The 56,402-nt window shown below is 64.8% G+C and carries 51 protein-coding genes (1 of these 51 running past the window's edge); 32 read left to right on the top strand and 19 right to left on the bottom strand.

The annotated features are described in order from the left end of the window. The 4 genes in view from LHL23_RS07265 to mdoH are tightly spaced (at most 23 nt apart) and all read left to right on the top strand, a layout consistent with a single transcriptional unit that may run on beyond the window. Positions 1-1,069, top strand: partial view of a tetratricopeptide repeat protein gene (locus LHL23_RS07265; protein WP_226429346.1) — the 3' portion only. It extends 293 nt beyond the left edge of the window; 1,069 of the gene's 1,362 nt are visible here — the last part of the coding sequence; its start codon lies beyond the left edge, outside the window; the stop codon is at positions 1,067-1,069. A gap of 23 nt (positions 1,070-1,092) precedes the next feature. Then, on the top strand, positions 1,093-2,355 hold the full coding sequence (locus LHL23_RS07260) for an OpgC family protein (RefSeq protein ID WP_226429345.1): 1,263 nt from the start codon (positions 1,093-1,095) through the stop codon (positions 2,353-2,355). Further along, positions 2,352-3,860: a glucan biosynthesis protein gene (locus tag LHL23_RS07255; protein WP_226429344.1), complete on the top strand. Its 1,509-nt coding sequence runs from the start codon at positions 2,352-2,354 to the stop codon at positions 3,858-3,860. Before LHL23_RS07260 ends, LHL23_RS07255 begins: the two co-directional genes overlap by 4 nt. After that, entirely contained in the window at positions 3,857-5,734 is a 1,878-nt protein-coding gene (gene mdoH, locus LHL23_RS07250) for a glucans biosynthesis glucosyltransferase MdoH (RefSeq protein ID WP_226429343.1), read from the top strand. Before LHL23_RS07255 ends, mdoH begins: the two co-directional genes overlap by 4 nt. Before the next feature lie 269 nt (positions 5,735-6,003). Here mdoH and LHL23_RS07245 read toward each other — a convergent pair whose 3' ends face one another. Both LHL23_RS07245 and LHL23_RS07240 read right to left on the bottom strand, forming a co-directional pair. Continuing rightward, entirely contained in the window at positions 6,004-6,837 is an 834-nt protein-coding gene (locus LHL23_RS07245; RefSeq protein WP_226429342.1) for an alpha/beta hydrolase family esterase, read from the bottom strand. Then, the gene (locus tag LHL23_RS07240) at positions 6,834-7,307 is read right to left on the bottom strand and encodes a rhodanese-like domain-containing protein (RefSeq protein WP_226429341.1); all 474 of its coding nucleotides are present in this window, start codon (positions 7,305-7,307) and stop codon (positions 6,834-6,836) included. Before LHL23_RS07240 ends, LHL23_RS07245 begins: the two co-directional genes overlap by 4 nt. A gap of 280 nt (positions 7,308-7,587) precedes the next feature. On the opposite strand from LHL23_RS07240, the gene LHL23_RS07235 reads away from it, so the two are divergent. From LHL23_RS07235 to selD, 7 genes are read left to right on the top strand one after another with little or no spacing between them, the layout of a single operon-like run. After that, positions 7,588-10,449, top strand: coding sequence for a monovalent cation/H+ antiporter subunit A (locus LHL23_RS07235; RefSeq protein WP_226429340.1), 2,862 nt, complete (start codon positions 7,588-7,590; stop codon positions 10,447-10,449). A 2-nt stretch (positions 10,450-10,451) separates the two neighbouring features. Continuing rightward, complete coding sequence (locus tag LHL23_RS07230) at positions 10,452-10,805, top strand: Na+/H+ antiporter subunit C (RefSeq protein ID WP_226429339.1); 354 nt, start codon at positions 10,452-10,454, stop codon at positions 10,803-10,805. Next, complete coding sequence (locus LHL23_RS07225) at positions 10,805-12,343, top strand: monovalent cation/H+ antiporter subunit D (RefSeq protein ID WP_226429469.1); 1,539 nt, start codon at positions 10,805-10,807, stop codon at positions 12,341-12,343. The genes LHL23_RS07230 and LHL23_RS07225 overlap by 1 nt, the downstream gene beginning before the upstream one ends. Further along, positions 12,340-12,837 carry a Na+/H+ antiporter subunit E gene (locus LHL23_RS07220; RefSeq protein WP_226429338.1) on the top strand — a complete coding sequence of 166 codons (498 nt, stop codon included), beginning with the start codon at positions 12,340-12,342 and terminating at the stop codon, positions 12,835-12,837. The genes LHL23_RS07225 and LHL23_RS07220 overlap by 4 nt, the downstream gene beginning before the upstream one ends. After that, a complete protein-coding gene (locus LHL23_RS07215) occupies positions 12,834-13,103 on the top strand; it encodes a K+/H+ antiporter subunit F (protein WP_019295814.1) in 270 nt (89 codons plus the stop codon). The genes LHL23_RS07220 and LHL23_RS07215 overlap by 4 nt, the downstream gene beginning before the upstream one ends. Before the next feature lie 10 nt (positions 13,104-13,113). Further along, positions 13,114-13,515: a Na+/H+ antiporter subunit G gene (locus LHL23_RS07210; RefSeq protein ID WP_226429337.1), complete on the top strand. Its 402-nt coding sequence runs from the start codon at positions 13,114-13,116 to the stop codon at positions 13,513-13,515. A 31-nt stretch (positions 13,516-13,546) separates the two neighbouring features. Then, positions 13,547-15,709: a selenide, water dikinase SelD gene (gene selD, locus LHL23_RS07205; RefSeq protein WP_226429468.1), complete on the top strand. Its 2,163-nt coding sequence runs from the start codon at positions 13,547-13,549 to the stop codon at positions 15,707-15,709. Between the two features lie 39 nt (positions 15,710-15,748). Here the strand turns inward: selD and mnmH are convergent, their stop codons facing one another. Continuing rightward, positions 15,749-16,801 carry a tRNA 2-selenouridine(34) synthase MnmH gene (mnmH, locus tag LHL23_RS07200; protein WP_226429336.1) on the bottom strand — a complete coding sequence of 351 codons (1,053 nt, stop codon included), beginning with the start codon at positions 16,799-16,801 and terminating at the stop codon, positions 15,749-15,751. Positions 16,802-16,966: 165 nt separating this feature from the next. On the opposite strand from mnmH, the gene LHL23_RS07195 reads away from it, so the two are divergent. Continuing rightward, positions 16,967-17,458, top strand: coding sequence for a MarR family winged helix-turn-helix transcriptional regulator (locus LHL23_RS07195; protein WP_226429335.1), 492 nt, complete (start codon positions 16,967-16,969; stop codon positions 17,456-17,458). A 3-nt stretch (positions 17,459-17,461) separates the two neighbouring features. Here the strand turns inward: LHL23_RS07195 and LHL23_RS07190 are convergent, their stop codons facing one another. Further along, complete coding sequence (locus LHL23_RS07190; RefSeq protein ID WP_226429334.1) at positions 17,462-18,151, bottom strand: SOS response-associated peptidase; 690 nt, start codon at positions 18,149-18,151, stop codon at positions 17,462-17,464. Positions 18,152-18,241: 90 nt separating this feature from the next. Between LHL23_RS07190 and LHL23_RS07185 the strand changes: the two genes are divergently transcribed. Then, on the top strand, positions 18,242-19,990 hold the full coding sequence (locus LHL23_RS07185; RefSeq protein ID WP_226429333.1) for a tetratricopeptide repeat-containing sulfotransferase family protein: 1,749 nt from the start codon (positions 18,242-18,244) through the stop codon (positions 19,988-19,990). Between the two features lie 6 nt (positions 19,991-19,996). Here LHL23_RS07185 and LHL23_RS07180 read toward each other — a convergent pair whose 3' ends face one another. Next, complete coding sequence (locus LHL23_RS07180) at positions 19,997-20,305, bottom strand: J-domain-containing protein (protein ID WP_226429332.1); 309 nt, start codon at positions 20,303-20,305, stop codon at positions 19,997-19,999. A gap of 164 nt (positions 20,306-20,469) precedes the next feature. Then, positions 20,470-22,050, bottom strand: coding sequence for a bifunctional metallophosphatase/5'-nucleotidase (locus LHL23_RS07175; RefSeq protein WP_226429331.1), 1,581 nt, complete (start codon positions 22,048-22,050; stop codon positions 20,470-20,472). Between the two features lie 162 nt (positions 22,051-22,212). On the opposite strand from LHL23_RS07175, the gene LHL23_RS07170 reads away from it, so the two are divergent. Genes LHL23_RS07170 through arsC form a run of 3 tightly spaced genes read left to right on the top strand, consistent with a single transcriptional unit; the run spans position 22,213 to position 23,944 of the window. Further along, positions 22,213-22,551, top strand: a complete 339-nt coding sequence (locus tag LHL23_RS07170) for a DUF952 domain-containing protein (protein ID WP_222476216.1) — start codon at positions 22,213-22,215, stop codon at positions 22,549-22,551. After that, the gene (locus LHL23_RS07165) at positions 22,548-23,606 is read left to right on the top strand and encodes a quinone-dependent dihydroorotate dehydrogenase (protein WP_226429330.1); all 1,059 of its coding nucleotides are present in this window, start codon (positions 22,548-22,550) and stop codon (positions 23,604-23,606) included. The genes LHL23_RS07170 and LHL23_RS07165 overlap by 4 nt, the downstream gene beginning before the upstream one ends. Next, positions 23,603-23,944, top strand: a complete 342-nt coding sequence (gene arsC / locus LHL23_RS07160) for an arsenate reductase (glutaredoxin) (protein ID WP_226429467.1) — start codon at positions 23,603-23,605, stop codon at positions 23,942-23,944. Before LHL23_RS07165 ends, arsC begins: the two co-directional genes overlap by 4 nt. Positions 23,945-23,980: 36 nt before the next feature. Here arsC and LHL23_RS07155 read toward each other — a convergent pair whose 3' ends face one another. From LHL23_RS07155 to LHL23_RS07145, 3 genes are read right to left on the bottom strand one after another with little or no spacing between them, the layout of a single operon-like run. Then, positions 23,981-25,300 (bottom strand): MATE family efflux transporter, encoded by a 1,320-nt coding sequence (locus LHL23_RS07155; RefSeq protein ID WP_226429329.1) that lies wholly within the window; start codon positions 25,298-25,300, stop codon positions 23,981-23,983. 6 nt (positions 25,301-25,306) lie between these two features. Next, entirely contained in the window at positions 25,307-25,825 is a 519-nt protein-coding gene (locus LHL23_RS07150) for a PaaI family thioesterase (protein ID WP_222476221.1), read from the bottom strand. Further along, positions 25,822-26,244, bottom strand: coding sequence for a PaaI family thioesterase (locus LHL23_RS07145; RefSeq protein ID WP_222476222.1), 423 nt, complete (start codon positions 26,242-26,244; stop codon positions 25,822-25,824). Before LHL23_RS07145 ends, LHL23_RS07150 begins: the two co-directional genes overlap by 4 nt. A 124-nt stretch (positions 26,245-26,368) precedes the next feature. On the opposite strand from LHL23_RS07145, the gene LHL23_RS07140 reads away from it, so the two are divergent. From LHL23_RS07140 to LHL23_RS07100, 9 genes are all read left to right on the top strand, one after another. Then, positions 26,369-26,737, top strand: a complete 369-nt coding sequence (locus tag LHL23_RS07140) for a MerR family transcriptional regulator (protein ID WP_222476223.1) — start codon at positions 26,369-26,371, stop codon at positions 26,735-26,737. A 281-nt stretch (positions 26,738-27,018) separates the two neighbouring features. Beyond that, on the top strand, positions 27,019-27,420 hold the full coding sequence (locus tag LHL23_RS07135) for a MerR family transcriptional regulator (protein WP_029204772.1): 402 nt from the start codon (positions 27,019-27,021) through the stop codon (positions 27,418-27,420). 73 nt (positions 27,421-27,493) lie between these two features. Then, on the top strand, positions 27,494-29,275 hold the full coding sequence (locus tag LHL23_RS07130; protein ID WP_226429328.1) for an acyl-CoA dehydrogenase C-terminal domain-containing protein: 1,782 nt from the start codon (positions 27,494-27,496) through the stop codon (positions 29,273-29,275). Between the two features lie 74 nt (positions 29,276-29,349). Then, on the top strand, positions 29,350-29,562 hold the full coding sequence (locus tag LHL23_RS07125; RefSeq protein WP_226429327.1) for a hypothetical protein: 213 nt from the start codon (positions 29,350-29,352) through the stop codon (positions 29,560-29,562). Positions 29,563-29,590: 28 nt separating this feature from the next. Next, the gene (locus tag LHL23_RS07120; RefSeq protein WP_226429326.1) at positions 29,591-30,739 is read left to right on the top strand and encodes an acyl-CoA dehydrogenase family protein; all 1,149 of its coding nucleotides are present in this window, start codon (positions 29,591-29,593) and stop codon (positions 30,737-30,739) included. A 122-nt stretch (positions 30,740-30,861) separates the two neighbouring features. Next, positions 30,862-31,494: a glutathione S-transferase family protein gene (locus LHL23_RS07115; RefSeq protein WP_226429325.1), complete on the top strand. Its 633-nt coding sequence runs from the start codon at positions 30,862-30,864 to the stop codon at positions 31,492-31,494. 10 nt (positions 31,495-31,504) lie between these two features. After that, positions 31,505-32,716, top strand: a complete 1,212-nt coding sequence (locus tag LHL23_RS07110) for an acetyl-CoA C-acetyltransferase (protein ID WP_226429324.1) — start codon at positions 31,505-31,507, stop codon at positions 32,714-32,716. Next, positions 32,716-33,201 carry a cupin domain-containing protein gene (locus LHL23_RS07105; RefSeq protein ID WP_226429323.1) on the top strand — a complete coding sequence of 162 codons (486 nt, stop codon included), beginning with the start codon at positions 32,716-32,718 and terminating at the stop codon, positions 33,199-33,201. The genes LHL23_RS07110 and LHL23_RS07105 overlap by 1 nt, the downstream gene beginning before the upstream one ends. Continuing rightward, positions 33,198-35,399, top strand: coding sequence for a 3-hydroxyacyl-CoA dehydrogenase NAD-binding domain-containing protein (locus tag LHL23_RS07100; protein WP_226429322.1), 2,202 nt, complete (start codon positions 33,198-33,200; stop codon positions 35,397-35,399). The genes LHL23_RS07105 and LHL23_RS07100 overlap by 4 nt, the downstream gene beginning before the upstream one ends. A gap of 82 nt (positions 35,400-35,481) precedes the next feature. On the opposite strand, the gene LHL23_RS07095 is transcribed toward LHL23_RS07100, so the two are convergent. The 3 genes from LHL23_RS07095 to LHL23_RS07085 all read right to left on the bottom strand — a co-directional run bounded on the left by LHL23_RS07095 (position 35,482) and on the right by LHL23_RS07085 (position 38,094). Next, the gene (locus LHL23_RS07095; RefSeq protein ID WP_226429321.1) at positions 35,482-36,156 is read right to left on the bottom strand and encodes a Hint domain-containing protein; all 675 of its coding nucleotides are present in this window, start codon (positions 36,154-36,156) and stop codon (positions 35,482-35,484) included. 182 nt (positions 36,157-36,338) lie between these two features. Next, the gene (locus tag LHL23_RS07090; RefSeq protein WP_226429320.1) at positions 36,339-37,004 is read right to left on the bottom strand and encodes a sulfotransferase family 2 domain-containing protein; all 666 of its coding nucleotides are present in this window, start codon (positions 37,002-37,004) and stop codon (positions 36,339-36,341) included. Between the two features lie 166 nt (positions 37,005-37,170). Beyond that, positions 37,171-38,094, bottom strand: coding sequence for a DMT family transporter (locus tag LHL23_RS07085; RefSeq protein WP_226429319.1), 924 nt, complete (start codon positions 38,092-38,094; stop codon positions 37,171-37,173). A gap of 76 nt (positions 38,095-38,170) precedes the next feature. Between LHL23_RS07085 and LHL23_RS07080 the strand changes: the two genes are divergently transcribed. From LHL23_RS07080 to LHL23_RS07070, 3 genes are all read left to right on the top strand, one after another. After that, the gene (locus LHL23_RS07080) at positions 38,171-39,799 is read left to right on the top strand and encodes an AMP-binding protein (RefSeq protein ID WP_226429318.1); all 1,629 of its coding nucleotides are present in this window, start codon (positions 38,171-38,173) and stop codon (positions 39,797-39,799) included. Between the two features lie 105 nt (positions 39,800-39,904). After that, a complete protein-coding gene (locus LHL23_RS07075; protein WP_222476235.1) occupies positions 39,905-40,915 on the top strand; it encodes a hypothetical protein in 1,011 nt (336 codons plus the stop codon). Positions 40,916-41,015: 100 nt separating this feature from the next. Then, positions 41,016-41,828 (top strand): class I SAM-dependent methyltransferase, encoded by an 813-nt coding sequence (locus LHL23_RS07070; RefSeq protein WP_226429317.1) that lies wholly within the window; start codon positions 41,016-41,018, stop codon positions 41,826-41,828. Between the two features lie 93 nt (positions 41,829-41,921). Here LHL23_RS07070 and LHL23_RS07065 read toward each other — a convergent pair whose 3' ends face one another. From LHL23_RS07065 to LHL23_RS07040, 6 genes are all read right to left on the bottom strand, one after another. Next, positions 41,922-43,250, bottom strand: a complete 1,329-nt coding sequence (locus LHL23_RS07065; protein WP_226429316.1) for an SPOR domain-containing protein — start codon at positions 43,248-43,250, stop codon at positions 41,922-41,924. 175 nt (positions 43,251-43,425) lie between these two features. Then, complete coding sequence (upp, locus tag LHL23_RS07060) at positions 43,426-44,058, bottom strand: uracil phosphoribosyltransferase (RefSeq protein ID WP_222476238.1); 633 nt, start codon at positions 44,056-44,058, stop codon at positions 43,426-43,428. Positions 44,059-44,134: 76 nt separating this feature from the next. After that, entirely contained in the window at positions 44,135-45,346 is a 1,212-nt protein-coding gene (locus LHL23_RS07055) for a phosphopentomutase (protein ID WP_226429315.1), read from the bottom strand. After that, positions 45,346-46,650, bottom strand: coding sequence for a thymidine phosphorylase (locus LHL23_RS07050; RefSeq protein WP_226429314.1), 1,305 nt, complete (start codon positions 46,648-46,650; stop codon positions 45,346-45,348). The genes LHL23_RS07055 and LHL23_RS07050 overlap by 1 nt, the downstream gene beginning before the upstream one ends. After that, complete coding sequence (locus LHL23_RS07045; protein WP_226429466.1) at positions 46,650-47,126, bottom strand: cytidine deaminase; 477 nt, start codon at positions 47,124-47,126, stop codon at positions 46,650-46,652. Before LHL23_RS07045 ends, LHL23_RS07050 begins: the two co-directional genes overlap by 1 nt. A 20-nt stretch (positions 47,127-47,146) precedes the next feature. After that, positions 47,147-48,232 carry a cupin domain-containing protein gene (locus tag LHL23_RS07040; protein WP_226429313.1) on the bottom strand — a complete coding sequence of 362 codons (1,086 nt, stop codon included), beginning with the start codon at positions 48,230-48,232 and terminating at the stop codon, positions 47,147-47,149. A 163-nt stretch (positions 48,233-48,395) separates the two neighbouring features. Here LHL23_RS07040 and LHL23_RS07035 point away from each other — a divergent pair, with 163 nt between their 5' ends. The 4 genes from LHL23_RS07035 to LHL23_RS07020 all read left to right on the top strand — a co-directional run bounded on the left by LHL23_RS07035 (position 48,396) and on the right by LHL23_RS07020 (position 54,895). Next, entirely contained in the window at positions 48,396-50,669 is a 2,274-nt protein-coding gene (locus LHL23_RS07035) for an NADP-dependent malic enzyme (RefSeq protein WP_226429312.1), read from the top strand. A gap of 44 nt (positions 50,670-50,713) precedes the next feature. Beyond that, the gene (locus tag LHL23_RS07030; RefSeq protein ID WP_226429311.1) at positions 50,714-51,106 is read left to right on the top strand and encodes a GFA family protein; all 393 of its coding nucleotides are present in this window, start codon (positions 50,714-50,716) and stop codon (positions 51,104-51,106) included. Positions 51,107-51,369: 263 nt separating this feature from the next. Further along, entirely contained in the window at positions 51,370-53,259 is a 1,890-nt protein-coding gene (prpE, locus tag LHL23_RS07025) for a propionate-CoA ligase PrpE (protein WP_226429310.1), read from the top strand. Positions 53,260-53,449: 190 nt separating this feature from the next. Then, the gene (locus tag LHL23_RS07020) at positions 53,450-54,895 is read left to right on the top strand and encodes an amidase family protein (protein ID WP_226429309.1); all 1,446 of its coding nucleotides are present in this window, start codon (positions 53,450-53,452) and stop codon (positions 54,893-54,895) included. Positions 54,896-55,346: 451 nt separating this feature from the next. Here LHL23_RS07020 and LHL23_RS07015 read toward each other — a convergent pair whose 3' ends face one another. Then, positions 55,347-56,108 carry an NAD kinase gene (locus LHL23_RS07015; RefSeq protein ID WP_226429308.1) on the bottom strand — a complete coding sequence of 254 codons (762 nt, stop codon included), beginning with the start codon at positions 56,106-56,108 and terminating at the stop codon, positions 55,347-55,349. Between the last annotated feature and the right edge of the window lie 294 nt (positions 56,109-56,402).

Here is a 56,402-nt window from a genome sequence, read left to right as displayed (position 1 = left end):
GAACTGGCTTGCAGGACGCCCGAGCCTCGCGATTCAGCGGATGGAGGAAGTCCTGGACGCATTTCCGCAAGACACCCTGGCGATGAAACTCAGCCACGGCATCCGCTTCATGATGGGCGACCCCGCCGGCATGCGAGCCTCGATCGAGCGGGTGCTGCCGTCTTACGAGCCGGACCACGCGGGCCGCGGCTACTTGTTGGGCTGCCACTCCTTCGCGCTGGAGGAAACCGGTGAATTCGAACGTGCCGCCAACACCGGCCGTCAGGCGCTGTGGATGGCGCCGGATGACGCCTGGGGCCTGCACGCGGTGGCGCATGTTCATGACATGACCGGCAACGCCAAGGCGGGATTGGAGTGGCTGGAAGGCCGCGAGGAAGCATGGGCCCACTGCAACAACTTCCGCTATCACGTCTGGTGGCACAAGGCGCTGATGCATCTGGACCTGGGCCGGATGGATGAGGCGCTCGCGCTCTACGACACCGAGGTCCGCAAGGACAAGACCGACGACTACCGTGACATCTCCAATGCAACCTCGCTGCTGATGCGGCTGGAGCTGGAAGGCATTGATGTCGGCTCCCGCTGGGAGGAGCTGGCGAATCTCTGTGCCAACCGGACCGAGGATGGAAGCCTGATTTTTGCCGATTTGCACTACCTCCTGGCCCTGACCGGCCACCGCAAGCAGGAGGCGCACCGGCTGGTTCAGCGGATTCACGCCGATGCGGCGGTCGGCGGCTCGGAGGCCAAAGAGCGGATGGCGGCCCCCGGCTGCGCCGCCGCCGACGGGCTGGAGGCCTTCGGAGAAGGTAATTACAAGGCCGCATTCACAAATTTATCCACAGCCCGCAACAGCCTTGTGCTGGCCGGCGGCAGTCACGCGCAACGCGATGTTTTCGAACGGATAACCATCGACGCCGGCCTGCGTGCAGGACGGCTTGACGAAGTCGAAGCAATCTTGGATGACCGCCGCGTCAAGCGCGGTGGCACCGAGGACAATTACGCCCTCGCCCGCCGCTCCCTGATCGCCGAAGGGCGGAACCCTTCCGGCGCCGAAAGCGTTCCCGCCGAATAAGACCCTCAAGGACCAAACATCCAATGTCCAGCGTTGCGCCCTTCCCCGGGCCTCAGAAAGATCCCAGTGCCGCCAACCGTGCAGCACCTCCGCCGCAGGCGGCCCAGCCGCGCGTCCGCGATCCGCGGCTCGACTTCTACCGCGGCATTGCGATGTTCATCATCCTCGTGGCCCATATCCCGGGCAACCGCTGGGCCAGTTGGATTCCGGCACGGTTCGGCTTTTCGGACGCAACCGAGATCTTTGTCTTCTGCTCCGGCATGGCTTCGGCCATAGCCTTCGGCAGTTCCTTTGCCCGGCAGGGCTGGTGGCTGGGCTCCGCCCGCGTGGTGTTCCGCTGCTGGCAGGTCTACTGGGCCCATATCGGCCTGTTCTTTTTCCTTGCCGCTTCAATGGCGTTGCTCGACCTTTATGGCGGTTTCGACAAGAGCTATATCGGTTCCTTGAACCTGCACTGGTTCTTCACCAATACCGTGCAGCAGCTGAGCGGCCTGTTCACCCTTACCTATGTTCCGAACTACTTCGACATCCTGCCGATGTATCTGGTGGTGCTGCTGCTGATGCCGCTGATGATGGGGCTGGAGAAAGCGAGCCTGTGGACCGTGGCCGCCGCCAGCATCCTGATCTGGCTCACCGCGAACCCCTATATGATCGGCCTCGGCCCCAATGGCGTCTCCTTCCCGGCTGAGCCCTGGTCCGACCGCGAGTGGTTCTTCAACCCGCTCGGCTGGCAGCTGCTGTTCTTTACCGGCTTTGCCTTCATGAAGGGCTGGCTGCCCGCGCCGCCGGTGTCCAAGGCACTGGTTGTTCTGGCCGCAGCCTTTGTGATCCTGTCAGCGCCGTTCGGCTCCTGGAAAGTGTTCCTGTGGGTGGAAGCCGCGAACAAGGATCTAGCCGACCTGATCCGCCCCACATGGGAAATCACCGCGGAGTGGCGCGAAAAGACCGACTTCGGCCTGCTGCGCTACGCCCATTTCCTGTCGCTGGCCTATCTCGGCTGGGTGGCTGCAGGTACCGGCGGCAAGCGCCTGATCGCAACCGGCAATTCTCTGGCCGCGCGCGTCTGGGCAGTGCTGCTGCAGCTTGTGACCAAGGTCGGCCAGCAATCGCTTGCGGTGTTTGTTTTTTCCATGGCGCTGGCCCGTTTCATCGGCTTTGCGCTTGACCAGACCGACCGCGCGGTTATGACCACGGCATTCGCCAACCTGGTTGGCTTTTTCCTAATCATTGTCTGCGCTTACACCGCAGCCTGGTTCAAGTCACAGCCTTGGAGAGCCAAAAAATGAGCTCTTTTACCCGTAGATCGTTCCTAGCCGCCGCGCTTGGCAGCACCGCCCTGGCCTCGCTGCCTGCCTTGGCTAGCGAAGCCATCCCCTTTACCCGCGACGTGGTCGTGGAAAAGGCGCGCGCGCTTGCCAGCAAGGACTATGCCGAGCGCCCGGCCGTGCCGCAGGACTGGCTGGACCAGTCCTATGACGACTACAAGGCCCGCTGGTTCCGCACCAAGGACGCGCTGTGGTCAAAGACCGACCGCAGCTACAACGTCGATTTCTTCCTGCCCGGCCTCTATTTCCCGCGCGCCGTGCAGATCAACACCGTGGCAGACGGCCTGGCCAAGCCGGTGGCTTTCGACCTGTCGCTGTTCGACAAGACCGACAAGGCGCCGGAGCTGACCACCGAAGGGCATCTGGGCTACTCCGGCCTGCGCCTGCGCACCGAGCAATCCGAACCCGGCAAGAAAACCGAATTCTGCGTCTTTCAGGGCGCCAGCTACTTCCGCGCCATCGGCACCGGCAATGCCTACGGGCTGTCGGCCCGCGGCCTGGCCCTGAAGACCGCCGACCCCGAGGGCGAGGAATTCCCGGAATTCATCGAGTTCTGGCTCGAGGCCCCCGCCCCCGGCCAAAGGTCTATGGTGGTGCATGCGCTGATGGACTCCCCCTCTGTGACCGGTGCCTACCGGTTTACCATCACCCCCGGCAGCAGCGCCGTGATGGATGTGGAGGCCACCCTGTTCGCCCGCGAGGAGCTGACCCACGCAGGGCTGGCGCCGCTCACTTCGATGTTCCTGTTCGATGCCACCAACCGCAGCCGCTTCGACGATTTCCGACCGGCGGTGCACGACAGCGACGGCCTGCTGGTGCAGAACGGCAATGGCGAAACCCTGTGGCGGCCACTGGCCAACCCCAAGCGCCTGCAGGTGTCGTCCTTCGTTGACGAAAACCCGCGCGGCTTCGGCCTGATGCAACGCGCCCGCAGGCTGTCGGACTTCAACGACCTGGAAGCCTTCTATCACGACCGCCCCTGCCTGTGGGTGGAACCCAGGGAAGACTGGGGCAAAGGCGCCGTCACCCTGGTGGAAATCCCCGCCGACAAGGAAATCTACGACAACATCGTTGCCTACTGGCGCCCGCGCGAGCCCTATGCCGCCGGATCGGAGATCAGCCTCAACTACCGCCTCACCTGGGGCGAGGAACCGGTGCTCTCAGTGCCACGGGTTATCGACACCGCCGAGGGTGCGCGGATCTTCGGCGGACCGGGCCGGATCGTCACCGTCGATTTCGATGCGCACCCGCTGTTTGATGGCGGCCCCGAGACCCTTGACGTCCACATCCACTCTCCCCATGTGGCGACCAGCGAAGGCGTGCTGCAGCGCAACCCGGAAACGGGCGGTCTGCGGCTCGCCTTTTACTTCGATCCCGGCGACCGGGATCACGTCGAACTTCGCGCCCAGCTCAGGAAAGGCGGCAGCCCCGCTTCCGAAGTCTGGCTTTACAGGTGGACCGCATGACTGCATGTGATCTGATGCCTCCGGAACAGCCTCTGGCGATGCCGGAACAGGACTTCAGCAAGGACTTCCGCGACTCGGCCGCCCCCGGCGGCGCCGCGCCTGGCCAGGTGGCGCTGTGGCGCCTGCTGGCCTTCTCGCCTGCGATGGCGGCGACCGGTGTGCTCACCTGGGTGATGGGCGGCTGGTTCACCGACGGCGGTTTCTCGGTGCTGGAGGTGATCCTGCTGGCGCTGATCGCCTTCAACTTCTTCTGGATCGCCTTCACCGTCTCCACCGTCCTGCTCGGCCTCTACGGACTGTCGCGCCGCGAACGCACGGTCACCCGCGGCGCGGCCCGGCCGATGAAGGTGGCGCTGCTGATGCCGGTCTACAACGAGGTGCCCTGGTACGTGCTGGGCAACGCCCAGACCATGCTGCAGGAGCTGCACGGCCGCGGCGGCCTGCATGAATACGCGATGTTCATCCTGTCGGACACCCGCGACGACGCCATTGCCGCGCAGGAGCGTGCCAGCGTCGAGGCGCTGCGCACCATGCTGCCGGAAGGCACTGAGCTTTACTACCGCCGCCGCGACGACAATGAAGGCCGCAAGGTCGGCAATATCTCCGACTGGGTGCGCCGCTGGGGCGCAGGGTATGAGGCGATGCTGGTGCTGGACGCCGACAGCCTGATGACCGGCCGCGCCATCGCCCGGCTGGCCGACGCGCTGGCCCGCGATCCCGGCGCCGGCCTGATCCAGAGCTACCCGCAGCTGATCGGCGCCCAGTCGGTCTTTGGCCGCATGCAGCAGTTTGCCAACGGCGTCTATGGCCTGGCGCTCGCCGAAGGCCTGGCGCGCTGGGCCGGCCACGAGGGCAACTACTGGGGCCACAACGCCATCATCCGCACCCGCGCCTTTGCCGCCTGCGCCGGCCTGCCGCTCTTGCGCTCGCGCTTTGGCGGCGGCGACAAGCTGATCATGAGCCACGATTTCGTCGAGGCAGGCCTGTTGCGCCGGGCCGGCTGGTCGGTGCGCTTTCTGCCCCGCATCCGCGGCTCCTATGAGGAAACCCCCGCCACCCTGATCGACCACATCCTGCGCGACCGCCGCTGGTGCCAGGGCAACCTGCAGCACCTGAACCTGCTGCACGCCAAGGGCTTCCGCGCGATCTCCCGCTTCCACCTGTTTGCCGGCGCGATCGGCTACCTGATGGCACCGGTCTGGTTTGCGCTGCTGGTGCTTTGGGCGGTGATCGGCCGCAGCGAGGAAGCCTCGGTGATCAGCTACTTCAGCGAGGCCAACCCCTTCCGCCCCAGCTGGCCGGACATGTCCGAGCCCAAGCATGTTCTGGTGATCATCCTGATCTACGCAATGCTGCTGGCGCCCAAGATGCTGGCCGCAGCGGCGCTGCCGATGACCGGCAGCCGGTTTTCTGAGTACGGCGGCCCGGTGCATTTCGCGCTGTCCTTCCTCTCCGAGGTGGTGCTGGCCATCCTCTATGCACCGATCCTGATGGTGCAGCAGATGATCGCCGTGTTCCGCACCGCGCTTGGCCTGCAGCGCGGCTGGGCGCCGCAGGCACGCGACGGCGGCAGCTATTCCCTGCGCACGCTGATCACTTGCCACGCGCTGGAAACCGTCAGCGGCGTTGCGCTTTGGGCCGGCATATTGACCGGCACCGTGTCGCTGTGGCTGGCACCGATTGCGCTGTCGCTGGTGCTGGCGGTGCCGCTGTCGGCGCTGTCCGGCGTCAAGACCGTCAACCGCATCCGCCACTGGATGGCTACGCGGGAGGAGTTCACTGAGCCTCAGATCACCCGCGCAGCCCGTGCTGCCCGCGCCGAGCTGAAGGCCCTGCTGGACGGCAGCGCGCCGCACGGCACCCCGGCAGAGTAAGCCTGTCGCACCAAGCGGCACCCGCACCCGCAGGATGCCCCGGCTCTCACCGGGACACCCTTGGCAGCCTTGGGTCCGGCGCCGCGCTGATGCGCGGCGCGGCCCGCGTCAGACGCCATGCAACAGCTCCGCAAACAGCTCATGCCCGGAAAATGACAGCCGTAGCGCGCCCGCCAGGGCGCGCTGCCCGGCCCAACGCTTTGCCGCAAATCTGTGATTTTCGGGCAAAGGGGCGGGAACTCTTGCGTCTTGCGCAATGCTGCCGCTGCTTAGCGCACCGCAAGCAGATCCTCGAACCAATCCGCCATCAGCTCCGCCCAGCCCTCCGGCAGCGTATGGCCGCCGTCAAACAGCACCAGCTCAATCCCGGCGCGAGGGCCGCAGTCCCAGCGTCGGCGCAGCAGGCCCTCAGCGCTCCACGCCCGGTCCGGCGCATGGGAGGTGCAGCCATTGGCCGCGCGCCAGACCTGCAGCGCGGCAAACACATCCCCCTGTTCGAAGCGCCCGCCGCCCAGCACCCGGCCCTCCAGCGGCACCACTTCATCACTCCAGCCATGCACCTGCAACAGCCGAACCGGCCCTGCGCAGCGCTCCGGTTGCGGCCGCCAGAAGGCCCCCGAAACCGGCGCGTAAGCGGCAAAGGCTGCAGGATCGCGGCAGGCCAGGTAATGCACCATGAAGGCTCCGGCCGAAAACCCTGCCAGCACCGTCTTCGACTTTGAGGTGCCGAACCGCGCCGCCGCGTCCGCCAGCACCGCGGCAAAGAATGCGCCCTCGTCGCGGCCGCCCGTGAACGGGCCGAAGCCCCAGGACTGCGGGCCGCTGCCGTCCCGCCTCAGCCCCTCGGGCGCGATCACCGCATAGCCGCGCCGCGTCAGCCCCTCCACCAGGCTCCTGTTGCGCAGAACGCTGCTTCCGCTGCCGCCGTAACCATGCAGGAACATCACCACCGGGGCGGCGGCGGCGCGTTCCGGCAATGCGATATGATAGTTGCCGCCCTCGGCACTGCACTTGCCTGCTTCCCCGCCGCAGCCGGCTGCCGCCACGCCGGCCAGCAGCGCAAAGACCGCTGCCGCCGCCGCGCCCAGCAGCGCTTTCCTCATTCTGTCCACCGGGCCACCGGCAGGTTGCCCGCAATCCAGCCCGGCCCGGCGCCGGAGCCCAGCATGCCCTCGGGCACGTCGATCACGTTGGAATACCCCGCCTCAGCCAGCGCCAGCGTCATCCGGGCGGAGCGCACGCCGCGGGCGCAGATCAGCGCCACCGGCGCCGCAGGGTCCGGTCCTGCTGCCGCCTGCAGGGCTTCGATGAAATCCGGGCGCCGCATGTCGATCTGATGGCTGCCCGCAGGCACCCCCGAAGCGCGCCATTCCCGCGGCGTGCGGATGTCCACCAGGGTAATCTCTCCTGCCTGCGCCAGCGCGAAAGCCTCTTTTGCCGTCAGCCGCGGATGATCATGCACCGGCGGCTGCCGCCGGTGCCACCAATAGCCGTAGCCCGCCGCCGCCGCGGCGCCGCCCAGCAGCATCAGCCGCCGCGTAAGCTTCGGGTTCTGCACCTCTGCCTCAGGCATCCTTCCTCCGCCGCCTGCAGTTTGCACCGGCCCGCTGGCGGGCCTGCCCCCAGAACTAGCAGCACAGGCACCGTCAATCACCAGAAACAGACCGAATCCGCCGGTCAAGTTCTTGTTATTGCGCGTCCGTTGCCCAATTATGCCCGTAACAAGCGTATTCACTCCGCCTCTGGCTGCGGTATTACCACTGCACCAGGGGCGGCCGGGTGGCTGCGGGCAACAAAATTGTCTAGCACTGGCCCAATAACAACGAAGCGCCAACCCGACAGGAGACTTGCACGTGTCCCTTTTCCTGATTGCGGCCCTGCCCTTCCTCGGAGCCGTCTTTCCCGCGCTATTGATCCGCGCCGGGCGCAATGCTGCGGCCTCAGCCGCCGGGCTGACCACACTGCTCGCCTTTATCGGGCTGATGCTGCACATTCCCGCCGTGTTCCGCGGCGAAACGGTCTATGCCGCCGTGGACTGGCTTCCCGCACTCGGCGTCAACGCGCATTTCTTTCTCGACGGACTCGGCTTCCTGTTTGCGGCGATGATCCTCGGCATCGGTCTCTTGATCATCCTCTACGCCCGCTACTACCTGTCGCGCGAAGACCCGATGGGGCAGTTCTACAGCTACCTCTTGCTGTTCCAGGGCGCGATGGTCGGCATCGTGCTGTCCGACAACATCCTGCTTCTGCTGGTGTTCTGGGAGTTGACCTCGCTCAGTTCCTTCCTGCTGATCGGCTACTGGAAACACCTGCCCGAAGGCCGCCAAGGCGCGCGCATGGCACTGACCGTCACCGGTTCCGGCGGGCTGGCGATGATTGCCGGCATGCTGATGCTGGGTCATATCGCAGGTTCCTATGATCTCAGCGTCATTCTCCAGAACAAGGAAGCGATCCAATCCTCGGATCTCTACCTGCCCGCGCTGATCCTGATCCTGCTCGGTGCCTTCACCAAGTCGGCGCAGTTCCCGTTCCATTTCTGGCTGCCGCACGCGATGGCGGCGCCAACACCGGTTTCGGCCTATCTGCACTCCGCCACCATGGTAAAGGCCGGGCTGTTCCTGATGGCCCGTCTGTGGCCGGTGCTGGCCGGCACGCCGGAGTGGTTCTACATCGTTGCCACCACAGGCCTTGTTACCATGCTGGTCGGCGCGGTAATTGCTCTGTTCAAGGACGACCTCAAGGCGCTGCTGGCGTTCTCCACCGTCAGCCACCTGGGCCTGATCACCATGCTGCTGGGCTTCGGCACCAAGATCGCGGCGGTGGCCGCGGTATTTCACATCATCAACCACGCCACTTTCAAGGCGGCGCTGTTCATGACTGCGGGCATCGTCGACCACGAGGCCGGCACCCGCGACATCAAGCGCTTGGGCGGACTGCGCCACCTGATGCCGGTCACTTTCACCATCGGCATGGTGGCGGCTTTGTCGATGGCCGGCATCCCGCCTCTCAACGGCTTCCTGTCCAAGGAGATGATGCTGGAGGAAACCGCCCACACCATCTGGAACGGCTCGCATCTGATCGTGCCAGCTCTGGCCACGGTGGCGGCGCTGTTCTCAGCCGCCTATTCCTTCCGCTTCATCGCCCATGTGTTCCTCGGCCGCAAGCGCGACGACTATCCCGGCCATCCGCATGACCCGAACACCGGCATGTGGATCGGCCCGGCGTTCCTGGTGGTTCTGGTGGTTTTGATCGGCCTCGCCTCGGCCAGGATTGCAGGCCCTATGGTCGCGACAGCCGCAGGCGCGGTGACAGGCGGCGGCGAGCTGCCCTATTACTCGCTCAAGCTCTGGCACGGACTGACCCCGGCGCTCTACATGTCGGTGGCGGCCACCATCGGCGGCCTCGCCCTGCTGGCACTGCATGCGCCCTTGCAGCGGGTCTGGAACGCCATGCCCCGGCCCGAAGCCAAGACCATATTCGATGCCCTGATCGGCGCCTTCACCCGCCTCAGCCAGCTCGTGACCGAAGGGCTGCACAACGGTGTCCTGACCCGGTACGCCGCAATCATGGTCGCCTTCACAGTGGCGGTCGGCTATTTCGCCTACCGCGGCGGCACCCTGGGCACTGAGACCCGCCAGTTGCAGGAGCCGGGCATGCTGCCAGTAGTCGGCTGGTTCGCGCTGGTGGTGGCGACGCTGTTCATCGTCGCCAAGCACCGCAACCGCCTGCTGGCGCTGGTTCTGATCGGCGTCGTCGGCCTGGTCGTCTCCATGGCCTTCAACTACCTTTCGGCCCCCGACCTGGCGCTGACCCAGATCTCGGTAGAGGTGGTCACCATCATCCTGATGCTGCTGGCCCTCAACTTCATGCCCAAGGAAACCCCGGTGGAAACCCCGGCCCTCACCCGCCTGCGCGACGGCGCGATCTCGGTGGTGGCGGGACTGGGCGCCGGCGGGCTGATCTATGCGCTCTTGATGCGGGATTTTGCCTTTCCGACGATTTCGGATTTCCACCTCGCCAATTCCTACAAGGGCGGCGGCGGCACCAACGTGGTGAACGTGATCCTCGTCGACTTCCGCGGCTACGACACCTTCGGCGAGATCATCGTGCTGGGCATCGCCGCCATGGTGATCTTCGCCCTGACCGAGGCGGTGCTGGCCTCCAAGGTCCGTGCCTATCTGCTGAACCGCAAACCGGACCTGCCGCAGGCAGGCGACAGCCATCCGCTGATGATGGTGGTAGCGACCCGGGTGATGATGCCGCTGGCGCTGATGGTTGCGGCCTATATCTTCTTCCGCGGCCACAACCTGCCGGGCGGCGGCTTCATCGCCGGGCTGGTCGCCGCAATCGCCATCATCATGCAATACATGGCCTCCGGCTTTGCCTGGGCGACCGAGCGGCAGCGCTACCCCTATCACGCCATCATCGGTTCCGGCGTGCTGATCGCCGCCGCCACCGGCATGGGGGCCTGGTTCAACGGAAAGCCGTTCCTGACCAGCGATTTCGGCTACCTGCACTGGGCGCCGCTGGAGGAGTTCGAATGGGCCACCGCCGCGCTTTTCGACCTCGGCGTCTTCCTGGCCGTTGTGGGCGCGGTGCTCCTGGCACTGGAAAGCCTGTCGCGCTTCGCCTGGCAGCCGGGCATCAGCTCTGAGCACGCAATGGACATCAACCCGGCCCGCGACGAAGCGGCCAAGACCGGGACGGAGGGATAACCATGGAACTTCTCGTTGCCTCTGCCGTGGGCATCCTGACGGCGGCAGGTGTCTACCTGATCCTGCGCCGCCGCAGCTTCCCGGTGATCCTGGGCCTGTCGCTGCTGACCTATGCGGTCAACGTGTTCCTGTTCGCCACCGGCAGGCTGGTCACCGGTGCGCCGCCAATCCTGAACAAATACAAGGAAGTCGCCTATACCGACCCGCTGCCGCAGGCGCTGGTGCTCACGGCCATCGTGATCTCCTTTGGCATGACCGCCGTGGTGGTAATGATCGCGCTGGGGGCGTTTCTCTCGTCTCGCGATGACGGCACCGCCATGCCGGTTGAGGCAGACGGCGCAGAGGAGGACGCATGATGGAGCATCTGCTGATCGCGCCGGTGGTGCTGCCCGCCCTTGTTGCGCCTTTCATCATCATGGTGCTGCGCCACCATCTGGACCTGCAACGGATCTTCTCGCTCGCCAGCGCGGTGCTGCTGGCTGGCATCACCCTGGCACTGGCCGCACAGGCCGCGGACGGCACCGTCAAGGTCTATGAGCTGGGCGACTGGCCTGCCCCCTTTGGCATCGTGCTGGTGCTGGACCGTCTATCGGCGATGATGATCGTGCTCACGTCGCTGCTGGCTCTGCCGGTGCTGCTCTATGCCATCGGCTCCGGCTGGGACACCCGCGGCAGCAACTTCCACGCGCTGTTCCAGTTCCAGCTAATGGGCATCATGGGCGCCTTTCTGACCGGCGACGCCTTCAACCTGTTCGTCTTCTTCGAGGTGCTGCTGATTGCCTCCTATGGGCTAATGATCCACTCCGGTGGCACCCGCCGGTTCCAGGCCGGCGTGCAATATGTGGTTTTCAACCTTTTGGGTTCCACCCTGTTCCTGTTTGCGCTTGGCACGCTTTATGCGGTGACCGGCACCCTGAACATGGCCGACCTCGCGGTGAAGGTCGCCCAGATCCCGGCTGAGGATACGGCACTCCTAAGGGTCGGTGCGGTGATGCTTCTGCTGGTCTTTGCCATCAAGGCATCGCTCCTGCCGCTGCATTTCTGGCTGCCCTCGGCATATGCCAACGCGCCGATGCCGGTGGCGGCGCTCTTTGCCATCATGACCAAGGTCGGCGCCTATTCGATCCTGCGCATTTACACGCTGGTCTTCGGCCCAGAGGTCGAGGCCACAGCGGGCCTGACGGAGGCCTGGCTGCTGCCCGCCGCCCTGCTGACACTTGGCGCAGGCGCCATCGGCGTGCTCGGCTCCAAGAAGCTGGGGCGCCTCGCGGCTTTCGGCGCCATCGCCTCCATGGGCACGCTGCTGATTGCCGTTTCGCTGTTCACCCAAACCGCCGCCGCCGCTGCGCTCTACTACCTGGTGCACTCCACCCTGGCTGCGGCACTGCTGTTCCTGGTGGCCGACCTGGTGATGGAGCGCCAGGGCCAGTGGATCCTTCCGCAGCTGCCGATGCCGCAGACCGGGCTGATCTCGGCGCTGTTCTTCGCCGCCGCCATCGCGCTAGCAGGGATGCCGCCGCTGTCTGGATTTTTGGGCAAGCTCCTGGTGCTGGACGCCACCCGCGGCGCCGATCTGGCGCCCTGGATCTGGGGGGTGATCCTGCTGGGCTCGCTCGTCACCATCATCGGCATGGCCCGCGCAGGCTCGCTCCTGTTCTGGAAGGGCCATGGGCTGGAGTCCGAAGAACCCGCCACCAGCGAGGCGCCGCCCGTGGGCACATTGCCCGCCAAACCGGCGCAGCTGCCCTTTGTGGCGTGCTTCGGCCTTCTTGGCGGGCTGGTGGCGCTAACTGTCTTTGCAGGCCCCGCCACACGCTATGCCGAGGCAACGGCTGCGCAGCTCTATGCGCCTGCAGCCTATATCGACACCGTGCTTGGGAGGACCGCGGAATGAAACTGATCTGGCGGCTGTTCCCGCACCCGTTTCTCACCATCCTGCTCACCCTCACCTGGCTTCTGATGGTAAACCGCTGGTCGCTGAACTCATTGGTCTTCGGCTTCATGCTGGGCGTGATCATCCCCTTCGTGACACAGCCCTACTGGCCCAACCGCCCCACCCTGCGGCGCCCGCTGAAGATCGCGGAGTACATTCTGGTGGTGCTGATGGACATCATCCAGGCCAATATCATCGTGGCCCGCATCGTGCTGTTCAAACCCAACGCCGACCGCCGCCCCAACTGGATCACCATTCCGCTGGAGCTGAAAACCCCGGAGGCGATCACCGCCCTCGCGGGCACCATCACCATGACCCCGGGCACCTTGTCGGCGGATGTCTCGGATGAGGGCCACGCCCTTCTGGTCCACTGCCTGGATGCCCCCAACCCGGACGCGGTGCGGGATGAGATCAAACAGCGCTACGAGCGCCGGCTGATGGAGATTTTCGAATGATCGAAAGCGCTGCCACCTTCGCCTTTGCCTGCTTCGCGCTCGCCATGCTGATGAACCTCTGGAAGGTCGTCACCGCCCCCGACGTGGCCGACCGTATCCTGGCACTCGACACCATGTTCATCAATGCCATCGCCCTGATGGTCCTTTACGGCATGGCCCTGGGAACTGAGATCTTCTTCGAGGCCGCGATGATCATCGCCATGCTCGGCTTTGTCTCCACCGTGGCCTACGCGCGCTTTATCCTGCGCGGCAACATTATCGAGTGAGGGCAAGTACATGGAAAACCTGTTTGAACTCCTCGTTGCCGCCTTCCTGGTGATTGCCGGGATCTTCGGCATTGTCGGCTCCTTCGGGCTGATCAAGCTGAACGACCCGATGTCGCGGCTGCACGCCCCGACCAAGGCCACCACCCTGGGTGTCGGCGGCGTGCTGCTTGCTTCGATGCTGCATGCGGCCGCGTTCGAGGAGCACTTCTCCTACCACGAACTAATGATCACCCTGTTCCTGTTCCTGACCGCGCCGATCACCGCGAACTTCATCGCCAAGGTGCATATCCACCGGCAGGAGAGCCGCGAAACCATGCCCGAGGCCGGCGGCGACGATCACTGGGCCACCCACGACACGCCCGAGGACGAGGAACGCCGGCACGCAGCTCATAACCCGCCCGCCGAAGAATAAGCGCGGGACAGTCAGGAAGGCACAAACCGTGATGGACACCTCCCGCTTGCCGCTAACCCGGGATCTGGTGCTGGTCGGCGGCGGCCACACCCACGCGCTGGTGCTGCGCAAATGGGGCATGAAACCCCTGCCCGGTGCCCGGCTGACCGTCATCAACCCTGGCCCTACCGCGCCCTATTCCGGCATGCTGCCCGGTTTTGTTGCGGGCCATTACGGGCGCGGGGAGCTGGACATTGACCTGGTCCGCCTCGCCCGTTTTGCCGACGCCCGCGTGGTGCTGGGAGCGGCAGAGCATATCGACACCGGGGCCCAGCTGGTGCATGTGCCGGGCCGCCCGCCGATTGCCTATGACGTTGCTTCCATTGACATCGGCATCACCTCCGCCATGCCGGACCTTCCAGGCTTTGCCGAGCACGGCATCCCGGCTAAGCCGCTGGACCGCTTCGCCGCCCAATGGGCCGTCTTCCGCGAGGAGGACGGCCCCGCCCATGTCGCGGTGATCGGCGGCGGCGTTGCCGGGGCGGAGCTGATCCTGGCCATGGCCTATTCCCTCAGATCCCGCGGCCGCCTCGCCCAGGCGACGCTGATCGACAGCGACGAGGCCTTGCGCGCCATTGGCGAAAAGGCCGGCCAGAAGCTGCGCCGCGCCTTGGTCGAACATGGCGTGCGGCTGGAGGAGAACGCCCGCATCGAGCGCATCGAAGACGGCTACATAACACTGCAGGACGGCAGCGAGATCCTGTCCGATTTCACCACCGGCGCCGCCGGCGCCCGCCCCTACGGCTGGCTCGCGGACAGCGGGCTGGCCCTGCAGGACGGGTTCATCCGGGTCGGCGAGACCCTGCAAAGCTCCGCCGCCAATGTCTTTGCCGCCGGCGACTGTGCCCATATGGATTTTGCCCCGCGCCCCAAGGCAGGCGTCTATGCCGTGCGCCAGTCGCCGGTGCTCTACCACAACCTGCGCGCCCAGTTGACGGGCGATCCCCTGCGCAAATACCGGCCGCAGAAGGATTACCTGAAACTGATCTCCATGGGCGCGCGCGAGGCGCTTGGCGAACGCTTCGGCACCACCCTTGCCGGCCCGCTGATGTGGAGCTGGAAGGACCGCATCGACCAGGCCTTCATGGAGAAATTCCGCGACCTGCCTGCGATGGAGGGCCCACCGCTGCCGGCCGAACACACGCTGGACATGGAGGAGGCGCTGGGAGACAAGCCCATGTGCGGCGGCTGCGGCGCCAAGGTCGGGCGAGATGCCCTGCTCGGCACGCTTGCCGGTCTCAGCAATGCGAGCCGCGACGACATAACGCCCCTGCCCGGCGATGACGCGGCGCTGCTGACCACCGGCGGCGTCAAACAAGTGATCAGCACCGACCACCTGCGCAGCTTCACAAACGACCCGGTTTTGATGACCCGTATAGCGGCCGTGCACGCGCTTGGCGACATCTGGGCAATGGGGGCAGAGCCGCAGGCCGCCACCGCCAACCTGATCCTGCCGCGCATGTCGCCCGCTCTGCAGGCCCGCACCCTGCAGGAGATCATGGGGGCCGCATCTGAGGTCATGCAAGAAGCCGGCGCCGCCATCATCGGCGGCCATACCTCGCTGGGCGATGAGCTGACCATTGGCTTCACCGTCACTGGTCTTTGCCCCCGCCCCGTGATCACCCTCGCCGGCGCCGAACCCGGCGATGCGCTGGTCCTGACCAAGCCCCTCGGCTCCGGCGTGCTGATGGCTGCGGAAATGGCGGGCGCGGCCAAGGGAGACTGGGTGGCCGCTGCGCTGGAACAGATGAGCCAGCCGCAGGGCGCCGCTGCCCGCATCCTGCAGGACGCGCACGCAATGACCGACGTGACCGGCTTTGGCCTGCTCGGGCATTTGCTTGGTATCTGTGAGGCATCCGGCACAGGCGCAGAGCTGTTCACCACCCGGATCCCCCTGATGCAGGGCGCCGCAGAGCTGGCGGACCGCGGCATCCGTTCCTCGCTGTTTCCCGCCAACCAGGCCGCCGTGGCGGAGCTCAAAACCACCGGCTGGCAAGACCTGCTGTTCGACCCGCAAACCGCGGGCGGCTTGCTGGCAGCGGTTGCCGCAGATCGGGCTGATGAGGTGCTGGAACAGCTGCGCGCAGCCGGCTACCCGGCGGCCCTCATCGGCAAGGTCACAGAAGGTGTAGGTGCGATCACGCTCAGCGCCTGACCCGCTCCCGTTGGGCGGAAGATCCCCGTCCCGCCGGCCTCACATGCCGGTCATGATCTCCGCAACCTGCGCCGCGGCGGCATCCAGCCCGGCCTCATCCAGCGTTCCGGCCTCGACCGTGGCGGCCACCACCGCGCCAATCGCGGCACGGGATTTGCGGTAGGCCGGGTCGTAATGCTCAACCATCAGCGCCTCAGTCAATCCAGCCTTGTCCCCTGCATCGATGCAATCAAACCAGCCGTCTACCACCGCGCCGGAGCGATGGGCGCGCAGCGGCCCCAGCTTCTCGCGCAGCCGCTCCGAGTCTGACAGGATATCGTCGTAAGCCTGCACCAGATACCGGCACCGGGCCGCAACCGGCACCTGCAGCTCGATCCTCGGCGCCTGCTTCATCGCTTCCCAGACCGCGGGCGGAATGATCCGCTGGCCGATCTTATTCGATTCCGCCTCGACCAGCACCGGGCGGGCCGGGTCCAGCCGCATCAGCGCACCGGCCACCGCTGATTCGAACGCTTTCTGCGAAGGCTGCGGTGTGGGCATATCGCCAAGCAAAGAGCCGCGGTGATTGGCCAGCCCCTCCAGGTCCAGCACCTGCGCGCCCAGCTCCCCGGCGCGTTTCAGCACCTCGGTCTTGGCCGATCCGGTATAGCCGTCCAGCGCCACCAGGTAGTGCGGCAGCGCGGTTTCATACATCGCCTTGTGCACCAGGCGGCGGTAGGTCTGATAGCCGCCTTCCACCACCTCGGCGCGCCAGCCGATCTGCTGCAGCATCCAGGTGAACGACCCGGACCGCTGGCCGCCGCGCCAGCAGTAGACCAGCGGCTTCCAGCCACCGTCGTGATGGCTCAGGCTCTGTTCGATGTGGTTGGCGGCATTGCGGAACACCAGCGCCGCCCCCAGCTTGCGTGCCTTGAAGGGGCTGTCCTGCACATAGATGGTGCCGACCTTGGCGCGCTCTTCGTTGTTCAGCACCGGCAAGCTGATTGCGCCGGGCACGTGGTCCTCGGCATGTTCCGCCGGGCTGCGCACGTCGATCACGGTGTCGAACCCGTGGGCATAGAACTCTTGCAGGGAGGTGAATTTCAGCGCCATGCCCCAGCTCTACCGCGCGCATTGGGCAAGGAAAAGCCGCAAATCCCCGGCTTGCGGCAATATAACTTGCGCGCACTGCGCACGGGGCGCTAAGGCAAGCCTTGCAAGCAGAACCGCCGGGGCAGACGCACCCGGGACGACCAAACCGGCAAGGACCAGAAGGCCATGACGACCGACCCGTTGGACATCCACACCCTGCCCGGCCACCTTATCCGGCGGCTGCACCAGATTTCCGTGGCCCAGTTCATGGACCAGATGGCGGCAGAGGGCGTGGACCTCACCCCGGTGCAGTTTTCCGCCATGGCCGCAATCCGCCGCCATCCCGGCATCGACCAGGCGTCGGTTGCGGGCCTCATCGCCTATGACCGCGCGACACTGGGCAAGGTCGTGGACCGGCTGGTGGACAAGGGGTTTGTGGAACGCCGCGTGTCCCAGGCCGACCGCCGTGCCCGCGAGGTCAGCCTGACCCGCGGCGGCGAAGCGCTGCTGGACCGCATCCTGCCCATCGTGCGGGCCTCCCAGCCCAGCATTCTGACCGGCCTCACGGAAGCTGAGCAGGAAACCTTCGTGGCGCTGCTGCAAAAGGCGACGCTTGCAGGCAACGACCTCAGCCGCGCACCGCAGCGCGACCTGCCGGCCCGCCACGCCGCGGAGTAACGCTCAGATCAGCTGGCCGCGCGGGATATCATCTTCCCCGAACGGCTCGATCAGCTCCGTCCCCTCGGCGCGGTTGGAGTTCACCGCCGGATCGACCCGGTGGTAGTCCAGCACGCCCTCCGGCCCCGGCTGCATCAGCCTGGCGGCGCCATGGCCCTCCTCCCCCAGCCATTTGCCCCAGTCCTCCGCCTCCAGGATCAGCGGCATCCGGTGGTGGACGGCAGACAGCCCCTGATTGGCGGCGGTGGTGACAATGGCGCAGGTTTTGACCGGATCGTCGGCGCCCCAGTTTTGCCAGACGGCGGCAAAGGCAATCGGCGCGCCGTCGCTGCGGTGGATGTACCAGGGCAGCCGGGCGCCGTCCTCCGACTTGGTCCATTCATAAAACCCGGTGGCCGGGATCAGGCAGCGCCGTTCCCGGGCAGCCTTCGCAAAGGCGGGCTTTTCCGCTATCGTCTCCGCCCGCGCGTTGATCAGCAGCGGCCCGGCGCTTTCGCTTTTGTACCAATGCGGCAGGAACCCCCAGCGCATCGAAACCAGCTGCCGTCCCGTATCGCCCGCCTGCACGACATGCACCGGGTTGGTGGGGCAGACGTTGAAGTTCGGCACCTTGGGCAGATCATTCGCAGGCTGCGCCGCAAACAGCTGCGCCATTGCATCGGTGGGCAGGGTTATGGCAAATCGTCCGCACATGCTGATTTCTAACCCGGCCCGGGGCGCAGATGCAAAACCTGCCTTGGCCACCGGATTTCAGCCGCCCTGACAGGATGATAGATAGGCCTCATGACTCTTCAGAACGATCTCCAGTCCGCCTTGGGTTTTCTCAACCAGGGCAAGTTCAAACAGGCGCTGAAACAGTCCAAGGGCGGCATGAAGCGGCACAAGAGCCACCCGGATTTCCCCAATATCGCCGGCATCTCCCTGTCGGGCCTCGGCAAGCACCGCGATGCCGTCCCGTATTTCAAGAAGGCGCTGGCGCTCGCCCCCGGCTTTCACGACGCTCGCAAGAACCTGGCGCAGACGCTCTTGTTCCTGCAGCAGGGCGAACAGGCGATGAAACTGCTGGAACGGGTGCTGAAGGACCAGCCCGGCGATCAGCCAGCTCTGTATCTGCAGGCGCAGGCGCATCTGGTGATGAACGACGCCGAGGCCGCGATCGAGACTGCAACCGCCGCGCTGGCCCGCGATCCGCGCCAGCCGCGGATGCTGCGGCTGCGCGCCACCGCCTGGAACACGCTGGGCGACGAAAAAGCGACGCTGGCGGACTACCAGGCCGCGCTGAAGGTGAACCCCAACGACGCCGACGCGCTGCAGAACGCCAGCCTGCTGCTGGCCCGGCTGATGCGGCAGGAGGAGGCCACCGCGGCCGCGCAAAAGGCCGTTGCCGTGGCGCCGCAAAACGCCGAGGCGCGCCGCCGCCTGGCCAGCCAGCTGATCTCCAATGGTGAAAGCGGCGCAGCCCGCGAGCAGTGCTTGGCGCTGCTGGAGCTGGACCCCAAGGACACCCAGGTGCTGGAAATGCTGGCCCGCATCAGCAGCCGCGAACAGAACGCAGAGCTGCTGCCCATTGCGCAAAAGGCGCTGAAAGCCGCCGCGCCCCGCTCGCTCGACCGTGCCAACGTGAGCTTTGCCCTGGCCCGGATCGCGGATCAGGCAGGCGACAAGGAGGCTTTTGCCGCCCATAATGACGAAGCAAACGCCTGTATGGCGGCACAGACCCCCTATGACTACGAGGTAAGTGAACGCCAGTTCAGCCGCATTATGGCGGCCTTCCCGGCGGAGATCACCCCGGCAGAGACCAGTCCAGAAGGACCGCGTCCGATTTATGTGGTGGGGATGCCCCGCTCCGGCACCACGCTGACCGAGACCGTGATCGGCCTGCACCCCGACGTTTTCCCGCTGGGCGAACGCGGCGTGCCGGCCTTCCTGCTGCATCCCTATCTGGACAAGGATCAGGACTTCACCCCCGAGGCCGCACGCAACTTCGTGGCAGAGGACATCAGCCGCCTGCCCGAAATGCCAGAGGGCACGGCAGCCTATGTCGACAAGATGCCCGACAATTACCGCCTGCTGGGCCACCTGCTGACCGCCTACCCGGATGCACGCTTTGTTCATCTTTGCCGCGATCCGCGCGATGTGGCGCTGTCGATCTGGCGCGGCTATTTCTCCGGCAGCTCGCTCACCTATGCCTACGACCTCAAGGCGATGGCGCACCGCTTCAACCTCTATGGCCGGCTGATGCAGCACTGGCGGCAGGTGATGCCGGGCCGGATCTATGACCTGCGCTATGAGAGCTTCGTTGCCGATATTGAGGGCGAAAGCCGCAAGCTGGCAGAGTTCTGCGGGCTGGACTGGGTTGAGGACATGGCTCACCCGGAACGCCACGAGGGCCAGGTGCTGACGCTGTCGAACACACAGGTGCGGCAGACGGCGCACACGCGGTCAATCGGCAAGTGGGAGAAATACGCTGATGTCCTGGCGCCGTTCGTCGACGGGCTGGACCCGCAAATCTGGCCGGAAATCAAAGGTTAGCAGGATTTACTTCGTGTAAGCCTTGCGCGCGATCTCGATCCGCGCGTCCATCATCGACATCTCTTTCAGGATCTCCTGCCGGCGGCTGCGGTCGCCGGCCTCCCGCAGCTCCGCCCGCAGCCGCTGCAGCTCACGCGACAGGCTCACGAACTCCGGCACCCCGCCGCTCTCGCGCACCAGCCGGTTGACCAGCTCATTCTCCGGGTCCTCGCATTTCGGCAGCGGTTTGCCTGCGCCCTCCAGATTGTCAAAGGCGCCGTCCTTTTCGGCGGCTTCGATCCGGGCATTGATAAGGTCGATCAGCGGGTGGTCCATGACCTGCATTCTGCCATGCGCGCGCGGGCGGCGAAAGCCCTTGGCGGCCGTTAAGGAACAGACCGCAAAGCTTAACAATCCCTGAAAATAATGCGGCAGTATTCTTGCCTGAATGTTTCGCGCGCGAAACATTCAGGCAGCAACGCTGACCTATTTCAGCCCGCCTATTTCACCTGCGAAATCCGTCCGTCGGTATAGGGCGTGTACGGGCCTTGGGCAGCCAGATACTCCGCCAGCACATCCGCCAGGTCCGGGCCGAAATCATAGGCATTCTTGTCGTCGCCCTCGAACATCGCATAGCCGTCGCCGCCATTGCGGACGTAATCGTTTGTGACCACAAAATAGGTCCTGGCCGGATCAACCGGCACAAAGCCGTCACCCTCAGCCACCAGCACCTCCTGCACCCGGCCCGCGTTCGGCGCGGCAGAGCTGTCCCAGCTGAATTTCAACCCAGAGACCTGCGGGAACCGGCCCTTGACGTCCTCCACTTGGCTGACGCCGTTCTCCAGCGCCTCGACCAGCGTTTCGCCGTCAATTTCAAAGGTCGACAGCGTGTTCTGAAACGGCAGGATGGTCAGCACCTCGCCCATGGTGACCTCCCCTGCATCGAGGCTGGCGCGGATGCCGCCGGAGTTTGCAATGGCGATGGTCACGCCCTGGTCCTTGACCCGGTCCAGCATTGCATCGGCCACCAGGTTGCCCATCTGGCACTCCTGCACCCGGCACACATCGCGGCTGCCTTCGATGGGCTCCGCCGCCTCTGCCACCACCTTGTTGCGGATCTCATCCAGCGGCTGCGCCAGCTCCGCGATCCGGTCCAGCGTGGCCGCATCCTCACTGACGGCCGCATCCATGATCAGCGGCTCGCCAGTGGCGCTGACCACATGGCCCGCGTCGTCAAAACTCACATTCAGCTCTCCAAGGAACTTGCCATAGGCATAGGCCTGCACGATCTGCACCCCGTTCACCACGGTCGGATACGGCCCGACCGCCTTGTCCGAGCTGTTGGACAGGTAGGTGTTGCTGTGCCCGCCTACAATCACGTCCACCCCAGTGGTCTCCGCCGCAACCCGCTGGTCCACCCCATAGCCGGAGTGGCTGAGCACCACGATCTTGTTAACGCCCTCGGCGGTCAGCCTGTCGACCTCAGCCTGCACCGCCGCCACGGGATCGGAGAAATGCACGTTCTTGCCGGGGCTTGCCAGCTCATGCGTATCCTCCGGCGTCAGGCCAATGAGGCCGATCTTCCCGCCGCCGCGCTCAATCACCGTGGATTTCTTCAGCACATCCGCCAGCGCTGGTTCACCCGAGACATCGGCATTGGACATCAGCACCGGAAAGCCCACCGCATCCATGAACCCGCGCAGCACTTCCGGCCCGTCGTCGAATTCATGGTTGCCGACGGTCATCCCGTCATAGCCCAGCTTGGTCATGAACTCCGCCGCGGCTTTTCCCTTGTAATAGGTGTAGAACAGCGATCCTTGGAACTGGTCGCCGCCATCAACCAGGATCGTGTTCTCCGCCCGCACCCGGGCCTCGGCAATAGCGGTCACCAGCCGCGCGGTGCCGCCAAAGCATTTGCCCTCGGCCTGATCTTCGGCGTCACAGGTGCTGTCGTATTTGTTGATCGGCTCGAACCGCGAGTGGAAATCGTTGGTGTGCAGGATGGTCAGCTTGTACTCCGCTGCCGCGCTGCCGACTGTCAGGGCCAAGGCCGCAACCGGGGTGAGAATCCGTGCAATCATGAAGAGCGCTCCCGTGTTCTGTTTAAAGGGGAGCCTGCGCCCAAAGGCCGCGCCGGTCAAAGGGGAAAAGGGTCCATACTGCCTCCCCTGACGTCAGCATTGCACGGCCGCATACGGCCGATCCCCCTTGATTCCTTTGCAAACGCAGGGCATCAGGCCGATATGCTGATTTACAAGATTTTCCGGGCGGACGAATGGGCCGCGCTGCAGGCCGCGGGCGAGACCCGGGGCGCGCCGATTGATGTTGCGGACGGCTATGTCCATTTCTCCACCGCATCCCAGGCGGCTGAGACCGCGGCCAAGCATTTTGCAGACGCCGAAGGGCTGACGCTGCTGGCCTGCGATGCAGACGCGATGGGTGCGGACCTGAAGTGGGAAGTGTCCCGCGGCGGTGCCGAGTTCCCGCATCTTTACCGCATGATCCGCATGGCGGATGTGGTCTGGGCCAAGCCGCTGCCGCTGGTGGAGGGCACCCATCAGTTCCCGGAGGAAATGGCATGAAGCTGACAGAGAAACTGGCCCTGGCCGCGATGCACCGGATCGACCCGGAGGCGGCGCACGGGCTGTCGGTGAAGGCACTGACGATGGGACTGGCCCCAGCTCCCGGTCCGGTGACCTCTGCCCGGCTCAAGACCACTCTGGCAGGGATCGAACTGCCGAACCCAGTTGGTCTGGCGGCTGGCTATGACAAGAACGCCGAGGCATTGGCGCCGCTGTCGAAATCCGGCTTCGGCTTTATCGAGGTCGGCGCGGCAACGCCCCGCCCGCAGCCCGGCAACCCCAAGCCGCGCCTGTTCCGCCTGACGGAGGACAAGGCAGCGATCAACCGTTTCGGCTTCAACAACGAGGGGATGGAGGCAATCGGCGCCCGGCTGGCGCAGCGCCCGCGCGACGCGGTGATCGGCTTGAACCTCGGCGCCAACAAGGACAGTGAGGACCGCGCCGCGGATTTCGCCAAGGTGCTGGCCCACTGCGGCGCGCATCTGGATTTTGCCACCGTCAACGTCTCTTCGCCCAACACCGAAAAGCTGCGCGACCTGCAGGGCAAGGCAGCACTTTCGGCGCTGCTGGCAGGCGTGATCGAGACCCGCGAGGTCCTTTCCCGCCGGGTGCCGGTGTTCCTGAAAATTGCCCCGGATCTGGACCGCGCAGGGATCGAGGACATTGCCGCCGTCGCGCTGGAGACCGGCATCGACGCGGTGATTGCCACCAACACCACCCTGTCGCGCGACGGCTTGCGCAGTGCCCACAAAGGCGAAGCCGGGGGCCTCTCCGGCGCGCCGCTGTTTGAAAAATCCACCCGGGTTCTGGCGCAGCTGTCGGAGCTTCTGGACGGCAAGGTGCCGCTGGTCGGCGTCGGCGGCATCAGCACGGCAGAGCAGGCCTATGCCAAGATCTGCGCCGGAGCCTCAGCCGTGCAATTTTACACCGCGATGGTCTATGGCGGGCTGTCGCTGGCCGGTGATATTGCCCGCGGGCTGGACGCGCTGCTGGCACGGGACGGGTTTGACAACGTCGCGCAAGCGGTTGGAACCAAACGGAAGGATTGGCTGTGATCACCTACTGGCATTACCCGAAGTGCTCGAAATCCCGTGCGGGCCTTGCGCTGATCGAGGCGCGCGGCGCAGAGGTGCAGACGCGCGCCTATCTGGAAGATGCGCCCTCGGTTGAGGAACTGAAGGCGGTGCAAACCGCTCTTGGCCTCACCGCAGTGGAAATGATGCGGACCGGCGAGAAGGCCTTTAAAGAGCTGGGCCTGAGCAAGGACAGCGCAGAGGAGGAGCTGCTGGCGGCAATGGCCGCGCATCCGATCCTGATCGAACGCCCGATTGCCATCAAGAACGGCAAGGCAGTGATCGGCCGCCCGACCGAAGCTATTGAGACACTGCTGTAATCGGCTAGCGCGGGCCTGTTGGCCCGCTCTTCACACTTATGCACCAACCTGCGCCTCCAGCCGCGGGTAGCGCAGGCCCAGCGTCACACCGCGGGCCAGGTTCAGAACCATCAGCGATGCCCAGAGGCCGTGGTTGCCAAAGACCGGCACCAGGATCAGCAGCGCCGCCGCATAGATTGCCACCGATTGCAGCATTGCCCGCCGCATGGCGCCGGTCCAGGTGGCGCCGATGTAGATGCCGTCGAACATCCAGCTTGCAACGCTCAGCACCGGCATTGCCACGGCCCAGATCAGGAACACCCGCCCCGCCTCGCGGACTTCCGGCGAAGTGGACATGAGATCGATCAGCCAAGGGCCGCCAGCCGCAAAGGTGACGCCCAGAAGCACTGCACCGCCCACGCCCCATTGCGACGTGACCACCGACGCCCGGCGCACGCGGTCCCGCGCCTTGGCGCCAACCGCTCCGCCCACCAATGCCTCGGCCGAGAAGGCAAAGCCATCGAGCGCAAAGGCGGTGATCTCGACAAATTGCAGCAGGATCTGGTTGGCGGCGAGATTCACGTCGCCGATGCCGGAGCCGATGAACAGGAAAGTGGTGAAGGAACCGGTGAGCAGCACCGAGCGCACCATGATGTCGCCGTTCACCTGCATCATCCGTTTGAGCCGCGCCGGATCGAACACCCGCGCCCAGTCGCGCCACTGATCGCCGGCAAAAGCACTGCGGCACAGGTACAGCCCCAGCGCCAGCCCGCTCCATTCAGCGATCAGCGTGGCGATGGCAACGCCCTCCACCCCCCAGCCGAGCCCCAGCACGAACCAAAGATCCAGCACGATGTTCAGCCCGTTCATCCAGACCTGCAGCAGGAACACGCCGCGGGTGCGCTCCACCGCGATCAGCCAGCCAGTGACCGCATAAAGCGCAATGGTGGCCGGCGCGCCCCAGATGCGGATCTGCAGGTAGTCGCGGGCCAGGCTTTCAACCTCGGCACTGGCGGGCGCCAGTGCAAAGGCGCCCCAGAACACCGCTGCCTGGGCAATGATGAAGACGGTTCCGGCGGCAAAGGCCAAGAGCAGCCCGCGCATCAGAAGGGCACCGGTTTCGGCCCAGTCCCCTGCCCCGCGCGCCTGCGCAGCCAAACCGGTAGTGCCCATCCGCAGGAAACCGAAGATCCAGTAGATCGTCGCCAGAATCACCGCACCGATGCCCACGGCACCGATCGGTGCAGCCTCGCCCATCTGGCCGACGACGCCGGTATCCACGGCGCCCAGAATGGGTACCGTGGCGTTCGACAGAACAATCGGCAAAGCGATCGTCAGCACCCGTTTGTGGGTGATGTCCGCATCAGCGCTGATCATGGCTGTTCAGCCTTCGCCGTTCTTGTCCTGCGGCATCAGGAAATGGCCGGTGGCCTGCGCAAACAGCTTGTCCTTGTGATCCTGCCAGGCCTCCACATGCACCGAGGCATAGCGGCGGCCGGAGCGGTTCACCCGCGCCCGCGCATAGGCATCGCGCGGCAGGCCGGAGCGCAGGTAGTCGACGGTGAAGTCGATGGTCTTGGGCTGGCGCGGCAGGTTGCCCTTGGCCATTTCCGCCGGGTCCAGATCGCCGGATTCGATACGCTGCCACAGGTGCGACCAATTGAGCGTGATCATCGCGGTGATTTCCAGGAAGGCCGCGGTAACCCCGCCGTGAATCGCGGGCAGGAACGGGTTGCCGATCAGCTTGTCATCGAAATTCAGCTGCGCCGTCAGCTCATCGCCGCGGCGCTCAAAAGTGACGTTCAGGAAGCGGATGTAAGGCACCGAATCCACCAGCGCCGACAGGGCTGCATCGCGGCGCTGCTTGACCACCTGGATCGGTTCGGGACGGGGGCGGCTCAAAACTTCTTCTCCACGGTAAAGGCGCCTGAGGCGGTGGCGACGGGGCGGTCCTCATCCTCGTCCATCGCCACGGCGCGGACAAAGGCAACGGTGCGGGTGATGTGGTGGCAGGTGGCACGGGTGGTGATCGCCTGCCCCGGAGTGGCCGGGCGCATGTAATCGATGCGCAGGTCGATGGTGGCGGTGCCGCCGGGGGCGGACGGGTGGCTCATCACCGCTGCGCCGCAGCAGGTGTCCATCAGGGCTGAGACCGCACCGCCGTGAATGACGCCGGTGGCCGGATCGCCGATCAGCTTGTCATCATAGGCCATGCGGATCTCGGCGGTGCCGTCGCCGATCTCAGTCAGCTTCATCCCCAGCTGCTTGGCATGGGGGATTGCTTCGATGAACTGGCGCGCGAGCTCTGTCTTGTCGGCCATGGGGCGGTCCCTTTGAAATGTCTCCCTCATCTTTGGCCCTGCCCCGGCAAAAGCGCAAGTGTGCCGCCGCGGAGGTTGCACTGTTCGCTGCAAGTGCATAGGTTCCCGGCAAGGGAGACGACGGATGACCGACAACAGATTGTCATTCAAGGAAATGTGCGCCGAGTTCGAGGTCACGCCGCGGACGCTGCGCTACTATGAATACATCGAATTGCTGCAGCCGGACCGCGAAGGCCGGTCGCGGTTCTATGGCGCGCGCGAGCGCGCCCGGATGAAGCTGATCCTGCGCGGGCGCAAGTTCGGCTTTCAGCTGGAAGAGATCCGCCAGTGGCTGCTGATCTATGAAAAAGAGGGCAATGACGCCCAGAACCATGCGTTCATGGAAATGGCCGACCGCCAGCTGGTCGAGCTGGAAAAGCAGCGCGAGCAGATCAATGAGGCTATTGAAGAACTCAGCGAACTGCGCGAAAGCACCCGGGCACTGCTAAAGTAACCCGCACAGCTCTTGCCGGAACCAAAGCCCCGCCCTTGTGGCGGGGTTTTCCTTTTTCGGCCGCCGCAGGATTCGCCTGTTTCCCGGACTGATCCGTTGCCGAAACGGCCTGCAGGCCGTCGGCGGACCGGTAACGTCGCGTCACAATATGTACGTTTTGCGAACTTCCGCCCATCCCGAAAGTGACGCAACGTAGATCTTACGTAAACGTAAAGTCAGTCTTGATCGAAATCCGAACTGCGCACAGCTTGGTCCTGCACCAAGCCGTAAGAGTGACGACGATGACCGAAGAAACCATGACCATCCGCGAGATGTGCGAGGCCTTTGACGTGACGCCCCGCACGCTCCGGTTCTACGAAGCCAAGGAACTGCTGTTCCCGATCCGCGACGGCCAGAAACGGCTGTTCACCAAACGCGACCGCGCCCGGCTGAAGCTGATCCTGCGCGGCAAGCGGTTCGGGTTCAGCCTGGAGGAGATCCGCCAGTTGCTGGAACTGTACCACGTCGGCGACCAGCAGGTGACCCAGCTCACCAAGACCTATGAGGTCGCGCGTGACCGGCTCGCCGATATGGAGCGCCAGCGCGAGGAGCTGACCGAGGCAATCGAGGACCTGAAGGACCAGCTGGCCTGGGGCGAGAAGATGATCGCTTCGATGAAGGCCAAGCAGGAGGCGGCCGAATAGGCCGCTGCCCCGCCCTTTCCCGCCGGCATGCCCGGCATTGACCACGATCACCAAGACCCTGAAGAGGACCGCAATGCCTTCCTATCGAGCCCCTGCCAAAGACGCCCAGTTTGTCCTGCACGATGTGCTGAAAGTCACTGGCCGAGACATCCCGGGATACAGCGAGCTGGACCCGGAGTTCACCGGAGCCGTGCTGGAAGAGGCAGGCAAGATCGCCAGCGCAGTGCTGCACCCGCTGAATGTGGTGGGCGATCAGGAGGGCTGCCGCCTGGAAAACGGCGTGGTCTACACCCCCAAGGGGTTCAAGGGCGCCTTCGAGCAGATGAAGGAAGGCGGCTGGACCGGGCTCGACATGCCCGAAGAGTTCGGCGGCCAGAACATGCCTTATGTGATGGGCACCGCAGTGGGGGAGTTCTTCTCGGCCGCGAACCAGGCGTTCACCATGTACCAGGGCCTGACCCATGGCGCGGCGTCGGCGATCCTGGCGCATGGCACGGATGAGCAGAAGGCCACCTATCTGCCCAACATGATCAGCTGCCAGTGGACCGGCACCATGAACCTGACCGAGCCGCACTGCGGCACCGACCTGGGCCTGATGCGCACCAAGGCGGAACCGCAAGGCGACGGCAGCTTCGAAATTTCCGGGCAGAAGATCTTCATCTCCTCCGGCGATCACGACATGGCCGAGAACATCGTGCACCTGGTGCTGGCCAAGATCCCCGGCGGCCCCGAGGGCATCAAGGGCGTCAGCCTGTTCATCGTGCCCAAGTTCCTGGTGAACGCGGACGGCAGCTTGGGTGAGCGCAACGGCGTCTCGGTCGGCAAGATCGAGGAGAAGATGGGCATTCACGGCAACTCCACCTGCGTGATGAACTATGACGGCGCAACCGGCTGGCTGCTGGGCGAAGAGCACAAGGGCATGCGCGCCATGTTCACTATGATGAACGAGGCCCGCCTGGGCGTCGGCATGCAGGGACTGGCGCAGGCCGAGGCCGCCTATCAGAACGCGGTGGAATACGCCAAGGACCGCTTGCAGGGCCGCGACGTGACCGGCGCCAAGAACCCGGGCGGCCCGGCGGACCCGCTGATCGTGCACCCGGACATCCGCCGCTCGCTGATGGATCAGAAAAGCTTTGCCGAGGGCGCGCGCGCGTTCCTGCTGTGGGGCGCCACCCTGATCGACCAGGCGCACCGCGCCGGTGACAAGGATGCGGACGGTCTGATCTCGCTGATGACGCCGGTGATCAAGGGCTTCCTGACCGATCAGGGCTATGACATGACCGTGCTGGCACAGCAGGTCTATGGCGGCCACGGCTACATCGAGGAATGGGGCATGTCGCAATACACCCGCGACGCCCGCATCGCGATGATCTACGAGGGCGCCAACGGCGTGCAGGCGCTGGATCTGGTGGGCCGCAAGCTGGGCCAGCACGGCGGCAAATACGTCCTTGCCTTCTTTGACATGGTGAAGACCTTCTGCCAGGAAAACAAAGATATTTCAGAGGCTTTCAGCAAGGACTTCATCGAACCGCTGAAGGCGGCGTCGAAGGATCTGCAGGCGGCCGGCATGTTCTTCATGCAAAATGGCATGAAGGATCCGAACCAGGCGCTGGCCGGCTCCTATGACTTCATGCATCTGTTCGGCCAGGTCTGCCTCGGCCTGATGTGGGCGAAGATGGGCAAGGCAGCGCAGGAAGCGCTTGACGCCGGGGCCGATGACGCGGCGTTCTATGAGACGAAACTCGCAACCGGCCGGTATTACATGGCACGGCGGCTGCCCGCGACCAAGCTGCACCTGGCCCGCATCGAAAGCGGTGCGGACACGGTGATGGCGCTGGACGCAGACGCCTTCTGATGCCTTCGGGCGTCCCATCGCGGGGCGCCCTGCCCAAGCCCCGGCCGGTGCTTTGACACACAAAGGACCGCAAGATGCCGAAACGTTTCCGCCTGACCCGCCGCCTGCCGATCGCGATGACGGAGGACGGCTACCGCAGGCTGAGGAAATTCGCCCAGGAGGCCGGGCTGGATGAGGGAGAAGCGCTGTCATTCCTGTTCGAGAACTTCGACAGCGTGACGGACTACGAGAACCTGAGCCACCGGCTGCGGCTGTTCAACGCCGAGCTGGAGGCCCGCAAGAGATAAGGCCCGCAACCGGGCCGAAGGGAGAAAGATGACCAGCACGCACTCCGCATGGATGACGGAAGAGCACCAGATGCTTGGGGAGATGACGGCCCAGTTCATCACCAACGAATGGGCGCCGAAGTTCGAGACCTGGCGCAAGCAGGGGCTGATGGAGCGGGAGACTTGGAACCAGGCCGGCGCGCTGGGCCTGCTGTGCCCGTCGATCCCTGAAAGCTATGGCGGCGCCGGCGGAGATTTCGGCCATGAGGCGGTGATCCTGATGGAAGGCAGCCGCGCCAACCTGGCCAGCTGGGGCAATGGCATCCATTCCGGCATCGTTGCGCATTACATCCTGGCCTATGGCACCGAGGAGCAGAAACAGCGCTGGCTGCCGAAGATGGTGACCGGCGAGCTGGTCGGCGCGCTGGCAATGACCGAACCCTCCACCGGCTCCGACGTGCAGGCGATCAAGACCAAGGCGGTGAAAGACGGCAATGCCTACCGGCTGTCGGGGCAGAAGACCTTCATCACCAACGGCCAGCACGCCAACTTGATCCTGGTGGCGGCCAAGACCGATCCGGCACAGGGCGCCAAGGGCGTGTCGCTGGTGGCGGTGGAAACTGACGGCGCCGAAGGTTTCAGCCGCGGCCGCAACCTCGACAAGATCGGCTGCCACGCAGCAGACACGTCTGAGCTGTTCTTCAGCGATGTGGAAATCCCGCCGGAGAACATCCTGGGAGGCGTTGAGGGCCAGGGGTTCTATCAGATGATGCAGCAGCTGCCGCAGGAACGGCTGATCATCGCCTGCGGCGCAGTCGGCGCAATGGAAGGCGCGGTGGAGCGCACGGTGGCCTATTGCAAGGAGCGCGAGGCCTTTGGCGGGCCGCTGACGCAGTTTCAGAACACCCGCTTCAAGCTGGCCGAGTGCCTGACCAAGACCAAGGTCGCGCGCGCCTTTCTGGATGAATGCATCGCCGAACATTTGCAGGGCAAGCTTACCGTCGAAAAGGCGGCGATGGCGAAATACTGGATCACCGACACCCAGGGAGAGGTGCTGGACGAATGCCTGCAGCTGCATGGCGGCTACGGCTACATGCAGGAATACGCGGTGGGCGAGATGTGGGCTGACGCGCGGGTACAGCGGATCTACGGCGGCACCAATGAGATCATGAAGGAGCTGATTGCGCGGTCGCTGTAGCCGCAGGGGCCGCGGCGGGATCGCGGGAGGCAGGTTAACGCCCCATCATCTTTCCGAAAAATACTCTACGGGGGTGCGGGGATGTGACCCCCCGCTCCGCCAGCAGACACAGGGAGCAACAGATGACAATCAAACTGCATTGCTTCGGCGAAAGCGGCCATTCCTACAAGGCGGCGCTGGCGCTGGAACTGTCCGGCCTGGCGTGGGAGCCGGTCTTTGTCGACTTCTTCAGCGGCGCGCACCGCAGCGATGATTACCGCGGCCTCAACGTGATGGCAGAGGCGCCGGTGCTGGTGGACGGCGATCTGCGCCTGTCGCAGTCCGGCGTGATCCAGCAGTATATCAGCGACAAGACCGGCAAGTTCGCAGGCGCCCCGGAAGACAAATACGAAGTTCTGCGCTGGATCCTGTGGGACAACCACAAACTGTCCAGCCAGGCAGGCATGACCCGGTTCCTGATGAATTTCCTGCCCGAGGACAAGCGCCCGCAGGAAGTGATCGCCTTCATGCAGGGCCGCCTGAAGGCTGCCTTCACCACCTTGAACACCCATTTGCAGGGCCGCGAGTGGATCGTGGGCGACGGCCTCACCAACGCCGATCTGACCTGCTGCGGCTACCTGTTTTATCCGGAGCCCTTTGGCTTTGACCGGGCCGACTGGCCCCATATCGACGCCTGGCTGGACCGCATCAGCGCCCTGCCCGGCTGGAAACACCCCTATGACTTGATGCCCGGCAACCCGTCGGACCGGGCCTGAGGAGAGCACAATGACAGACGCATATATCTATGACGCGCTGCGCACCCCGCGCGGCAAGGGACGCAAGGACGGATCCTTGCATGAGGTGACCTCGGTCCGCCTCTCCGCCCTGACGCTGAACGCGATCAAGGAACGCAACAACCTGGAAGGCCACGCGGTCGAGGACGTTATCTGGGGCAACGTGACCCAGGTGATGGAACAGGGCGGCTGCCTGGCACGCTCGGCAGTTCTGGCCTCAGATCTGGACGAACGCATTCCGGGTCTTGCGATCAACCGCTTCTGCGCCTCCGGCATGGAAGCGGTGAACCTGGCGGCAAACCAGGTGAAGGGCGGCGCGGGCGATGCCTATATCGCGGGCGGCGTCGAGATGATGGGCCGGGTGGCCATGGGCAGTGACGGCGCGGCAATTGCGGTTGATCCCTCCCTGGCGATGGAAACCTATTTCGTGCCGCAGGGCATCTCGGCCGACATCATCGCCACCGAATACGGCTTTACCCGTGATCAGGCAGACGCTCTGGCGATGGAGAGCCAGCGCCGGGCTGCCAAGGCCTGGGAAGAGAAGCGGTTCGACAAATCGGTGATCACCGTCACCGACCAGAACGGCCTTCCGATCCTGAGCCATGACGAATACATGCGCCCCGGCACAGACATGCAGGCGCTTGGATCGCTGAACCCCGCGTTCCAGATGATGGGCGAGCAGATGCCAGGCTTCGACAAGGTGGCGATGCTGAAGTACCCGCATCTGGAACGGATCAACCACATCCACCACGCGGGCAACTCCTCTGGCATCGTGGACGGTGCAGCGGCGCTTCTGATCGGCAACAAGGAATTCGGCGAAAAGCACGGCCTGAAGCCGCGCGCCCGCATCAAGGCCACCGCCAAGATCGGCACCGATCCGACCATCATGCTGACAGGCCCGGTGCCGGTGACCGAGAAGATTCTGGCCGACAACGGCATGACCATCGGCGACATCGACCTTTTCGAGGTGAACGAGGCCTTTGCATCCGTCGTGCTGCGGTTCCAGCAGGCGTTCGACGTGGACCCGGGGCTGGTGAACGTCAACGGTGGCTCCATCGCAATGGGCCACCCGCTGGGCGCCACCGGCGCGATTATCATCGGAACCCTGCTGGATGAGCTGGAGCGGCAGGACAAGGAAACCGGTCTGGCCACCCTTTGCATCGCATCAGGCATGGGCGCCGCCACCATCATCGAGCGCGTGTGATGGCGAAGCTGGACCTATCCCAACTGCCCTGGCGCACCGGATCGGGCTATCCGGGCAAGCTGGCCGAGGCCTGCGCGGGCCGCAGCGTCCAGCCCTTGGGCGACCCTGGCGGGCTCAGCCAGTTCGGTGTCAACATCGTGCGGCTGGAGCCCGGCGCGGCCTCCTCCCTGCGCCATTACCACATGGAGCAGGATGAGTTCGTGATGGTGACAGAGGGCATCTGCACCCTGATCGACGATCAGGGCGCGCATGAATTGATGCCGGGCGACTGCGCCGCCTTTCCGGCGGGCGAAGAGAACGGCCACCATCTGGTGAACCGTTCGGACAAGCCCGCGGCGTTTCTGGTGGTGGGCACCCGCACCCCCACAGAGACCGGCTATTACAGCGATTTGGACATGATGGTGAAATTCGCAGGCGGCGAGTTCACATTCACCCGTAAGGACGGCAGCCCGCTGACGGCTGACCAGACCGGAGAAGACACATGAGCGATTTCAAATACGACGTGGACGCAGACGGCGTCGCAATCATCACCTGGGACGCCGAGGGCAAGAGCATGAACGTCCTCACCCGCGAGGCCTTTGGCCTGGTGGAGGAATACGTGGACCGGGCACTGGAAGACGAGGCCGTGAAGGGCATCGTGATCACCAGCGGCAAGAAGGACTTTGCCGGCGGCATGGACCTGAACGTGCTGGCCACCATCCGCGAAGAGTCGGGTGAGAACCCGGCTCAGGGGTTGTTCGACTTCACCATGGGCGGCCACCGCATCCTGCGCAAGCTGGAGCTGGCAGGCATGGACCCCAAGACCAAGAAGGGCGGCAAGCCGGTGGCCTGTGCGATCAACGGCACCTGCGCCGGCATCGGCACCGAGATTGCACTGGCCTGCCATCACCGGGTGATGACCTCCAATCCCAAGGCCAAGATCGGCCTGCCGGAAATCATGATCGGCATCTTCCCCGGCGGCGGCGGCACCACGCGGTACTCCCGCATGGTGGGCGCGATGGCAGCGGCCCCTGTCCTGCTGGAAGGCAAGATGATGGACCCGAAGAAAGCCAAGGGCGCGCAGCTGATCGACGCGGTTGCCGATGATGCGCTGGCCGCGGCCAAGGAGTGGGTGCTGAACGCCAAGGACGCCGATCTGGTCAAGCCCTGGGATGCCAAAGGCTACAAGATGCCGGGCGGCGCGCCCTATCATCCCGCGGGATTCATGACCTTTGTCGGTGCTTCCGCCATGGTAAACGGCAAGACACAGGGCGCCTTCCCGGCGGCCAAGGCGCTGCTGTCCTCCATCTACGAGGGCGCGCTGGTCGATTTCGACACCGCACTGAAGATCGAAGCGCGCTGGTTCACCAACGTGCTGATGAACCCCTCGTCCTCCGCCATGATCCGCAGCCTGTTCCTGAACAAGCAGGCGCTGGAAAAAGGCGCGGTGCGGCCCAAGGATGTTCCGGACCAGTCGGTCAGGAAAATCGGCGTGCTGGGTGCGGGCATGATGGGCGCTGGCATTGCGCTGGTCTCGGCCCAGGCCGGTATGGAAGTGGTGCTGATCGACCGTGACCAGGAGGCCGCCGACAAGGGCAAGGCCTATTCCGCCGCCTATATGGACAAGGGCATCAAGCGCGGCAAGGCGACCGAGGAGAAGAAAGAAGCGCTGTTGGCGCAGATCACCGCCACCCCGGATATCGACGCGCTGAAGGGCTGCGACCTGATCATCGAGGCGGTGTTCGAAGACCCGAGCGTCAAGGCCGAGATGACCCAGAAGGTTGAGGCGATCATTCCCGAGGACTGCATCTTTGCCTCCAACACCTCCACCCTGCCGATCACCGAACTGGCCAAGGCCTCCAGCCGGCCGGAGCAGTTCATCGGCATCCACTTCTTCTCGCCCGTCGAGAAGATGTTCCTGGTGGAGATCATCAAGGGCAAGGAAACCGGCGACCGTGCGGTGGCCAAGGCGCTGGACTACGTGCGCCAGATCCGCAAGACGCCGATCGTGGTGAATGACGCGCGCTTCTTCTACGCCAACCGCTGCATCCTGCCCTATATCAACGAGGGCCTGCGGATGATCACCGAGGGCGTCAGCCCGGTGCTGATCGACAACGCCGCACGGCAGCTTGGCTTCCCAGTGGGCCCAGTACAGCTGACCGATGAGACCTCGATTGATCTGGGCGCCAAGATTGCCCGCGCCACCAAGGCGGCTATGGGCGATGCCTACCCGGAAAGCCCGGCGGACGACCTGATCTTCTGGATGGAGGAACAGGGCCGTCTGGGCCGCAAGGCCAATGCCGGCTTCTTCGAATATGACGACAAGGGTAAGCGCGTTGAATACTGGAGGGGCCTGCAGGAGAAGTACCCGCTGGCGGCCGAACAGCCCGATCTGATCGAGGTGCAGGAGCGGCTGATGTTCGCGCAGGTGCTGGAAGCGGTGCGGGCGCTGGAGGAAGGCGTGCTGATGGACATCCGCGAGGGCGACGTCGGCGCCATCCTGGCCTGGGGCTTTGCGCCGTGGTCCGGCGGTCCTCTCAGCTGGCTGGACATCCTCGGCACGCCTTATGCGGCAGAGCGCTGCGACAGCTTGACCGAACAGTTCGGCGAGCGCTTCGCCTGCCCGGCGCTGCTACGCGAGATGGCGGAGAAGGGCCAGAGCTTCTACACGCGCTTTGCGCCGGAGAAATCCGCCGCCGCCTGAGTGAGAGCACGAAATGGAAAAGGCCGGCGCCCACACGCCGGCCTTTTCCATTCTGGCAAGAGGTTGAACGCCTAAGCTGATCCTACATTCTGACCACGGTCTGCGCCGCACTTTCAGCGGCACCAGCAGGCCAGAAGTCCTCCTCCGCCATCATTGACAGAACCAGGCCGCGCGCCTCTTCTGGCGGCAGCACCCGGTAGGCGCCTGCCTCGGAATACACCCGCCCGCACATCAGGTTCGCCGGAGCCGCTGCATAGCCCAGCATCCCGGCCTCCAGATAAATCACCTGATCCTCGGCAAAGCGCGGCATGACCAGCTCAAGCTGGGCGCCCGGATGCATCCGGCGGATGCCGCGGTAGCCTTCCAGCGTGCAGGCCGGAACGATGGCAAAGGGATCGCCCTGGGCGTCCTCCACCAGCTCGCTTTCCAACAGCACGCCCTGATCCGGCATCAGCCACATCGGCACCCGGTTCATCAGCGCGTCGCGCGGCACGAACAGCGGGCAGCGGGCCGGTTCCAGATCGCCCTCTGCCGGGATTATGACCTCGCGCTGCAGTTCCACCACGGTCTGCATGCCGTGATCGAAGGTCAGCACCTTGTCGCCCGGCGTCAGCGCCTCTACCGGGCGCCAGCCGAGATTGGACGCCACATGGGTTCCGGCCAGAAACCCGCCCTGGCCCACCGTTACCAGCGGGAAGCCGCTGTTCATCACCCGGTCCGCCGGGACATGCGTGCGTTTCAGAAGCCAATCCAGCATCTGCGATCCTTTCCTGCGGCCGCGGCAGCCACACCGCTGGCCATCCCGATCTTTTTCTTTGATCCTTGCCACTTATGGGCCGGAATTAAGGCAAAAACCGGGCATTGTTCACTTTGGCGCGCCAATCAGCCTGCCATAGGCCGGATCAGGTTCCGGCCAGGCGCTGCCAACGCTGCACTGCGCTATCTGGATAGGAGAGAATCGTTAAAAGAGTATTCAAATTGCGCAATGTCCCGCGAGCAGGCTGCTGCGATGGCTTCGGCGGCGGCATCGTCGTAATAGACCCGCCAGTCCCGCTGCCGGCCGCTTTCGTTGACCACGGGCAGCTCAAGCGAAAACCCGAGATGATCAAACAAGGGCTGCGCGTCGTCGCGGAAATGCTCCAGCCGGATATAGAGCTGGCACTGCTCTGCGCCGTCTGCATGGCGCATATAGGAGGATGCCGGGGTGCCGCGGAAGGCTGCGATGATCTCCGGGTGCTGCACGAAGGCGCGGAACTCGAGGCTGTGCGCCAGGCCGATGGCCGGATGATCGAAGCTCTGTTCGCGCAGCCAGTGGTAATAGCTGACCGCCCGGTCCCAGGGGTTGCGCACCAGGGTGAAGGCGAACAGGCCTCTCATTACCTCATCCGGAACCAGCCCTTCGATGTCGGCCAGAGTGGAGTGCTTCCACAGCCGCCCGCGCGTCTCAGTATCCTTCAGGCGGCGCCGGCGCTTCAGTGCTTTCGGCGTGTCGCCCAGCATCATGTCATCCGCCATCGCGCGCGCCTCCAGCGCCAGCGCTAGCGCGGTGCCGCCGGTCTTGGGGATATGAATGAAAACGTACCGGCGGCCTTGGGACAGGATCATGTCCCGACCCTAGGGTATTGATCCGCTGTTGGAAATGCTGATTTACGCGAGGCGGCGGAGCGGGCAGCAGCGCGAACGCACGGCTCCCAGCCCCTTTCACCTTTGCGCAAATACTCCGGGGTGAATTGGCCCCTCGGGGCCAAGAGGGGCAGCGCCCCTCCGCCTTCTACCTGGAGCGCAGCGCGATGGTGGATCCGGCCGCAATGATCAGACCAATGCCCAGCACCTGCCAGATGTTCAGCGCCTGCCCCCAATAGGCCCAGGCAACCCCCGGGCCGACGATCATCACCGAGTATTCGAACACGGCAACATAAGACGCCTCGCCCAGCTGGTAGGCCTTAGTGATCAGGAACACGCCGCCCACCGCCGCGCAGCCCTGCAGCAGGATCAGGTGGGCAATGTCCCACAGCGGCCAGACCCAGCCGCGGGTGACAAAACCGTCCGCGCCCGCGGGCACCGCCTGCGGCCAAATCTCCAGCCCTGCCAGCAGCATGGCGCCGAGCACGCCTTGCACCAGCAGGTAGATGAACAGCATCGCCACCGTGCTTTCGCCCTGGCAATAGAGGCCGGTCGCCAGCGAGCCGAGCGCGTAGAACAGCCCGCCCGCCACTGGCACCAGGATCAGCCAGTTGAAAGCGGCCGGATCCGGCTGCAGCACCATCAGGACGCCTGCAAAGCCGCAAAGAACGGCCGCAATCCGGATCCAGCCGATCCGCATCCTGAGGAACAGGACGGAAATCACCACGATCAGGATCGGCGAAGTAAACAGCCCGGCCAGCGCCTGGGCTATCGGCATCAGCGCCACGGCGGAGAAGTAGAACACCATCGACACCGCCACCAGCACCGCCCGCAAGAGCACCGCGCCGAAGTTGCGGGATCTCAGACCGCCGAGCCCTGCACGCGCCATCAGCAGCAGGAACGGCAGTGCGACAAATGTGCGCAACAAGTAGAACTGGCCCAGCCCGATGGTCTCGGCCATCAGCGGCACGGCGTTGTCGGTGATGCCGATAATCAGCATCGCCGCCAGCATCGACTGCGCTGCTGCGGCCTGGCTGGTGCCCGGTGCGGAGAGTGCGGCTGTTTGTTTCATACCCTTCCCATTGCCCGCAACTTTCCGCAATATCTGTCCTCTAAGCGACACCAAAGTGATTCAGGGGAGGAAACTGATGGGGTGGATGGCGGATGAAACCGGTCTGGAGAAGACCGCCGCAAATTATGTGCCGCTGACGCCGCTTTCGCATCTGCAACGTGCGGCACAGGTGTTTCCGGACCGTCTGGCGGTCAGCTATGGCAAGCACCGCAAGAGTTATGCCGAGTACCATGAGCGCTGCACCCGCCTGGCTTCCGGCCTGGTCAAGCTGGGGGTGAAGCCCGGCGATGTGGTGGCCACCCTGCTGCCGAATATTCCGGCCCAGGCAGAGGCGCATTTCGGCGTGCCCGCTTGCGGCGCGGTGCTGAACACCATCAACACCCGGCTGGATGTGGGCACGGTTGCCTATATTTTTGAGCATGGCGAGGCCAAGGCGGTGCTGGTCGATCCGCAGTTCATTGAGCTGGCTGAAGCCGCCGTCGAGGAGATGGACGGCGCCGCCCCGGTTCTAATCGAAGTGGCCGACGATCAGGCCAGTTGGCACGCCACCGGCCGCCACACGGAATACGAGGCGCTGCTGGCCAGCGGCGACCCGGATTTTCACTGGATCATGCCCGAGGATGAGTGGGAAAGCCTGGCGCTGAACTATACCTCCGGCACCACCGGGCGGCCCAAGGGCGTGGTCTATCACCACCGCGGCGCCTACCTGATGACCATGGGCACGGTGGTGTCCTGGCGGATGGTGCTGCATCCGGTCTATCTGACCATCGTGCCGCTGTTCCACTGCAACGGCTGGAACCACACATGGATGATGCCGCTGGTCGGCGGCACCCTGGTCTGCTGCCGCGATATCACCGCGCAGAACATCTACAACGCCATCCATTACGAGGGCGTCACCCATTTCGGCGGCGCGCCGATCGTGCTGAACATGATCGTCAACGCGCTGGACGAGGAGCGCCGCACCTTTGATCACACGGTGGAGGTCTTCACCGCCGGCGCCCCGCCTGCCCCCGCAACGCTGTCGAAGATCGAGAACCTCGGCTTTAACATCACCCATGTCTACGGGCTGACCGAGACCTTCGGCCATGTCACCGAATGCTACTGGAAGGCAGAGGACTGGGACGGGCTGGACAAGGCCGGGATTGCCGCCAAGAAATCGCGCCAGGGTGTTGCCATGCCGATGCTGGAGCCAGTGGTGGTGCGCGACAGCGAGCACAACGTGCTGCCGAAAGACGGCCAAGCCCAAGGCGAGATCGCACTGCGCGGCAATGTGGTGATGAAAGGGTATCTCAAGAACCCCGAAGCCACCGCCGAAGCCTTCAAGGGAGGCTATTTCAACTCCGGCGACCTCGCCGTCCAGCACCCCGACGGCTACATCCAGATCGCCGACCGGGCCAAGGACATCATTATCTCCGGCGGAGAAAACATCTCCTCTGTCGAGGTGGAGGGCGTGCTGATGGCGCACCCCGATGTGCTGCTGGCCGCCGTTGCGGCCATGCCGGATGAGAAATGGGGCGAAGTGCCCTGCGCCTTTGTCGAGCTGAAACCGGGCGCCAAGGAGGACGCGGCGGCGCTGATCGCCTTCACCCGCGAAACCCTGGCGGGCTTCAAAGCGCCCAAGAAAGTTGTGTTCCAGGAGCTGCCCAAAACCTCCACCGGCAAGATCCAGAAGTTCGAACTGAGGAAAATCGCCAAGAACCTGTGACTTTCCTTGTTAAAACTGTGTTGAGGGGCGGCAAAGCAAATTGCCGCCCCTGTTTTATGTGATTATTCTGGCGCCAACGATAAGCATGGGGGCCGGGCGGGCTGCATGACGGCATTGAAGGAATTCGAGCGGCTGGAAGCCGCCGGGCTGTGGCGCGCTGATCCGCAGGCGCAGCGGCGGGACGTGATCGTGTCGCTGGGCGATGCGACTTTGACCATTGCCAGCATGAACGACCGGCCGCTGGCGCATTGGTCGCTGGCGGCGGTGGAGCGCGCCAACCCCGGTGAGTTCCCTGCCCTGTTCCATCCCGATGGCGATCCCGGCGAAACGCTGGAACTGGGGGAGGACGAGACCGCGATGCTGGAAGCCATTGCCCGGGTGCAGAACGCTATCGGCCGGTCGCGGGCGCGGCCCGGGCGGCTGCGCGCGGTCAGCATTCTGGGCACCCTGGCGCTGGTCCTGGCGCTGCTGGTTCTGTGGCTGCCGGGCGCCGTGACCCGGCATGCGGTCAGCGTGGTGCCGGACATCAAGCGCAAGGCCATCGGCCAGGCGCTGGTGGGGCGGATAGAGCGGGTCTCTGGCCCCGCCTGCGCCACGCCGGAGGCGGCACCGATCCTGAAGGACCTGGCGCAGCGCACCGGGGTCCGGCAGCTGGCAATTCTGCGGGCCGGCATCCCCGGCAGCCTCCATCTTCCCGGCGGCATCGTGCTGCTGAACCGTGCCTTTGTGGAGGATTACGAGGATCCGGCGGTGGCGGCGGGTGCCATCCTGGCCGAACGCGCCCGGGCCGGGGCCAGCGATCCGATGCTGGAGCTGCTGGAAGCCGGCGGGTTTCTGGCGACCTTCCATCTGCTGACCACGGGCGAGCTCGACCGCGCCGCGCTGGACGCCTATGCCGAGGCGACATTGGCCCGGCCCCGGCCCGACGTGCCGGATGAGGCCCTGCTGGCAGAGTTCGCCCGCGCCGCCCTGCCCTCTGCGCCTTACGCCTATGCGCTGGACATCACCGGTGAAACGGTTCTGGGGCTGATCGAAGCCGACCCGATGGCCGGCCGCGAGCTGGAACCGGTGCTGAACGACCGCGACTGGGTGCAGCTGCAGAACATCTGCGGCTGAGCCGACCTCCCCCAAACAGCCCCGCCAGTCGCCTGAAGGCGCCCGATCTGGTAGGATCGTGAAATCTGCGCAATACGCACGTTCAGGAGGGGTATGAACCATGCCGGAGAATGCAGCCAGCTTCACGGGGGATATTCCCAGCCACTATGACACGGGTCTGGGGCCGGTCATCTTTTATGATTACGCGGAAGACCTCAGCGGGCGCTGCCGAAGCCTTGACCCGCAGCATGTCCTTGAACTGGCCGCAGGTACCGGGATTGTCTCGCTGCGTCTGCGCCACAGACTGCCTGAAGCATGCGATCTGACAGTCACCGACCTGAACGAACCGATGCTGAAACTGGCTGAGAAAAAACTCTCCGGCGCTGGCAATACGCGATTTCAAGCTGCTGATGCGATGGAGCTGCCTTTTGCAGACCACAGCTTTGATCTGATTGCCTGCCAGTTCGGGGTGATGTTCTTTCCAGATAAGGCAGCCGCCTTCCGGGAGGCCGCGCGGGTTCTGAAACCGGGCGGACACTATGTTTTCAACGTCTGGGCGCCGATGGCCCGGAACCCGTTTGCGGAAATTGCCGACTCCGCGGCGGCAGAGTTTTTCCCGGAGGATCCGCCCGGCTTCTACAAGGTGCCGTTCCACTACGGCGATCCCGAGGCGGTGAAGGCAGATCTGAACGGTGCGGACTGGTCTGATATCAGCCATGAAACCATCCCCCAGGACAAGACCATCCACAATGCGGAAAAATTTGCAGAGGCGCTGGTCTACGGCAACCCGATGATCGACGAGATCCGCACCCGGGGCGGCGTGGATCCCGATGAGGTCGCCAGCGCCATCCTGGATGCGTTGCACAGCCGCTTTGGGCCGCCGCCGTTGCGGATGCCGCTTGAGGCCGTTGTATTCACCTGCCGCCGGCAGTAGCGGCCCGGCTGCGAGCAGCCGGCTTGCACAGTCCGCAAAAGGCAAAAGGCCGGGCTGCACCCCGGCCTTTCCGCGCCTTCCCTGACGGCAGAGTTACTTGCTGAGCCGGGCACCGCTGAACCCGGCAGCCTGCGCCTTGGCCAGCGCGGCAGCGGCCTGGCTGCTGTCGCGGTAGGGGCCTGCCAGAACCACCTTGAAGGGCTGGCCCTTGCGGCTGACCGTGCCAAGCCGCACTGTCAGGCCGGCGGAGGCCAGCCTGCGGGCTGCGGCCTTTGCCTGGCCTGCATCCGCATAGGTGGCCGCCCGCACATAGCGCTGCGCGGCCGCGGATTTCTGCGGCGCTGCGGCGCCCGCCGCCGAACGGGTGGACAGCCGGAGGCCTGAGGGCTGTGTCTCGGCCGGGCTGCGGCGCGCCTCGCGCGGCAGTTTCACCACCCGGCGGTCCAGCGGCAGATGCACCAGCCTGCGCGGCACGCCATTGGTCCAGATCCGCGCCATCTGCGCGTCCCCTTCCGCAGTGCGCGATCCGCGCAGCGGGTTCATGCGTCCGTCTTCGCGTTCCACCACCTCATATCCTGCAGGGGCCTGCGAAAAGCCAGTCACGACTGCGGGCCGCACCGTCCGCACCGCCCGCTGCGGGTTCAGCCGCCCATCGGTCCAGACCGGGCGGTATCCCTTGGGCACGGTGAAGCTGTTGGCGAGACGGCGGTCCTGGTAGATATGCTTCTGCACCACGCGGGTGTTCGGTGTGAGTTTCACAGAGGATTGCGGCCCGTCATAGCTGACAGGCGCCTCTTCCTGCGGGCCGCAGCGCACGCCGGAGGAATTGGTGTACTGGCGGCTGATATCCGACAAACCCGCGCAGGCAGTGCTGCCTGCCGGCTTCTGTGCAGCTGCGGCCGGGGCCGCGGCGGGGGCCGGTTTCGGCGTTACCTGCACCACTTCCTTGGCCGCAGGCTTGGGGGCTGCGGACACCGCCGCAACGGCGGCGGCCTGCGGCGCGCGAACCGGCTTTGCGGTTGTCACCACCTTGGGCGGCGCGCTGGCTGCGGTTTCCGGTGCAGGCGCGGCGGCCGCAGGCTTGGCTGCCGCGGTTTGCGCGGGCTGCTGGCTGGGTTCGAGCGTGATCAGTTCCGGAGCCGCCGCAACGGGCCGCTGCTTGGTGGTGCCTGCCAGTCTGGTCGGCGCGTAGCCGCAGAGCTGCTTGCGCGAGCGGTTGACCCGCGGCACCCAGGCGACATTTCCGTCAATGCCTGCGCGGATGTAAATGCAGCCACGGCTGTCCACATACTGTTTGCCTTTGTAGGAGAGCGGCGGGTATTCGGCGGGCGGGCTGCTATCACGCAGGGTTTGTGCCTGTATCCCTGCGGCGCCTGCCGCCCCCGCGATGATGGCCAGTGCAATAATTCTAGTTATTTTCATTCCTGAGCCCCACAATATATGGCTGCAGGATGCCCGAAGCTGGCCGATGAGTAAAGATTCTGCGGCAACAATAAGACCGCAGTCCGGCAAATTTTGCGCGAATTGGAGCTAATGCACGCTGCTCGCGCCAGAAGGATGGCCAAGGCGGGTATGCCCCGCCTTGGCGCAGGGCAGATCACTTGGTGCCGAACATCCGGTCGCCCGCATCGCCGAGACCAGGCAGGATGTAGCCCTTCTTGTTCAGCTCCCGGTCCAGCGAAGCCGTGACAATCGGCACATCCGGATGCGCGTCCTTCATCCGCGCCACACCCTCGGGCGAGGCCAGCAGGCAAAGGAAGCGGATGTTGTTGGCGCCTGCATCTTTCAGCAGGTCAATGGCAGCGGCGGAACTGTTGCCAGTGGCCAGCATCGGATCCACGGCAATCACCAGTCGGTCCTTCAACCCTTCGGGCGCCTTGAAGTAATACTGCACAGGCTCCAGGGTTTCCTCGTCACGGTAAAGGCCGACAAAGCCGACGCGGGCGGAGGGGATCAACTCCAGCACACCGTCCAGCATGCCGTTGCCCGCGCGCAGGATCGACACCAGCGCCAGCTTCTTGCCGGCCAGGATCGGTGCTTCCATCTCCTCCATCGGGGTTTCGATGGCCGTTGTGGTCAGCGGCATTTCGCGGGTGATCTCATAGGCCAAAAGCTGGGTGATCTCGCGCAGCAGGCGGCGGAAACCGGCAGTGGACGTGCCCTTGTCGCGCATCAGGGTCAGCTTGTGCTGCACAAGCGGGTGATCAACAACGGTCAGGTGGTCGGTCATGGGGCACTCCTAAAGTTTTGTTTTGCGCGCTTTTACGGGCTTGGCCGCGCCAGGCAAGCGTGTTTTGACCATGAGGTCAAAGAAAGCTCTTGCCGGGGCCTTGGGCCGGAACGTTCAGATGGGCAGCGATGGAGGCCGCCACATCGGCGAATTTGATCTGCCCGATGGTGCCCGCGTCAAGCCCGGCGATCAGCACCGGCACCTGTTCGCGGGTGTGGTCGGAGCCGGGCCAGCTGGGGTCATTGCCATGATCGGCGGTCAGCACCAGCATGTCGCCCTTACGCAGCCTGGGCAGCAGGCGGCCAAGTTCGGCGTCAAACCACTCCAGCGCCCTTGCATAGCCGGAGATGTCGCGGGTGTGGCCGTGCAGGGTGTCGAACTCGACGAAATTGGCAAAGGTCAGGCTGCCGTCCTCCGCCGTCTCCACCGCTTCAAAAAGATGCTCCATCAGCTTGGCATCCGACCCTTTTTTCAGGGTGTCGATACCGGTCATGGAGAAGATGTCGCCGATCTTGCCGATGGCGTGGACCTTGCGGCCAGCGTCCTGCACCCAGTTGGTAAGAACTGGTGCCGGCGGGGTAATTGCGTAATCACGGCGGTTGGTGGTGCGGGTGAAGCCCTCTTCTGCCGAACCCAAGAAGGGACGCGCGATGACCCGGCCCACTTTCATGGCGTGGAGCCGCGGGGCAATGGCCTCGCAAAGCGCCAGCAGGCGGTCGAGGCCGAAGGTCTCCTCATGCGCGGCGATCTGAAAGACGCTGTCGGCGGAGGTATAGCAAATTGGTTGGCCGGTGCGCATATGTTCGGCACCCAGATCATCAAGGATCACCGTGCCGGAGGCGTGGCAGTTGCCAAGGATGCCATCGGTGCCCGCCTGCTCCGCCACAAAGGTGGTCAGATCATTGGGAAAGGACGGCGCCTGATCGGGGAAATAGTGCCAGTCCCAGGGCACCGGCAGGCCTGCTAGCTCCCAATGGCCCGACGGCGTGTCCTTCCCGCGGCTGAGCTCGCGGGCGCAGCCCCAGCGGCCTTGCGGCGCTGCGTCGAGGCCGGGAAACGGCACCGACGACGCCAGCCTCATCGCTGCACCGAGGCCGAGGCGTTCCATGTTCGGAACATGCAACGGGCCGCTGCGGCCCTCCTCCGCCTGCCCGGCAGTGCAGGCCTGGGTAATATGGGCCAGCGTGTTGGCGCCCAAGTCCGGCAGGTCGCCGTTGAAGAAAGTGCCGGCATCCGGCGCGCCGCCGATGCCAACGGAATCCATCACCACAAGGAAGGCACGGGGCATCAGGAGATCCTTTCGTGAACCAGCGGCGGCAGGGTGTCCGGCGCATCGCCGATGGCGATGGCCGCCAGGACCGCAGCCTCTGCCATGTCTGCGGCATCTTCGCTGGCGGCGTGGATGCGGGCAAGGGGTTCCCCTGCCCCGACCTTCCGGCCGAGGCGGGCAATGTCCGAGATGCCAACTCCCGGATGGATCTTGTCGCTTTCCACCATCCGGCCGCCGCCCAGGGCGACCACTGCCAGGCCAAGCGCCTCGCCATTCATGGCGGAGACATGCCCAGCTGCGGGGGCTTTGACTTCGCGCACGACTTCCGCGCCCGGAAGGTCATCCTGCCAGTTCGCGGCAAAGTCCGCGGGGCCGCCCATGGCAGCAATCATCTTGGCAAAGCGTTCTGCCGCGCGGCCATCGGTAAGGGTTGCGCCGATCCTGGCCGCGCCGTCATCCGTATCCGCTGCGAGGCCTGCATGGGCCAACAACTCGCCGCCGAGAATTGCGGTGATCTCCGCCAGCGGCCCGGATGCGCCGGCGGACAACGCCCGCATCACCTCCGCCACCTCCAGCGCGTTGCCAAGCGCCGGTGCCAGCGGCTGGTTCATGTCGGTGATCAGCGCGGAGGTCTTGCAGCCCGCCGCATTGGCGGTATCGCAAAGCGATTGCGCCAGCGCACGGGCGTCATCGGCGGTCTTCATGAAAGCGCCGGAGCCGATCTTGACGTCCAGCACCAGCGCATCCGGCGAGGCCGCGAGTTTCTTGGAGAGGATCGAGGCGGTGATCAGGTCGAGGCTTTCCACCGTCGCGGTCACATCGCGGATTGCGTAAAGGCGTTTATCTGCGGGGGCGATCTGCGCGGTGGCGCCGACAATGGCGCAGCCCATATCCTGCATCATGCGGCGCAGGTGGTCTTCGCTGACGCTGGTGGAGACTCCGGGGATCGCCTCCAGCTTGTCCAGCGTGCCGCCGGTGTGGCCGAGCCCGCGGCCGGAGATCATCGGCACATAAGCCCCGCAGGCCGCCAGCGCAGGCGCCAGCAGCAGCGAGACGCAATCGCCCACACCGCCGGTGGAATGCTTGTCCAGCACCGGGCCGTCCAGGTCCCACGTCAGCACATCGCCGGTGTCGCGCATCGCCAGTGTCAGGGCGCGGCGTCCTTCGACGCTGAGGCCTTGCAGGCAGACCGCCATGGCAAAGGCCCCGGCCTGCGCGTCCGAGACTGCGCCGCTGGCCAGGCCGTCGGCAAACCAGCGCAGCGCTTCCTCGCCGGGCGTTTCACCGCGCCGAAGCGTTGCGTTGATGGCGCGGGCGTCCATCAGCTGCGCTCCATATGATCCGCGTCAAAGGCGCCAGGCAGCAGCGCGCCGATGGTGGTTTCCTGCTCCTCGCCGTCGGTGGTGGCCATGATGACCTTGACGTCTCCGCTGGCGAATTCCTTGATCTTCTGGCGGCAGCCGCCGCAGGGCGTGATCGGGGTCGGGCAGTCGGCGATCACATAGACCTCCGCCAGGTTTTTCTCCCCTGCAGCCACCATCGAGGCGATGGCGCCGGCCTCGGCGCAGGTGCCCTCAGGATAGGCGACGTTTTCGACATTGCAGCCCACATAGATCTGGCCGGAGGCGGAGCGGACAGCGGCGCCGACCTTAAAGTTGGAATACGGCGCGTGGGCGTTTTCGCGGACGGCGGCGGCGGCGGCTTTGAGGCTCATGGCGATTCCCCGGTTTTTGATCATTTGGTCAAGATGCCGCAGGATAGCTGAATTACTCCGCGAAGCGGAAGCCCCCGGATGCAGTTCTTTGCGCCGCTCCGGGTTCAGGCCAGCGTGGTCTTGAACACCCCGGGCAAGGTCACCTCCAGCAATTCAACATTGTCAGACGGCGCACTGAGGCGAGTCTTCATGCCCGGCGGAATGACAAAGGCGTCGCCCTGCTCCAAGCGGTAAGGCTCGCGGCCCTCGCCCTCCAGCATCACCTCGCCGTTCATCACAAAGGTAAAGTGGATGTCGGTGTCATGCGCGGCCCATTGCGGATCGCCCTCGCCCCGGCGCACCACCTGCACGCCAGCGACGCCCTTGGTGTTTTCGGCAATGGTGGTGTCGCGGCAGATATAGCCCGGCAGGCGGAACGGCACCCACTCGGCGCCTTCCGCCCTGTTGTACACAAACCGCTGGCCCTGCCATTCGCGTTCGGGACGGTAGTGCGGCGTCGGCAGTGTCATCTCGTGGTCGATCTCCGTCACATGCTCAGCCGGAACGCCGATTTCGATCACCTGCACGTTGTCGCTGGCTTCCAGCACCCGGTGGCGGATTTCCGGCGGCTGGATGAAGCAATCACCTGCCGTCAGGCGCATCTTCTCGCCCTGATCCTCATAAACCACATCGACCCAGCCGTGGATGCAGAAGATCAGCTGGAAGCCAACCCGGTGGAAATGCACCATGTCCGGCACCGGACCGCCGTCGGGAATGCGTATGTGACTGGCGATGATCGAGCCGCCCAGCCGGTCCGGCACCAGGTCGCGGTAGTGCATGCCTGCGCGGCCGATGATCCAGGGCGCCTGGTCCTTGAGGCGGCGGACCACGAAACTGTGCACGGTCTCCGGCATCACCATCGGCGGGTGGCGCTCTTCGATCTCGATCTTTGTGCCATTGGGTGCGGTCAGACGGCGCCGGCCTTCGGCAAATCCATCAGGATCTTCAGTCAAAATGCGGATTGTGCCGGGGCTTTCCTCGGCGCCTTTTTCGATCCTGAGGCGCAGGCTGTGGCCGGAGAACACCGCGACGCGCGGATCATCCGCCGGATAGATCATATCCATCTTCATACCCAACACCTTGGTATAAAACGGAATATCATTGCGCAGCTCATCCGTCGGCAGGCGGATCTCGGCGATTGTTTCGCTCATTTTTCACTCCCTGATCTGTTGGCAGGACAGTGACCCTGCGGCAGTGTTTATGCAAGAACCCGCCGCCCTGGCTGCCGCCGCGTCCGTTTGCGTCAGTTTGCGCTATGTTTCCGGCAGAAAAAATGGTTTAACGCTAAACAATACCCTTTCCGAGGAGCGCCAGATGTCCGATTCACAGAGCCTGCGCCAAGCCGCACTCAACTATCACGAGTTTCCCCGTCCCGGTAAGCTGGAGATCCGCGCGACCAAGCCGATGGCCAACGGGCGCGATCTGGCCCGGGCCTATTCGCCCGGCGTGGCGGAGGCCTGCGTGGAAATCAAGGCGGATGAGGCCAATGCCGCCCGCTATACCTCGCGCGGGAATCTGGTTGCGGTTGTGTCAAACGGCTCGGCGGTTCTGGGGCTGGGCAACATCGGCGCGCTGGCCTCCAAGCCGGTGATGGAAGGCAAGGCGGTCCTGTTCAAGAATTTCGCGGGCATCGACTGCTTCGACCTGGAAATCAACGAAAGCGATCCCGAGAAGCTGGCCGATATCGTTTGCTCGCTGGAGCCGACGTTCGGCGCGATCAACCTCGAAGACATCAAGGCGCCGGACTGCTTTGTCGTCGAGAAGCTGTGCCGCGAGCGGATGAATATCCCGGTGTTCCACGACGACCAGCACGGCACAGCGATTGTGGTGGGCGCCGCGGCCAAGAACGCGCTGCATGTGGCGGGCAAGTCGTTTGAGGACATCAAGATCGTCTCCACCGGCGGCGGCGCGGCGGGTATTGCCTGCCTGAACATGCTAGTGAAACTGGGCGTCAAGCGCGAAAACATCTGGCTGTGCGACATTCACGGGCTGGTCTACGAGGGCCGCGAAGAGGACATGAACCCGCAGAAGGCGGCATTCGCCCAAGCCTCGGACCTGCGCACGTTGGACGAGGTGATGGACGGCGCCGACATGTTCCTGGGCCTCTCCGGCCCCAACGTGCTGAAGCCGGAAATGGTGGCAAAGATGACCAAGCGGCCGATCATCTTTGCGCTGGCTAACCCGACGCCGGAGATCATGCCCGACCAGGCGCGCAAGGTGGCGCCGGATGCAATCATTGCCACGGGGCGCAGCGATTTCCCCAACCAGGTCAACAACGTGCTGTGCTTCCCCTTCATCTTCCGCGGGGCGCTGGACGTGGGCGCGACCGAGATCAACGACGAGATGCAGATTGCCTGCGTCGACGGCATTGCCGAACTCGCCCGCGCCACCACCTCGGCTGAGGCGGCGGCGGCCTACAAGGGCGAGCAGCTGACCTTTGGCGCCGATTACCTGATCCCGAAGCCGTTTGATCCGCGGTTGGTGGCGGTTGTATCCTCCGCCGTGGCCAAGGCGGCGATGGAAAGCGGCGTGGCAACCCGCCCGATCGAGGACATCACCGCCTATAAGCAGAAGCTGAACCAGACGGTGTTCAAGTCCGCCCTGCTGATGCGCCCGGTGTTCGAGGCCGCCCGCGCCGCCGCCCGCCGCATCGTGTTCAGCGAAGGCGAGGATGAGCGGGTGCTGCGCGCCGCCCAGGCCATCCTGGAAGAAACCACCGAGACCCCGATCCTGATCGGCCGCCCGGAAGTGATCGAACGCCGCTGCGAGCGGCTGGGTCTGGATGTGCGCCCGGGCCGCGATTTCCAGCTGGTGAACCCGGAAAACGACCCGCGCTACTACGACTACTGGAACAGCTATCACAAGCTGATGCAGCGCCGCGGGGTCACACCCGACCTGGCCAAGGCGATCATGCGCACCAACACCACCGCGATCGGCGCCATCATGGTGCACCGCGGCGAGGCCGACAGTTTGATCTGCGGCACCTTCGGCGAATACCGCTGGCATCTGAACTATGTGCAGCAGGTGCTGGGCGGCGGCACCTACTCTCCGCACGGCGCGCTGTCGATGATGATCCTGGAAGACGGGCCGCTGTTCATTGCCGACACCCATGTGCATGTGGAGCCGACACCGGAGCAGATCGCCGAAACCGTGATGGGCGCCGCCCGCCACGTGCGCCGCTTCGGCCTCGCGCCGAAGATCGCCATGTGCTCGCAGTCGCAGTTCGGCAATATCTCCTGCGACACCGGCAGCCGGCTGCGCGCCGCCATCGAAATTCTTGACGATAAGCGCCGCGACTTCGTCTATGAGGGCGAGATGAACATCGACACCGCCTTGGACCCGGAGCTGCGCGAGCGCATCTTTCCCAATTCGCGGCTGGACGGATCGGCCAATGTGCTGATCTTTGCCCATGCCGATGCAGCCTCCGGCGTGCGCAACATCCTCAAGATGCGGGCCGGCGGGCTGGAAGTGGGGCCGATCCTGATGGGCATGGGCAACCGCGCCCATATCGTGTCACCGTCGATCACCGCGCGCGGCCTGCTCAACATGGCCGCCATTGCCGGCACCCCGGTCGCGCACTACGGTTAACTGCGCGGCCCCATTTGCCGGCCGCCCAACCAGGGAGGCCGGACATGAGAGGGCATTGCCACTGCGGCGCAGTGCATTGGGAGAGCCGGGCCGAGGCGGCCTGGAGTTGCTACTGCCACTGCGCCGACTGCCGCCGCAACTGCGCAGCACCTGTCACCGCATTTTTCGGGCTGCCGCATGAGGCGGTGGAATGGTCCGGCGCCTCACCGAAGGTCTACAATTCATCGGAAGGGGTGGAGCGGCTGTTCTGCGGCGCCTGCGGCACGCAGATGGCCTATCGCACGGCCCGCGATACGGTGAACATCCACCTTTACACCGCCACGCTGGAGAGCCCCAGCCAGATGCCGCCCAAGTTCCATGTGTTCCATTCCGACCATGTGAGCTGGCTGGAGCTGAAAGACAGCCTGCCCCGCTATGCCAAATCCTCAAGCGGGTGATTCCCGGCCGCGGATTTCGGCGGGCAGCGCCTAAATTTGCAAGTTTGCAATCTTTTGGCGCTTTTCAGGATTATTCTGCAGCAAAGACCGGTTTGCAAAGCATGCGGGCTGCAAAGCCACGGCAGCTTGTAAATCCTGTAAACAGTTGGCAGAAATCCAGCCGGATGCTGTAAATTCATTGACGAACCTTGCGTGCGGATGCCGCAAAACTTGCCCGGCCGCCGGCTTCTCGCCTACGCAATTGGCAGGAGGAGATGAACACCATGGGATATCAGGATATTTACGCTGCCTGGAAACAGGATCCGGAAGGCTTCTGGATGGAGGCTGCCGGCGCGATCAGCTGGGACGAGGCGCCGAAACAGGCCCTGTCCGACAAGGGCGAGGGCCTTTATGAATGGTTTGCCGATGCCAAGGTGAACACCTGCTACAACGCCGTTGACCGCCATGTCGAACAGGGCCGCGGCGAGCAGACCGCGATCATCTATGACAGCCCGGTCACCCATACCAAACGCGAAATCTCCTATGTCGAATTGCGCAACCGGGTCGCCACCCTGGCCGGAGCGCTGCGCGCCAAGGGTGTGGAAAAAGGCGACCGCGTCATCATCTATATGCCGATGATCCCCGAGGCGTTGGAGGCGATGCTGGCCTGCGCCCGCATCGGCGCAGTGCATTCGGTGGTGTTCGGCGGCTTTGCCTCCAACGAGCTGGCGGTGCGGATCGACGATGCCAAGCCCAAGGCGATCATCGCCGCCTCCTGCGGCATTGAGCCGGGCCGGATCGTGCACTACAAACCGCTCCTGGACGGAGCCATCGACCTGGCCGCGCACAAGCCCGACTTCTGCGTGATCTTCCAGCGCGAGCAGGAAGTGGCGGATCTGGTCCCGGGCCGCGACGTCAACTGGCACGGTTTCCAGTACGGCGTGGAGCCTGCCGAATGTGTGCCGGTCGAGGGCAACCACCCCTCCTACATCCTCTACACCTCCGGCACCACCGGCCAGCCCAAGGGGGTGATCCGCCACACCGCAGGCCAGCTGGTGGCGCTGAACTGGACCATGAAGAACATCTACAACGTGGAGCCGGGCGACGTGTTCTGGGCCGCGTCCGATGTGGGCTGGGTCGTGGGCCACAGCTATATCTGTTACGGGCCGCTCATTCACGGCAACACCACCATCGTGTTCGAGGGCAAGCCGGTCGGCACCCCGGATGCGGGCACCTTCTGGCGGGTGATCTCCGAACATAAGGTCAAGAGCTTCTTCACCGCCCCCACCGCCTTCCGCGCGGTAAAGCGGGAAGACCCCAAGGGCGAGTTCGTCAAGAAGTACGACCTTAGCTGCCTGCAGCAGGTCTACCTGGCGGGCGAACGCGCGGACCCGGACACCATCACTTGGGCGCAGGAGCAGCTGAAGGTGCCGGTGGTCGATCACTGGTGGCAGACAGAGACCGGCTGGTCGATTGCGGCGAACCCGCTGGGGATCGAGGAGCTGCCGACGAAACTGGGCTCCCCTGCCGTGCCGATGCCTGGGTATGACGTGGACATCCTGGACGAAGGCGGCAACCCGGTTGCGGCCGGCGAACTGGGCGCGATTGCGGTGAAACTGCCGCTGCCGCCGGGCACCCTGCCGACGCTGTGGAATGCCGAGGACCGCTTCAAGAAGAGCTATCTCAACACCTTCCCCGGCTACTATGAAACCGGCGACGCCGGCATGAAGGACGAGGACGGCTATCTCTACATCATGGCGCGCACCGATGACGTGATCAACGTGGCAGGCCACCGGCTGTCGACCGGCGGCATGGAAGAAGTGCTGGCAGGCCACTCGGATGTCGCCGAATGCGCGGTGATCGGGGTGGCGGACAGCCTCAAGGGCCAGATGCCGGTGGGCTTCCTCTGCCTCAATTCAGGCGCCGACCGCGACCATGGCGAGGTGGTGGCCGAGGTCGTCAAACTGGTGCGCGAGAAGATCGGCCCGGTCGCGGCCTTCAAGCTGGCGGTTGTCGTCGACCGGCTGCCCAAGACCCGCTCCGGCAAGATCCTGCGCGGCACCATGGTGAACATTGCCGACGGCACGCCGTGGAAGATGCCCGCCACCATCGACGATCCGGCAATCCTGGACGAGATCACCGCGGCGCTGCAGACCATCGGCTACGCCAAGTAACACACGCGGTTCCCTGCACCGGAAACGGCCAAAATCCTGCGAGCATCTTTCAAGGCTCCGCCATCAGGCGGAGCCTTTTTGCCACCCCGGAAAGCGGGCCGGACGCCCCGCGGGATTCCGGCTGCCTGCCGTCCGGTTTTGCTTGCAACTCCGCCCTGCCTGCCTAGGCTGCAGCCAGGGAGGCTTGCGCATGACACAACCGGACATCTGGCAGCTGAGCGCCGCAGAGCTCACGTCGCTGACCCGCACCGGAGGGCTGAGCGCGGAAACCGCAGTCCAGGCCTCCATTGACCGGATGAACGCAGTCAACCCGGCTCTGAATGCAGTGGTCGAGGACCTGAGCGCCGAGGCGCTGGAACGCGCTCGCGCGCTGGACAAGGCGCGCGCGGATGGCGCCAAACCCGGCCCGCTGCACGGCGTGCCGGTCACCATCAAGATCAATGTGGATCAGGCGGGCCACGCCACCTCCAACGGCGTCACTGCGCTGAAGGACCTGATTGCCCCGGCAGACGCGCCAGTGGTGGAAAACCTGCACAAAGCCGGCGCGGTGGTGATCGGGCGCACCAACACGCCGGAGTTTTCTTTCCGGGCAGATACCGACAACCCGCTGCACGGCCGCACCCACAACCCCTGGGGGCAGCACATCTCTCCGGGCGGTTCGTCCGGCGGCGCGGGGGCGGCAGTGATGGCCGGGATCGGCGCGCTGGCCCATGGCAATGACATCGGCGGCTCCCTGCGCTTTCCCGCCGCCGCCAACGGCGCGGTCACGGTGAAGCCAGGCCTCGGCCGGGTGCCCGCCTGGAACCCCAGCCAGACGGCGGAACGCGGGCTGCTGGCGCAGCTGATGTCGGTGCAGGGGCTGATCGCCCGCAGTGCGGAAGACCTGCATCTGTCGATGCCATCGCTGATTGCCCCGGATCCGCGCGACCCGTTCCATGTTCCCATGGCCTGGCGCGGCGCGGCGCTGGCCGGCCCTGTCAAGGTCGCCTTCACCAAGAACACCCACGGTTACGATCTGCACCCCGAGGTGGAGGCAGCGCTGGATTTCGCACGCGACGCGCTGCGCGATGCAGGCTATCTGGTCGAGGAGGCGGAGCCTCCCGATGTGTTCGACGCCGGGCGCACCGGCTACCGCGCCCTGATGGGCGAGATCTATGCGCTGATGAAAAACGACGTGGACGCGGCTGGCTCGCAGACCGTGCGCGACATCTTCGCCGTCTACTTCCAGGAGTTCCCGCCCTTTGCCGGCGAAGAGCTTATGCAGATGATGGCCAAGCGCACCCATTACGCGCGGGCCTGGTCGCTGTTCATGGAGGATTACCCGCTGGTGCTGTCGCCCTTCCTTCCGCAGCCCTTTTTCAAGCCGGACCGCGACACCGAGGGTGCGGCAGGCGTGCATGAGGTGCTGGGCTGTGCGGTTTATTCCTATGCGATGAATTTCCTGGGCCTGCCCGCGGCCTCGGTACCTGCCCGGCTGGCCGCGCTGCCCAAGGGAGCGCAACCCATCAATGTACAGATCGCTGCCCGCCGCTGGCGCGAGGATCTGGCGGTGGATGCCTGCGTCGCAATTGAGGCTCGCGCCGGGCGAATGTGCGTGCCGCTGTGGCAGAAGATGGCCGCAAGCGGCGCCCGATAACACAGCCGCGCGGGGAAGCCCTCTGCAAATGCGGCTTCCGGCGCCCGCCGGTGGTTACGAGGAAAGGTGGTTGCGTGGAAAGCTGTTGCAGGCGTTCAACTGGCGGCACTGCAGCCAGAGGGTCCGGGCCGCCAGTCCTCCGCCGGTGGGCATTGCCGTCCAGCCAGGCGCCCCGGGAACGGGTTGGACCGCCCCCGGGGAACTATAGTACCCAAGCCACTCACTACCTCCGGCGCTTGCCTGGCCGCACCCGGACATTCCCGGCGCACAGGCGCAGGGGAACCGGGCACTTCCGGCGGGAACAACAAAACTGGAACGCACAAAAACCGCCGGTACGGCACACGGGCCTAACAGCCCGCGGGCAAATGCCGATCACATCTGCCTGTGGGTAAATCTTTGCACTAAATTGTTACCGCGAAGTTCACAAAGCCGTGAACACAACGTTAAACACTCAGGTAAACTGCTCGGAAATAAGCCTTTCCTCCAGCCCATGGCCGGGGTCGAACAGGATTTTGTGGCGTATTTGCGTATCGGTGCGGATCTCGACCCAATCAATGTCGGCAACAGAAATCGAATCCGCATCCGCCATCACCGGGCGTTTGTCCGCCTCCAGCACGTCAAACCGCACCATCGCATTGCTGGGCAGAAGCGCGCCGCGCCAGCGCCGCGGGCGGAAAGCGGCAATGGCGGTCAGCGCCAGAACATCGGCCCCGATCGGCAGGATCGGGCCATGGGCGGAATAATTGTAGGCGGTGGAGCCTGCCGGGGTGGAAACCAGCGCGCCGTCGCAGACCAGTTCCTCCATCCGTATGCGCCCGTCCACCGAAATCCGGAGCCGCGCCGCCTGCGGGCCTGCCCGCAGCAGCGAGACCTCGTTGATGGCCAGCGCCTTGTGCACCTCGCCGCGGCGGTCCATCGCTGTCATCGACAGCGGATTGATGATCTCCTGCACCGCTTCTTCAAGCCGCTCGATCAGCCCCTCCGCACGGTATTCGTTCATCAAGAAGCCGACCGTGCCGCGGTTCATGCCATAAACCGGTGCCGGATGATCCACCATCGTGTGCAGCGTGCGCAGCATGAAACCGTCGCCGCCAAGCGCCACGATCACATCGGCCTGTTCGGGCGGAACATGGCCGTAGCGGCCGCTCAATTCATTCAGCGCATCCTGAGCGACGCCGGCCTCGCTGGCCAGAAAGGCGATTCTCAAACTCATGAAATCTGTTTCCGGTATTAGGCATCTGGTTCCGAAACAATCACAGCTTTCCGCCGAAGGCCATAGTTGCCGTTCTGTCGCAGGGAAATGTCGCTTTACAGGCTTCCTGCGCAAGGATGTTTCCTATAGGAAATCCCTCAATTCTGACCCCTACTCCAATGGAGCCGCCATGACTGAAGCCACCCGCGACCCCGGCTTTTTCACCCAAACCCTCGCCGAGCGCGATCCTGAGCTTTATGCCTCGATCACCGCGGAACTGGGCCGCCAGCGCGACGAGATCGAGCTGATCGCCTC

It is taken from the genome of Leisingera sp. McT4-56 (assembly GCF_020514995.1).
In the GTDB taxonomy this organism is placed as follows: Bacteria; Pseudomonadota; Alphaproteobacteria; order Rhodobacterales; family Rhodobacteraceae; genus Leisingera; species Leisingera aquaemixtae_A.
This window is presented reverse-complemented; position numbering and strand designations above follow the sequence as displayed.

What these genes read in the sequence shown, in the direction of transcription:
- LHL23_RS07260 (WP_226429345.1), top strand. Translation starts at nt 1,093, where the DNA reads ATGTCCAGCGTTGCGCCCTTCCCCGGGCCTCAGAAAGATCCCAGTGCC.
- LHL23_RS07255 (WP_226429344.1), top strand. Translation starts at nt 2,352, where the DNA reads ATGAGCTCTTTTACCCGTAGATCGTTCCTAGCCGCCGCGCTTGGCAGC.
- mdoH (WP_226429343.1), top strand. Translation starts at nt 3,857, where the DNA reads ATGACTGCATGTGATCTGATGCCTCCGGAACAGCCTCTGGCGATGCCG.
- LHL23_RS07245 (WP_226429342.1), bottom strand. Translation starts at nt 6,837, where the DNA reads ATGAGGAAAGCGCTGCTGGGCGCGGCGGCGGCAGCGGTCTTTGCGCTG.
- LHL23_RS07240 (WP_226429341.1), bottom strand. Translation starts at nt 7,307, where the DNA reads ATGCCTGAGGCAGAGGTGCAGAACCCGAAGCTTACGCGGCGGCTGATG.
- LHL23_RS07230 (WP_226429339.1), top strand. Translation starts at nt 10,452, where the DNA reads ATGGAACTTCTCGTTGCCTCTGCCGTGGGCATCCTGACGGCGGCAGGT.
- LHL23_RS07225 (WP_226429469.1), top strand. Translation starts at nt 10,805, where the DNA reads ATGGAGCATCTGCTGATCGCGCCGGTGGTGCTGCCCGCCCTTGTTGCG.
- LHL23_RS07220 (WP_226429338.1), top strand. Translation starts at nt 12,340, where the DNA reads ATGAAACTGATCTGGCGGCTGTTCCCGCACCCGTTTCTCACCATCCTG.
- LHL23_RS07215 (WP_019295814.1), top strand. Translation starts at nt 12,834, where the DNA reads ATGATCGAAAGCGCTGCCACCTTCGCCTTTGCCTGCTTCGCGCTCGCC.
- LHL23_RS07210 (WP_226429337.1), top strand. Translation starts at nt 13,114, where the DNA reads ATGGAAAACCTGTTTGAACTCCTCGTTGCCGCCTTCCTGGTGATTGCC.
- selD (WP_226429468.1), top strand. Translation starts at nt 13,547, where the DNA reads ATGGACACCTCCCGCTTGCCGCTAACCCGGGATCTGGTGCTGGTCGGC.
- mnmH (WP_226429336.1), bottom strand. Translation starts at nt 16,801, where the DNA reads ATGGCGCTGAAATTCACCTCCCTGCAAGAGTTCTATGCCCACGGGTTC.
- LHL23_RS07195 (WP_226429335.1), top strand. Translation starts at nt 16,967, where the DNA reads ATGACGACCGACCCGTTGGACATCCACACCCTGCCCGGCCACCTTATC.
- LHL23_RS07190 (WP_226429334.1), bottom strand. Translation starts at nt 18,151, where the DNA reads ATGTGCGGACGATTTGCCATAACCCTGCCCACCGATGCAATGGCGCAG.
- LHL23_RS07185 (WP_226429333.1), top strand. Translation starts at nt 18,242, where the DNA reads ATGACTCTTCAGAACGATCTCCAGTCCGCCTTGGGTTTTCTCAACCAG.
- LHL23_RS07180 (WP_226429332.1), bottom strand. Translation starts at nt 20,305, where the DNA reads ATGGACCACCCGCTGATCGACCTTATCAATGCCCGGATCGAAGCCGCC.
- LHL23_RS07175 (WP_226429331.1), bottom strand. Translation starts at nt 22,050, where the DNA reads ATGATTGCACGGATTCTCACCCCGGTTGCGGCCTTGGCCCTGACAGTC.
- LHL23_RS07170 (WP_222476216.1), top strand. Translation starts at nt 22,213, where the DNA reads ATGCTGATTTACAAGATTTTCCGGGCGGACGAATGGGCCGCGCTGCAG.
- LHL23_RS07165 (WP_226429330.1), top strand. Translation starts at nt 22,548, where the DNA reads ATGAAGCTGACAGAGAAACTGGCCCTGGCCGCGATGCACCGGATCGAC.
- LHL23_RS07155 (WP_226429329.1), bottom strand. Translation starts at nt 25,300, where the DNA reads ATGATCAGCGCTGATGCGGACATCACCCACAAACGGGTGCTGACGATC.
- LHL23_RS07145 (WP_222476222.1), bottom strand. Translation starts at nt 26,244, where the DNA reads ATGGCCGACAAGACAGAGCTCGCGCGCCAGTTCATCGAAGCAATCCCC.
- LHL23_RS07140 (WP_222476223.1), top strand. Translation starts at nt 26,369, where the DNA reads ATGACCGACAACAGATTGTCATTCAAGGAAATGTGCGCCGAGTTCGAG.
- LHL23_RS07135 (WP_029204772.1), top strand. Translation starts at nt 27,019, where the DNA reads ATGACCGAAGAAACCATGACCATCCGCGAGATGTGCGAGGCCTTTGAC.
- LHL23_RS07130 (WP_226429328.1), top strand. Translation starts at nt 27,494, where the DNA reads ATGCCTTCCTATCGAGCCCCTGCCAAAGACGCCCAGTTTGTCCTGCAC.
- LHL23_RS07125 (WP_226429327.1), top strand. Translation starts at nt 29,350, where the DNA reads ATGCCGAAACGTTTCCGCCTGACCCGCCGCCTGCCGATCGCGATGACG.
- LHL23_RS07120 (WP_226429326.1), top strand. Translation starts at nt 29,591, where the DNA reads ATGACCAGCACGCACTCCGCATGGATGACGGAAGAGCACCAGATGCTT.
- LHL23_RS07115 (WP_226429325.1), top strand. Translation starts at nt 30,862, where the DNA reads ATGACAATCAAACTGCATTGCTTCGGCGAAAGCGGCCATTCCTACAAG.
- LHL23_RS07110 (WP_226429324.1), top strand. Translation starts at nt 31,505, where the DNA reads ATGACAGACGCATATATCTATGACGCGCTGCGCACCCCGCGCGGCAAG.
- LHL23_RS07105 (WP_226429323.1), top strand. Translation starts at nt 32,716, where the DNA reads ATGGCGAAGCTGGACCTATCCCAACTGCCCTGGCGCACCGGATCGGGC.
- LHL23_RS07100 (WP_226429322.1), top strand. Translation starts at nt 33,198, where the DNA reads ATGAGCGATTTCAAATACGACGTGGACGCAGACGGCGTCGCAATCATC.
- LHL23_RS07095 (WP_226429321.1), bottom strand. Translation starts at nt 36,156, where the DNA reads ATGCTGGATTGGCTTCTGAAACGCACGCATGTCCCGGCGGACCGGGTG.
- LHL23_RS07090 (WP_226429320.1), bottom strand. Translation starts at nt 37,004, where the DNA reads ATGATCCTGTCCCAAGGCCGCCGGTACGTTTTCATTCATATCCCCAAG.
- LHL23_RS07085 (WP_226429319.1), bottom strand. Translation starts at nt 38,094, where the DNA reads ATGAAACAAACAGCCGCACTCTCCGCACCGGGCACCAGCCAGGCCGCA.
- LHL23_RS07080 (WP_226429318.1), top strand. Translation starts at nt 38,171, where the DNA reads ATGGGGTGGATGGCGGATGAAACCGGTCTGGAGAAGACCGCCGCAAAT.
- LHL23_RS07075 (WP_222476235.1), top strand. Translation starts at nt 39,905, where the DNA reads ATGACGGCATTGAAGGAATTCGAGCGGCTGGAAGCCGCCGGGCTGTGG.
- LHL23_RS07070 (WP_226429317.1), top strand. Translation starts at nt 41,016, where the DNA reads ATGCCGGAGAATGCAGCCAGCTTCACGGGGGATATTCCCAGCCACTAT.
- LHL23_RS07065 (WP_226429316.1), bottom strand. Translation starts at nt 43,250, where the DNA reads ATGAAAATAACTAGAATTATTGCACTGGCCATCATCGCGGGGGCGGCA.
- upp (WP_222476238.1), bottom strand. Translation starts at nt 44,058, where the DNA reads ATGACCGACCACCTGACCGTTGTTGATCACCCGCTTGTGCAGCACAAG.
- LHL23_RS07055 (WP_226429315.1), bottom strand. Translation starts at nt 45,346, where the DNA reads ATGCCCCGTGCCTTCCTTGTGGTGATGGATTCCGTTGGCATCGGCGGC.
- LHL23_RS07050 (WP_226429314.1), bottom strand. Translation starts at nt 46,650, where the DNA reads ATGGACGCCCGCGCCATCAACGCAACGCTTCGGCGCGGTGAAACGCCC.
- LHL23_RS07040 (WP_226429313.1), bottom strand. Translation starts at nt 48,232, where the DNA reads ATGAGCGAAACAATCGCCGAGATCCGCCTGCCGACGGATGAGCTGCGC.
- LHL23_RS07035 (WP_226429312.1), top strand. Translation starts at nt 48,396, where the DNA reads ATGTCCGATTCACAGAGCCTGCGCCAAGCCGCACTCAACTATCACGAG.
- LHL23_RS07030 (WP_226429311.1), top strand. Translation starts at nt 50,714, where the DNA reads ATGAGAGGGCATTGCCACTGCGGCGCAGTGCATTGGGAGAGCCGGGCC.
- prpE (WP_226429310.1), top strand. Translation starts at nt 51,370, where the DNA reads ATGGGATATCAGGATATTTACGCTGCCTGGAAACAGGATCCGGAAGGC.
- LHL23_RS07020 (WP_226429309.1), top strand. Translation starts at nt 53,450, where the DNA reads ATGACACAACCGGACATCTGGCAGCTGAGCGCCGCAGAGCTCACGTCG.
- LHL23_RS07015 (WP_226429308.1), bottom strand. Translation starts at nt 56,108, where the DNA reads ATGAGTTTGAGAATCGCCTTTCTGGCCAGCGAGGCCGGCGTCGCTCAG.